This is a genomic window from Leclercia adecarboxylata (genome assembly GCF_023639785.1).
Taxonomy (GTDB): domain Bacteria; phylum Pseudomonadota; class Gammaproteobacteria; order Enterobacterales; family Enterobacteriaceae; genus Enterobacter; species Enterobacter adecarboxylatus_D.
Window position 1 is genome coordinate 743670 of sequence record NZ_CP098325.1, and the last position, 57671, is coordinate 801340.

A 57671-nucleotide genomic window follows, 5' to 3' on the forward strand; every position below is an offset into this window, starting at 1 on the left:
AGGGCGCGACCTTTGCGGCAATGGAGGTCTCCTCCCACGGGCTGGTACAGCACCGTGTTGCGGCGCTGAAATTTGCTGCCTCCGTGTTTACCAACCTGAGCCGGGATCATCTCGACTACCATGGCGACATGGAAAACTACGAAGCGGCGAAATGGCAGCTGTATGCCACGCATCACTGCGGTCAGGCGATTATCAACGCCGATGACGAAGTGGGACGCCGCTGGCTGTCTAAGCTGCCGGATGCCGTTGCGGTCTCCATGGCTGACCATATTAACCCGAACTGCCACGGCCGCTGGTTGAAAGCCACCGACGTGAGCTATCACGACAGCGGGGCGATCATCCGCTTTGCCTCCTCATGGGGCGAAGGCGAAATCGAAAGCCGCCTGATGGGGGCCTTCAACGTCAGCAACCTGCTGCTGGCGCTCGCTACCCTGCTGGCGCTCGATTATCCGCTGGCAGACCTGCTCAGCACTTCTGCGCGCCTGCAGCCGGTTTGTGGGCGTATGGAAGTGTTTACTGCTCCTGGCAAACCGACCGTGGTGGTGGATTATGCCCACACGCCGGATGCGCTGGAAAAAGCGCTGGAAGCCGCGCGCCTGCACTGTGCCGGTAAGCTGTGGTGCGTCTTTGGCTGCGGCGGCGATCGCGACAAAGGCAAACGCCCGCTGATGGGCGCCATTGCCGAGCAGTTTGCGGACATCGCGGTGGTAACCGACGATAACCCGCGTACTGAAGAGCCGCGCGCCATCATCAATGACATTCTGGCCGGTATGCTGGATGCGGGACGCGCTCGCGTGGTGGAAGGCCGCGCAGAAGCGGTGACCAACGCCATCATGCAGGCTAACGAGAACGATGTGGTCCTGCTGGCCGGTAAAGGCCACGAAGACTATCAAATTGTCGGCACCAACCGTCTGGATTACTCCGACCGTGTGACCGCGGCGCGTCTGCTGGGAGTGGTGGCATGATTAGCGTAACGCTAAACCAGCTGGCAACAATCCTGGGCGCTGAAGTCAGCGGTGACGATCTGACCATTGAGGCTGTTACCACCGACACGCGCAAAATCACCCCAGGCTGCCTGTTTGTGGCGCTTAAAGGTGAGCGTTTCGATGCCCATGATTTTGCAGAACAGGCGAAAGCCGCCGGTGCTGGCGCACTGCTGGTCAGCCGTAAACTGGATATCGACCTGCCGCAGGCAGTCGTAAAAGACACCCGCCTGGCGTTTGGGAAGCTGGGGGCATGGGTTCGCCAGCAGGTTCCGGCGCGCGTTGTGGCGCTGACCGGCTCCTCCGGTAAAACCTCCGTTAAGGAGATGACCGCCGCCATCCTCTCGCAGTGTGGCAACACGCTTTATACCGCAGGCAATTTGAACAACGACATCGGCGTGCCGATGACGCTGCTGCGCCTGACTCCCGAGCATGAATATGCGGTGATCGAACTGGGTGCTAATCACCAGGGCGAAATCGCCTGGACCGTCGATCTGACCCGTCCGGAAGCGGCGCTGGTGAACAACCTTGCTGCGGCGCACCTCGAAGGTTTCGGCTCCCTCGAAGGCGTGGCGAAAGCGAAAGGCGAGATTTACACCGGCCTGCCGGCAAACGGCATCGCCATCATGAATGCCGATAACAACGACTGGTTGAACTGGAAAAGCGTTATCGGAGATCGCAAAACCTGGCGTTTCTCGCCGAATGCCGCAAACAGTGACTTCACTGCAAACAACATTCATGTGACCTCCCACGGCACCGAATTTACGCTTCAGACCCCAACCGGCAATGTGGATGTGCTGCTGCCCCTGCCGGGTCGCCATAATATCGCCAACGCCCTGGCCGCAAGTTCGCTGGCGATGGCCGTCGGCGCGCCGCTGTCGGCCATCAAAGCCGGGCTGGCAAACCTCAAAGCCGTCCCTGGACGCCTGTTCCCCGTTCAGCTGGCAGAAAACAAACTGCTGCTGGATGACTCCTACAACGCCAACGTTGGTTCTATGACCGCCGCCGTACAGGTGCTGTCTGAGATGCCGGGCTATCGCGTGATGGTGGTCGGGGATATGGCCGAACTGGGTGATGAGAGCGAAGCCTGCCATATCCAGGTGGGTGAGGCGGCGAAAGCCTCCGGTATCGATCGCGTGTTAAGCGCCGGTCACCTCAGCCAGTTTATCAGCCAGGCCAGCGGCGTCGGCGAGCATTTTGCCGATAAAGCGGCGTTGATCGCTCGCCTCAAGGCGCTGGTTGCAGAACAACAAATAGTGACAGTTTTAGTGAAAGGTTCACGCAGTGCCGCCATGGAAGAGGTCGTGCACGCTTTACAGGAGAATGGGACATGTTAGTTTGGCTGGCCGAGCATTTGGTCAAATATTATTCCGGCTTTAACGTCTTTTCCTATCTGACGTTTCGCGCCATCGTCAGCCTGCTGACTGCGCTGTTCATCTCGCTATGGATGGGCCCGCGCATGATTGCCCGTCTGCAAAAACTCTCTTTTGGCCAGGTTGTGCGTAACGACGGCCCGGAATCACACTTCAGCAAACGCGGTACGCCGACCATGGGCGGCATTATGATCCTCACCGCAATTGTGGTGTCGGTATTGCTGTGGGCTTACCCGTCAAACCCGTACGTCTGGTGCGTACTGGTGGTGCTTATCGGGTACGGGATTATCGGTTTCGTCGATGACTATCGCAAAGTGGTGCGCAAAGACACCAAGGGCCTGATCGCCCGCTGGAAGTATTTCTGGATGTCGGTGATTGCGCTGGGCGTGGCATTTGCGCTCTATCTGGCAGGCAAAGATACGCCAGCCACCGAGCTGGTGGTGCCGTTCTTCAAGGACGTGATGCCACAGCTGGGCCTGTTCTACATCCTGCTGGCCTATTTCGTTATTGTCGGTACCGGCAATGCCGTAAACCTGACTGACGGTCTCGACGGCCTGGCGATTATGCCAACGGTCTTCGTCGCGGCGGGCTTTGCGCTGGTGGCGTGGGCGAGCGGTAACATGAACTTCGCCAGCTATCTGCACATTCCGTATCTGCGTCATGCCGGTGAACTGGTGATCGTCTGCACGGCGATCGTCGGCGCAGGATTAGGTTTCCTGTGGTTTAACACCTATCCGGCGCAGGTCTTTATGGGCGATGTGGGTTCGCTGGCACTGGGTGGTGCACTGGGCATTATCGCCGTGCTGCTGCGCCAGGAGTTCCTGCTGGTGATCATGGGCGGTGTGTTCGTGGTTGAGACCCTGTCGGTGATCCTGCAGGTTGGTTCCTTCAAGCTGCGCGGACAGCGCATCTTCCGGATGGCGCCTATCCATCACCACTATGAACTGAAAGGCTGGCCGGAACCGCGCGTCATCGTTCGTTTCTGGATTATTTCGCTGATGCTGGTGCTGATTGGCCTGGCAACGCTGAAGGTACGTTAATCATGGCAGATTACCAGGGTAAAAAAGTCGTTATCATCGGGTTAGGCTTAACCGGCCTCTCCTGCGTGGACTTTTTCCTCGCGCGTGGCGTTACGCCGCGCGTGATGGATACGCGTGTCTCTCCGCCTGGTCTGGATAAATTGCCGGAACAGGTTGAACGCCACCTTGGTGGTCTGAATGAAGCGTGGCTGAACGCCGCCGATCTGATTGTTGCAAGCCCGGGTATCGCCCTGGCGCATCCGGCCCTGAGCGCTGCCGCCGAGGCGGGCGTGGAGATCGTCGGCGATATCGAACTGTTCTGCCGTGAGGCTCAGGCGCCAATCGTTGCCATTACCGGTTCAAACGGTAAAAGCACCGTCACCACGCTGGTCGGTGAGATGGCGAAAGCGGCGGGCATCAATGTGGGCGTCGGCGGCAACATCGGTCTCCCTGCACTGATGCTGCTCGATCCCGCGCGCGAACTCTACATTCTTGAGCTCTCCAGCTTCCAGCTGGAAACTACCTCAAGCCTGCAGGCGGTCGCGGCAACTATCCTCAACGTCACCGAAGACCATATGGATCGCTATCCGTTTGGTCTGCAGCAATATCGCGCTGCCAAGCTGCGCGTCTATGAAAATGCCCGCGTGTGCGTGGTGAACGCCGATGATGCGCTGACCATGCCGGTACGCGGCGCGGATGAGCGCTGCGTGAGCTTTGGTATCAATATGGGCGACTATCACCTGAACCGTCAGCAGGGCGAAACCTGGCTACGGGCAAAGGGTGAGAAGGTGCTGAACGTTAAAGAGATGCACCTGACGGGCCAGCACAACTACACCAACGCCCTTGCCGCGCTGGCGCTGGCGGACGCGGCGGGACTACCGCGCGCTACCAGCCTGAAAGCCCTGACGACCTTTACGGGTCTGGCCCACCGCTTCCAGCTGGCGCTGGATCATAACGGCGTGCGCTGGATCAACGATTCAAAAGCCACCAACGTTGGCAGTACCGAAGCGGCGCTGAATGGCCTGCACGTCGACGGCACCCTGCACCTGCTGCTGGGGGGCGACGGTAAGTCCGCCGATTTCTCTTCGCTGAAACAGTATCTCAGCGGCGACAACGTGCGTCTCTACTGCTTTGGACGTGACGGTGCCGAACTGGCCGCGCTGCGTCCGGACATTGCTGAACAAACCGGGACCATGGAACAGGCGATGCGGCTTATCGCCCCGCGCGTGAAGCCGGGGGATATGGTGCTGCTCTCTCCGGCCTGTGCCAGTCTCGATCAGTTTAAGAATTTCGAACAGCGGGGCGATCTCTTCACCCGCCTGGCGAAGGAGTTAGGCTGATGCGTTTCTCTCTTCCTCGCCCAAAAATGCCGCGCCTGCCGGGATTTGGCATCCTGGTATGGATCTCGTCGGCGTTAAAAGGCTGGGTCATGGGCTCCCGGGATAAAGATTCCGATAGCCTGGTAATGTATGACCGCATGCTGCTCTGGCTCACGCTGGGGCTGGCAGCGATTGGTTTTATTATGGTGACCTCGGCCTCGATGCCCGTCGGGCAGCGTCTGGCGAACGATCCTTTCCTGTTTGCCAAGCGTGACGGGCTGTATATCATCCTGGCGTTCTGTCTGGCCATGGTGACGCTTCGTCTGCCGATGACGTTCTGGCAGCGCCACAGTACCGCGATGCTGATCGCCTCGATCGTCATGCTGCTGATCGTGCTGGTGGTGGGGAGCTCGGTAAACGGGGCATCACGCTGGATTGCCTTCGGTCCGCTGCGTATCCAGCCGGCGGAATTTACCAAGCTGTCGCTGTTCTGCTATCTGGCCAACTACCTGGTGCGTAAGGTTGATGAGGTCCGTAACAACCTGCGCGGCTTTTTAAAACCGATGGGCGTGATCCTGGTGCTGGCGGTTCTGCTGCTGGCCCAGCCTGATCTCGGTACCGTGGTGGTGCTGTTCGTCACCACGCTGGCAATGCTCTTCCTGGCGGGGGCGAAACTGTGGCAGTTCATCGCCATCATCGGGATGGGGATTTCGGCGGTCGTGCTGCTGATCCTCGCCGAGCCGTATCGTATTCGCCGTGTGACCTCTTTCTGGAATCCCTGGGAAGATCCCTTTGGCAGCGGCTACCAGCTGACACAGTCGCTGATGGCGTTTGGCCGCGGTGAAATGTGGGGCCAGGGGCTGGGGAATTCAGTCCAGAAACTGGAGTATTTACCCGAGGCGCATACCGACTTCATCTTCTCCATTATTGGGGAAGAACTGGGTTATATCGGTGTGGTATTGGCGCTATTAATGGTATTCTTCGTCGCTTTCCGTGCGATGTCGATTGGCCGTAAAGCGCTGGTTATCGATCACCGTTTTTCCGGGTTTTTAGCCTGTTCAATCGGGATCTGGTTTAGCTTCCAGGCGCTGGTTAACGTAGGTGCAGCAGCAGGTATGCTGCCGACCAAAGGTCTGACGTTGCCGTTAATCAGTTACGGTGGTTCGAGTCTGTTGATCATGTCGACCGCCATTATGTTCTTGTTGCGCATAGATTATGAAACGCGTCTGGAGAATGCCCAGGCGTTTACACGAGGTTCACGATGAATCAACCGAAGCGGTTAATGGTGATGGCGGGCGGTACCGGCGGACATGTTTTCCCGGGGCTCGCGGTTGCACACCATTTAATGGATCAGGGCTGGCAGGTACGCTGGCTGGGAACCGCAGACCGCATGGAAGCCGATCTGGTGCCAAAACACGGTATTGAGATTGACTTCATTCGTATTTCTGGCCTGCGCGGCAAAGGGATCAAAGCCCTGGCGCTGGCGCCGGTGCGTATTTTCAATGCCTGGCGACAGGCGCGGGCGATCATGAAGCGCTTTAAACCGGACGTAGTGCTGGGGATGGGCGGTTATGTCTCTGGTCCTGGCGGACTGGCGGCGTGGTCGCTGGGGATCCCGGTTGTGCTCCACGAGCAGAACGGTATTGCGGGCCTCACCAATAAATGGCTGGCGAAAATTGCCAGCAAAGTGATGCAGGCATTTCCGGGGGCATTCCCGAAAGCCGACGTGGTGGGTAACCCGGTGCGTGTCGACGTGCTGGCGCTGCCGTTGCCGCAGGAGCGACTCGCAGGGCGTGAAGGGCCGGTGCGGGTGCTGGTGGTAGGCGGATCCCAGGGCGCACGCGTCCTGAATCAGACCCTGCCGCTGGTGGCTGCGAAGCTTAACGGTAGCGTGACAATCTGGCACCAAAGCGGAAAAGGCGCGCAGCAAGCGGTAGAGCAGGCCTATGCCGACGCGGGCCAACCGCAGCACAAAGTGACCGAATTTATCGACGACATGGCGGCGGCATATGCCTGGGCCGATGTCGTCGTTTGCCGCTCCGGCGCCCTGACGGTGAGCGAGATCGCCGCCGCCGGTTTGCCGGCGCTGTTTGTGCCGTTCCAGCACAAAGACCGTCAGCAGTACTGGAACGCGCTGCCGCTTGAAAAAGCCGGTGCAGCCAAAATTTTTGAACAGCCGCAGTTCACCGCCGAGGCGGTCGCCACCACCCTGGCGGGCTGGGATCGGGAGACATTACTGGCGATGGCGCAGCACGCACGTGCGGCGGCGATCCCGGATGCAACGGAGCGGGTGGCGAAAGAAGTGAGCCTGGCAGCCCAGGTTTAACCCTCGCAGCGCGTGTTGCGCTGCACGATTTTTTTGAAGTAGTCGATGGCGTTTAGAGAATGAATACACAACAACTGGCGAAACTGCGTTCAATCGTGCCCGAGATGCGTCGCGTCCGGCACATTCACTTTGTTGGCATCGGCGGCGCCGGTATGGGCGGTATTGCCGAGGTGCTGGCAAATGAAGGCTACCAGATCAGCGGGTCCGATCTGGCGCCGAACCCTGTTACGCAACAGTTGGCGTCGCTGGGTGCGACCATCTATTTTAACCATCGTCCTGAAAACGTGCTTGATGCGAGCGTGGTGGTGGTCTCCAGCGCCATCTCTGCCGATAACCCGGAGATTGTTGCCGCACACGAAGCGCGTATTCCGGTGATCCGCCGCGCAGAGATGCTGGCCGAACTGATGCGTTTTCGTCACGGCATTGCTATTGCCGGCACGCACGGTAAAACCACGACTACGGCGATGGTTTCCAGCATTTATGCTGAAGCGGGCCTCGATCCGACGTTCGTTAACGGCGGCCTGGTAAAAGCCGCGGGCGTTCACGCTCGTCTGGGACACAGCCGCTATTTGATCGCCGAAGCGGATGAAAGTGATGCCTCGTTCCTGCACCTGCAGCCGATGGTTGCGATTGTGACCAACATCGAAGCTGACCACATGGATACCTACCAGGGCGATTTCGAAAATTTAAAGCAAACCTTTATAAACTTTTTGCACAACCTGCCGTTTTATGGACGTGCGGTGATGTGTGTTGACGATCCGGTGATCCGTGAGCTGCTGCCGCGCGTCGGACGTCAGATCACCACCTATGGTTTCAGCGAAGACGCCGATGTCCGTGTGGAAAGTTACAAACAGATTGGTGCGCAGGGGCATTTCACTCTGGCGCGTCAGGACAAAGAGCTGCTGCAGGTGACGCTGAACGCACCAGGACGCCACAATGCCCTGAACGCGGCCGCAGCCGTTGCTGTAGCCACAGAAGAAGGCATTGACGACGAGGCCATCCTGCGCGCGCTGGAAAGCTTCCAGGGAACCGGGCGTCGTTTTGATTTCCTCGGTGAGTTCCCGCTGGAAAACGTTAACGGGAAAAGCGGTACCGCAATGCTGGTGGACGACTACGGACATCACCCGACGGAAGTGGATGCCACGATCAAAGCGGCGCGCGCCGGCTGGCCGGACAAAAATCTGGTTATGCTGTTCCAGCCACACCGTTACACCCGTACGCGTGACTTATATGACGATTTCGCTAATGTGCTGTCTCAGGTTGATACGCTGCTGATGCTGGAAGTGTACGCGGCAGGTGAGGCGGCCATTCCGGGTGCCGACAGCCGTTCGCTGTGCCGTACCATTCGTGGTCGCGGCAAGGTCGATCCGATTCTGGTTTCCGATCATGCCCAGGCGGCGGAGATGCTTGCCCCGGTATTGACCGGCAACGATTTGATTCTGGTGCAGGGGGCAGGAAATATCGGCAAAATCGCCCGCACTCTGGCCGAAATCAAACTTAAGCCGCAAATTTCGGAGGAAGAGCGCCATGGCTGATAAGATTGCGGTCCTCTCTGGCGGCACCTCTGCCGAGCGCGAGGTTTCCCTGAATTCCGGCGCGGCCGTGCTGGCAGGGCTTCGCGAAGGTGGCGTCAATGCGCACCTGGTCGATCCGAAAGAGACCGACGTGACGCGCCTGAAAGCGCTGGGCTTTGATAAAGTTTTTATCGCGCTGCACGGGCGCGGCGGTGAAGACGGCACGCTGCAAGGCCTGCTGGATATCATCGGCCTGCCTTACACCGGCAGCGGCGTGATGGCATCCGCTATCTCCATGGATAAACTGCGCAGCAAACTGCTGTGGCAGGGTGCCGGCTTACCGGTTGCGCCGTGGGTGGCGCTGACGCGTCGTGAATTTGAACAGGGCCTGACAGCCAGCGTTACCGGGCGCATTGCCGCGCTGGGTTTACCGGTGATTGTTAAGCCGAGCCGTGAGGGCTCAAGCGTAGGAATGTCTAAAGTTGATAATTCTGACGATATATCATCAGCATTAGCGCTGGCATTTCAACATGATGAAGAAGTTCTGGTGGAAAAATGGCTCAGCGGGCCGGAATTTACCGTTGCGATGCTTGGTGAAGAAATTTTACCGTCAATTCGTATCCAACCTGCCGGAACCTTCTATGATTATGAGGCGAAGTATCTCTCTGATGAGACGCAATATTTCTGCCCAAGTGGTCTGGATGCCGGGCGTGAAGCTGAAATAAACGCGCTGGTGCTTAAAGCCTGGCATGTTCTTGGCTGCCGGGGCTGGGGAAGAATCGACGTCATGCAGGATAGCGACGGGCAGTTTTATCTGCTGGAAGCCAATACCTCGCCGGGTATGACCAGTCATAGCCTGGTGCCAATGGCGGCTCGTCAGGCGGGGATGAGCTTCTCGCAGCTGGTGGTCCGCATTCTGGATCAGGCGGGCTGATATGTCTCAGGCTGCGCTGAACACGCGAAACCGCGAGGAAGAAGAAGAGTATTCCTCTTCACGGCGGAGTAATGGAACGCGTCTTGCAGGGATTACCTTCCTGCTTGCCGTGCTGTGTACTGTGTTTGTCAGCGGCTGGATGGTGCTCGGCTGGATGGAAGATGCACAGCGTCTGCCTCTGTCGAAACTGGTAGTGACAGGTGACCGTCACTACACGCGTAATGACGATATCCGTCAGTCGATCCTGGCATTAGGGTCGCCTGGCACCTTCATGACGCAGGATGTGAACATCATCCAGAGTCAGATTGAGCGCCTGCCATGGATTAAACAGGCGAGCGTAAGAAAGCAGTGGCCTGATGAATTGAAGATTCATCTGGTTGAATATGTACCCATTGCGCGTTGGAATGATCAGCATATGGTTGACGTAGAGGGAGTTTCTTTCAGCGTCCCGGCCGATCGTGTCAGCAAGCAAAATTTACCTATGTTATATGGGCCGGAAGGCAGCGAAAACGAAGTGCTGGAAGGTTTTCGTAGCATGGGTAAAGTGCTGGCTAAGGATCGTTTTACCCTTAAACAGGCTGCAATGACGGCGCGTCGTTCCTGGCAGTTAACGCTGACAAACGATATCAAGCTGAATCTGGGGCGGGGTGACACGATGAAGCGTCTGGAACGTTTTGTAGAACTTTATCCCGTTCTGCAGCAGCAGGCGCAGGCTGAAGGCAAAAGGATTAGCTACGTTGATTTGCGCTATGACTCAGGCGCATCGGTCGGGTGGACCCCGGCCCCGGTTGAGGAACCTAATCAGCAACAGAATCAGGCTCAGGTACAGGCAGAATAACAATGATCAAGGCGACGGACAGAAAACTGGTAGTAGGACTGGAGATTGGCACTGCGAAGGTTGCCGCTTTAGTAGGGGAAGTTCTGCCCGACGGTGTGGTCAATATCATTGGTGTGGGTAGCTGCCCCTCCCGTGGTATGGATAAAGGTGGGGTAAACGACCTCGAGTCGGTGGTGAAATGCGTACAGCGCGCCATCGATCAGGCCGAACTGATGGCAGATTGCCAGATTTCCTCCGTATATCTGGCACTCTCTGGTAAGCACATCAGCTGCCAGAACGAGATCGGTATGGTGCCGATCTCAGAAGAAGAAGTCTCGCAGGAAGACGTCGAGAACGTAGTGCATACTGCGAAGTCGGTACGTGTTCGTGACGAGCATCGCGTACTGCATGTGATCCCGCAGGAATACGCGATTGACTACCAGGAAGGTATCAAGAATCCGGTAGGGCTTTCAGGCGTGCGTATGCAGGCAAAAGTGCACTTGATCACATGTCACAACGATATGGCGAAGAACATCGTCAAAGCCGTTGAACGTTGTGGCCTGAAAGTTGACCAACTTATTTTCGCCGGTCTGGCGGCAAGTTATTCGGTGCTGACGGAAGACGAACGTGAACTGGGCGTCTGTGTCGTCGATATCGGTGGTGGTACTATGGACATGGCCGTCTACACCGGTGGTGCACTGCGCCACACCAAGGTTATCCCTTACGCAGGGAATGTGGTCACCAGCGATATCGCGTACGCTTTCGGTACGCCACCGAGCGATGCCGAGGCCATTAAAGTGCGCCACGGTTGTGCACTGGGCTCTATCGTGGGTAAAGATGAGAGCGTTGAAGTGCCGAGCGTCGGTGGTCGTCCGCCGCGCAGCCTGCAGCGCCAGACCTTAGCCGAGGTGATTGAGCCGCGTTATACCGAGCTGCTTAATCTGGTGAACGAAGAGATTTTGCAATTACAGGAACAGCTTCGCCAGCAGGGTGTTAAACATCATCTTGCGGCGGGGATTGTATTAACCGGCGGCGCGGCGCAAATTGAAGGTCTTGCGGCCTGCGCTCAGCGGGTGTTTCATACGCAGGTGCGTATTGGTGCACCGCTGAACATCACCGGTCTGACGGATTATGCTCAGGAGCCGTATTACTCAACGGCAGTGGGCTTGCTTCATTACGGGAAGGAAACCCATCTCAGTGGCGAAGCAGAAGTAGAAAAACGTACGTCGGTGGGCTCGTGGTTTAAGCGAATCAACACCTGGCTGCGAAAAGAGTTTTAATTTTAGTAAGAGACCGGAGAGAATTAACGGTTTCAGGCGACAGGCACAAAACGGAGAGAAACTATGTTTGAACCTATGGAACTGACCAACGACGCGGTGATTAAAGTCATCGGCGTCGGTGGCGGCGGCGGTAATGCTGTAGAGCACATGGTGCGCGAGCGCATCGAAGGTGTTGAGTTCTTCGCGGTGAACACCGATGCGCAGGCACTGCGTAAGACGGCTGTTGGCCAGACAATCCAGATCGGTGGCGGCATCACCAAAGGGCTGGGCGCTGGGGCAAACCCGGAAGTCGGCCGTAATGCTGCAGAAGAAGACCGTGAAGCCCTGCGTGCTGCGCTGGATGGTGCAGACATGGTGTTTATCGCCGCAGGCATGGGTGGTGGTACCGGAACCGGTGCTGCGCCAGTTGTTGCAGAAGTTGCTAAAGATTTAGGTATCCTGACTGTTGCCGTCGTGACCAAGCCTTTCAACTTTGAAGGCAAGAAGCGTATGGCGTTTGCAGAGCAGGGTATCACCGAGCTGTCCAAACACGTGGACTCGCTCATTACCATTCCAAACGACAAGCTGCTGAAAGTGCTGGGCCGTGGCATCTCTCTGCTGGACGCTTTTGGCGCAGCGAACGATGTCCTCAAAGGCGCAGTCCAGGGTATCGCCGAGCTGATCACCCGTCCAGGCCTGATGAACGTCGACTTTGCTGACGTGCGCACCGTGATGTCCGAAATGGGCTACGCGATGATGGGTTCCGGCGTGGCGAAAGGTGAAGACCGTGCAGAAGAAGCCGCTGAAATGGCGATCTCTTCTCCGCTGCTGGAAGATATCGATCTTTCTGGCGCGCGCGGCGTGCTGGTCAACATCACTGCGGGCTTCGACCTGCGTCTGGATGAGTTCGAAACCGTGGGTAACACCATCCGTGCGTTCGCCTCTGACAACGCAACCGTGGTAATCGGTACTTCCCTTGATCCGGAAATGAACGATGAACTGCGCGTAACGGTTGTTGCCACCGGTATCGGCATGGACAAACGTCCTGAGATCACTCTGGTGACTAACAAAACTGCCCAGCAGCCGGTGATGGATCGTTACCAGCAGCACGGCATGGCACCGCTGACTCAGGAGCAGAAACCAGCCGCTAAAGTGGTTAATGACAATACGCCACAAACTCAGAAAGAGCCGGATTATCTGGACATTCCAGCGTTTCTGCGTAAACAAGCTGATTAAGAATTAGCTGGAATTAGGGAATTTACGCTCTTTGTGCTAAACTGGCCGCCCGATAGTGATGTACACTCTCGGTTGGATAAGTAACTTGGCGAGATTATACGATGATCAAACAAAGGACATTAAAACGTATCGTTCAGGCGACAGGTGTCGGTTTACATACCGGCAAGAAAGTCACCCTGACGTTGCGCCCTGCGCCGGCCAACACCGGGGTCATCTATCGTCGCACCGACTTGAATCCACCGGTAGATTTCCCGGCTGATGCCAAATCTGTGCGTGATACTATGCTCTGTACTTGCCTGGTGAATGAGCATGACGTGCGGATCTCTACCGTAGAGCACCTGAACGCCGCCCTGGCGGGACTGGGTATCGACAACATCGTTATTGAAGTCGATGCGCCGGAAATTCCGATTATGGATGGTAGTGCTGCACCGTTCGTCTATCTGTTGCTGGATGCCGGCATCGAAGAGCTGAACAGCGCGAAGAAATTCGTACGTATCAAAGAGACCGTTCGTGTCCAGGATGGCGACAAATGGGCTGAATTCAAGCCGTTTAATGGTTTTTCGTTGGATTTCACCATCGATTTTAACCACCCGGCGATTGATTCCAGCACCCAGCGCTATGCGATGAACTTCTCTGCTGATGCGTTTATGCGTCAGATCAGTCGAGCTCGTACGTTTGGTTTCATGCGTGATATCGAATATCTGCAGTCCCGCGGCCTGTGCCTGGGCGGCAGCTTCGATTGTGCCATCGTTGTTGACGATTATCGCGTACTGAACGAAGACGGCCTGCGTTTTGAAGATGAATTCGTTCGTCACAAAATGCTGGACGCAATCGGCGACCTGTTCATGTGTGGTCACAACATCATTGGTGCGTTTACCGCGTATAAATCCGGTCACGCGCTGAATAACAAACTGTTGCAGGCTGTTCTGGCAAAACAGGAAGCCTGGGAATATGTGACCTTCGAAGACGAAGCTGAACTGCCACTGGCATTCAAAGCACCGAGCACGGTTCTGGCGTAACGGCAACACCCGTTATGTAAATTCGACTGGTTGACCTGGCACTCTCTCCGGCCAGGAAGACCAGTCGTTTTTTGTTTTTATCCTTCGCAAATCGCTGTAGTCAATGGCGCGTTTGCTTATTTCATCACCATTTTTAACCTCCCCGGTGCCTCAATACTGCTGCTGTAACGTAGCTTTAGTGGTACTATCTTGGCGCGAAAATATAAAAATCATACGGTGAGCCTGAAAGCTTACTTACTTGTGGTGGGGCAATTGAGCGGAATTCTGACGCGCTGGCGACAATTTGGCAGACGTTACTTCTGGCCGCATCTCCTTCTGGGGATGGTCGCGGCGAGTCTTGGCCTGCCCGCGCTCAGCAGTAACGCCGAAGCCACCAGTACTGCAAAGACCAGTACCACCCGCCACGATCTGAGCACGCGGGTTAATTTCACCAATCTTGCCCTGCTGGAAGCGAACCGCCGACCGAACTTCACGGTGGATTACTGGCATCAGCATGCGATTCGTACCGTCATTCGGCATCTCTCCTTTGCCATGGCGCCGCAGGCGTTACCAGCGGTTGAAGAGTCCTTACCGGTTCAGGCGCACCATCTGGCGCTGCTGGACACGCTCAATACGCTTCTGACTCAACAGAGTAAGCCGCCGGTAATTGTCCGTCAGGTCGCGCTTGCGGCATTCGAACCACAAAATGCCTTCTCCGTGTCCGCCTGGATAAGCCAGGTGCAGGGCATCCGTGCCGGACCTCAACGCCTCAGCTAAATTAACCGTCTTTCAATACCTTAATTTAACTGCCCATCATGGGGCGTTTGAGAATTTATTATGTTAATCAAATTACTAACTAAAGTTTTCGGTAGCCGTAACGATCGTACCCTGCGCCGTATGCGCAAAGCTGTCAGCGTTATCAACGGCCTTGAGCCAGCAATGGAAAAACTCTCCGATGACGAACTGAAAGCCAAAACCGCTGAATTCCGTGCCCGCCTCGAAAAAGGTGAAACCGTTGAAAGCCTGATCCCGGAAGCGTTCGCCGTTGTGCGCGAAGCAAGTAAGCGCGTGTTCGGTATGCGTCACTTCGACGTGCAGCTGCTGGGCGGTATGGTTCTGAACGACCGCTGCATCGCCGAGATGCGTACCGGTGAAGGTAAAACCCTGACCGCGACGCTGCCAGCCTACGTTAACGCCCTGTCGGGTAAAGGCGTGCACGTCGTGACCGTCAACGACTATCTGGCGCAGCGTGACGCCGAAAACAACCGTCCTCTGTTCGAATTCCTCGGTATGAGCGTCGGGGTCAACATGTCAGGCCTGCCGGCTCCTGCGAAACGCGAAGCCTACAACGCTGACATCACCTACGGTACCAACAACGAATACGGCTTCGACTACCTGCGCGACAACATGGCCTTCAGCCCGGAAGAGCGCGTGCAGCGCAAACTGCACTATGCGCTGGTGGATGAGGTGGACTCCATTCTGATCGATGAGGCGCGTACGCCGCTGATCATCTCCGGTCCGGCTGAAGACAGCTCCGAGATGTATCGCAAAGTCGACAAAATCATTCCGCACCTGATCCGTCAGGAAAAAGAGGACTCCGACACCTTCCAGGGTGAGGGTCACTTCTCCGTTGACGAAAAAGCCCGTCAGGTGAACCTGACCGAACGGGGTCTGGTGCAGATTGAAGAGTTACTGGTTGCCCAGGGCATTATGGAAGAGGGCGAGTCGCTCTACTCTCCGGGCAACATCATGCTGATGCACCACGTGACTGCCGCCCTGCGTGCGCACGTGCTGTTTACCCGCGACGTGGACTACATCGTTAAAGACGGCGAAGTTATCATCGTCGATGAACACACCGGTCGTACCATGCAGGGTCGTCGCTGGTCCGATGGTCTGCATCAGGCGGTTGAAGCCAAAGAGAACGTCGATATCCAGAATGAGAACCAGACCCTGGCATCGATCACCTTCCAGAACTACTTCCGTCTGTACGAGAAGCTGGCGGGGATGACGGGTACAGCGGATACCGAAGCCTTCGAATTCAGCTCTATCTACAAGCTGGATACCGTGGTGGTACCAACCAACCGTCCGATGATCCGTAAAGACATGCCGGACCTGGTCTACATGACCGAAGCAGAAAAAATTCAGGCTATCATCGAAGATATCCGCGATCGTACCGCTGCGGGTCAGCCTGTGCTGGTGGGGACTATCTCCATCGAAAAATCGGAAGTGGTCTCTGAAGAGCTGACCAAAGCCGGTATTAAGCACAACGTCCTGAACGCCAAATTCCACGCCAAAGAAGCGGATATCGTTGCGCAGGCGGGTTATCCGTCAGCCGTGACCATCGCCACCAACATGGCAGGCCGTGGTACCGATATTATGCTGGGCGGTAGCTGGCAGGCAGAAGTGGCCGAGCTGGAAAACCCAACCCCGGAGCAGATCGCGCAGATTAAAGCCGACTGGCAGGTTCGTCATGATGCGGTACTGGCTGCGGGCGGTCTGCACATCATCGGTACTGAGCGCCATGAATCCCGTCGTATCGATAACCAGCTGCGCGGCCGTGCAGGTCGTCAGGGCGATGCCGGTTCTTCACGCTTCTACCTGTCGATGGAAGATGCGCTGATGCGTATTTTCGCCTCTGACCGTGTGTCGGGCATGATGCGTAAACTGGGCATGAAGCCGGGCGAAGCAATTGAACACCCGTGGGTGACCAAAGCCATTGCTAACGCTCAGCGCAAAGTGGAAAGCCGTAACTTCGATATTCGTAAGCAGCTGCTCGAATATGATGACGTGGCCAACGATCAGCGTCGCGCCATCTACACCCAGCGTAACGAGCTGTTAGACGTTTCCGACGTAAGCGAAACCATCAACAGCATCCGCGAAGACGTGTTTAAAGCCACCATTGATGGGCACATTCCTCCGCAGTCCCTGGAAGAGATGTGGGATGTCGAAGGTCTGCAGGCGCGTCTGAAAAATGACTTCGACCTGGATCTGCCGATTCAGGAGTGGCTGGATAAAGAGCCGGAGCTGCACGAAGAGACCCTGCGCGAGCGTATTTTTGCTAACGCCATTGAGGTTTATAAGCGCAAAGAAGAAGTCGTGGGTGCAGAGATGATGCGTCACTTCGAAAAAGGGGTGATGCTGCAGACTCTGGACTCCCTGTGGAAAGAGCACCTGGCGGCGATGGACTACCTGCGTCAGGGCATCCACCTGCGTGGCTATGCGCAAAAAGATCCAAAGCAGGAGTACAAGCGCGAATCCTTTGCGATGTTTGCCTCCATGCTTGAATCACTTAAATACGAAGTGATCAGCACCCTGAGCAAAGTTCAGGTGCGCATGCCGGAAGAAGTGGAAGAGATGGAGCAGCAGCGTCGCGAAGAAGCTGAGCGTCTGGCTCAGATGCAGCAGCTCAGCCATCAGGACGACGAAGAAGCCGCCGCAGCCGCGATTGCCGCGCAGTCCGGTGAGCGTAAGGTCGGTCGTAACGATCCGTGCCCATGCGGTTCCGGTAAAAAATACAAACAGTGCCATGGCCGTCTGAGCTAAGCCTGAAACACACCAGAAAGGCGCAGAGTTCTGCGCCTTTTTTATGGACGTAAGATAATGAAAATACTGCAAATCGCTGTCGGGATCATTCGCAATGCCGATAACCAGATCTTTATTACCCAGCGTGCAGCGGATGCGCACATGGCAAATAAGTGGGAGTTTCCAGGCGGCAAGATCGAATCTGGCGAGACGCCAGAACAGGCGCTAACCCGCGAGCTTCAGGAAGAGGTAGGGATCATTCCGCTCGGGGCGACGCTGTTCGACAAACTGGAATATACCTTTCCTGACCGTCACATCACGCTGTGGTTCTGGCTGGTCGAAAACTGGGAGGGGGAGCCCTGGGGCAAAGAGGGACAGCCTGGAAACTGGGTGACGCTGAACGCGCTGGATGCCGATAAATTCCCACCGGCAAATGCGCCTGTTATCGCCCGTTTAGTCGGCGTTCTGTAAGCCTGCCGGGCAAAGCGCCAGCAGGCATTAAGCGTTACTGCTGGTTTTCACTCCAGTCATCGCTGTCAGAGAGATCGCCTGCGCTTGGAATGCGTTTCTCTTCCGCGGCCCACTCACCCAGATCGATCAGCTGGCAACGCTTGCTGCAAAAAGGACGAAACGGGCTCTGCTCGCCCCAGACAACGGGCTTCCCACAGGTGGGGCAGTTTACGGTAGTTACATCAGACATCTTAACTCCTTAACAACACGCCAGTTCAAAATCGAGGCGTTCCGGCACCAGGCCATGTTCACTGTCGAGCGGCATGAAACGAATCGCAAAGCGGCTTTTATGACCTGAAATTTGCGGATAAAGCTGAGCGGCAAGAGGCAACTGCAGACGCAGCAGGTCGGCATCTTCCCCATTGTCCTGATAGAAACCGTTCAGGCTGGTTTGCTTGCGGAACGGCGCGGAATTCCGGATCAGGTCAAGGATTAACGATAACGCCTGGTTCAGTGGCTCAAGGCTTACCAGCCAGTTTTGTACCTGGATATCGCGCTGCTCCTGAGGCATATGCAGCCAGATATGCAGGGTGGGTAAATCGAAGCTGCAGCAGCCGCCGGGAATGCTCAGACGCTGACGCACCAGCGCCACCAGACGGTCTTCCCGCAGAAACTGGCCGATACGGGGAGCCGCCATTAACACTCCGCTGCTGCTTTTCAGCTGCTGGCGCAGACTGTCGATGCGGCTGTTATCCACGCCCGGGACTTCTGCCCAGGCCTGCAATTTACGCTGCTGACGCTCCAGCTCTTTGAGTAATTCGGTGCGGACTTCGCCACGCTCTAACACATCCAGCAGATCGCCCACGTTACGGAAAAAATGCAGCGCCGTGGTGTGGTCATGAACCGGAAGCAGGCTTGAAAGCTGCTGAATTAAAAACTCAATGCGCAGCCAGGTGCGCATTTTTTCATTGAGGGGATGCTCAAAAAGAACGTGGGTGTGCATTAGGCTTTTTCCTGTAAAACGGCCTGCGCCAGGTACTGCTGATGCAGGCGAGCCACATCCGATGCAATGGCATCCGGTGCGCCGTTATTATCAATAACATCATCCGCGACGGCCAGACGCGCTTCACGCGTGGCCTGCGCAGCAAGGATTTGTTCCGCATGTTCACGCCCGACGTTATCGCGGGCAATGGTGCGCTGAATTTGTGTCGCCGGAGAGACGTCAACCACCAGGATCCGATCCGCTTTGTCATGGAGATTATTTTCCACAAGAAGCGGTACAACCCAGAGTACGTAGGGCGACGTCGCTTGCGCTATCTGCTTCTGCGTCTCCTGCTGAATCAGCGGGTGAAGCAGGGCATTAAGCCAGGATTTCTCTTCAGGATGGGCGAAAATGCGGTCGCGAAGCTTCCGGCGATTAAGGGCGCCGTCAGGCTCGATCATATCGTTGCCGAAATGTTCTGCGATAGCGCGTAGTGCAGGTGTACCCGGCTCTACCACCTGGCGGGCAAGGATGTCGGCATCAATTATTGTGACGCCCAGACGAGAGAAGGCTTCTGCCACAGTGCTTTTACCACTGCCAATGCCTCCCGTTAGTGCAACGATGTACCCCATTAAACCAAATCCTGGGAAATATTCATTATTGATATCAATTGCTTAAGATTTAATCTTTTATCAGCAAAGATTAAGCTCTGCTTACGTACTTTTTACCAGGTAAATTTATAGGATTGTAGCGTAAAAAAAGTGATTTTCGCAGTCTTGCGCAACAGGTATTAGTGCGTATGATAGCGTCACTGGAGTTGTGTGTTACGTTTTTTCGACATTTACCCCAGTACCCCAGGAATCCGCAAATGCGTATCGAAGAAGATCTGAAGTTAGGTTTCAAAGACGTTCTTATCCGCCCTAAACGTTCTACTCTGAAAAGTCGCTCCGACGTTGAACTTGAACGTCAATTCACCTTTAAGCATTCCGGTCAGACCTGGTCAGGCGTACCTGTAATCGCCGCGAACATGGATACCGTCGGGACCTTTGCCATGGCAAAAGCGCTGGCTTCTTTCGACATTCTGACCGCCGTGCACAAGCACTACAGCGTTGAAGAGTGGAATACGTTTGCCGGCTCCGTATCTGAAAACGTGCTGAAGCACGTGATGGTTTCCACCGGCACCTCTGATGCCGATTTCGAAAAAACGAAACAGATCCTGATTGCTAACCCAAACCTGAACTTCATTTGTATTGATGTTGCGAATGGTTACTCCGAGCACTTCGTTCAGTTCGTCAGCAAGGCGCGTCAGGCCTGGCCGACCAAAACCATTATTGCGGGTAACGTGGTTACCGGTGAAATGTGTGAAGAGCTGATTCTGTCCGGCGCAGATATCGTGAAAGTGGGCATTGGCCCGGGTTCCGTTTGTACTACGCGCGTTAAAACCGGCGTTGGCTATCCGCAGCTGTCAGCCGTGATCGAGTGTGCCGATGCTGCCCACGGTCTTGGTGGCCAGATCATCAGCGACGGCGGATGCACCATGCCGGGCGACGTGGCGAAAGCCTTCGGCGGCGGCGCAGACTTCGTGATGCTGGGTGGTATGCTGGCGGGTCATGAAGAGAGCGGCGGTACCGTGGTTGACGAAAATGGTGAAAAATTCATGCTGTTCTACGGCATGAGCTCTGAATCTGCGATGAACCGCCACGTGGGTGGGGTTGCGCAGTATCGTGCCGCTGAAGGTAAAACCGTTAAGCTGCCTCTGCGCGGCCCGGTGGAGAATACCGCGCGTGACATCCTGGGGGGCCTGCGTTCCGCATGTACTTATGTGGGGGCATCCCGCCTGAAAGAGCTGACCAAGCGCACGACCTTTATTCGCGTTCAGGAACAAGAGAACCGCGTTTTCAACAGCCTGTAATGCCTCTCGCTGGCGCGTCTTCGCGCCAGCGTTATCCCGCACTCATCGCATCCCCCAGATGGAAAATCGGCAGATACATCGCCACCACCAGCGTGCCGATAATCAGTCCTGTCACAATCAACAGTAATGGCTCCAGCAGCGAAGCAAGATTGTCGGCCTGCTGAAAAGTTTGCTCATTATGATGCCGCGCCAGATTGCTCAGCATGATGTCCAGCGCACCCGATGCTTCGCCTGTGCGTACCAGTTGAATGCAGAGTGGCGTAAAAATGGCGGCGTCGTTCAGGGCTGACCAGATGGGCATACCCTGCATGATGTGATGCCGGATCGTCTGTAATTTCTCCCGCCAGAAAGGACACTCCAGCGTCTCCTCCGTACTTTCCAGCCCCTGTATAAAGGCGATGCCCGACTGTTGCGTGAGCGACAGAACGGTAAAGATCTGGCTGAGCTTTTGCCCCCGCACCAGCGGGCCAGTCACCGGGCTGGTCAGCAGCAGACGCTGGGTAGCGTACTGCCATCGTCGTTTACGCCGAAGCAGCAGCAGGCCCGATATTATGGCCAGCAGGCTTAACAGCAGTACCGCGCCCTGTTCCTGGAGCGCATCTGCCAGCCCCATAACTGCCCGGGTCAGGGCAGGCAGTGGGGTGTTAAAGGTTTTGTAGATCGCAGCAAACTCTGGCAACACCAGCGTCACCATCGCCAGCACCACGGCGACAGCCAGACCGAGAATAATCACCGGATAACGCAGCGCTTTTCTTACCTTTGCGCTGAGCTGCTGCTGCGTTTTTTGCTGATGTGCCAGCTGACGACAGCATTCGTCCAGTTTGCCGGTTAGCTCCCCGGTTTTAATCATCGATACATAAAGCGGCGGGAAGATGTGCGGCCACTTTTTCAGGGCGTCAGAGAAGGCGCAACCCGCGCTCAGGTCATCGGCGATGCTTTGCAACAACGCCTGCCATTGCCGGACCGGATGCTGCTGTGCCAGAAGCGCCAGCCCAGCTGACAGCGTTAAGCCCGCCTGCAGCAGCGTCGCCAGTTGGTGGATAACCTCGTAGCGATGCTGCGCCTGCCAGCGACGCTGCTGCGCGCATCGTCTGAGCTCAAGGGGAACAAGCTCTTTGCTTTGCAGGAGAGTCCATGCCGTGTGTTTGTCGGGAGCCCAAAGCGCGCCCGCCTGGCGCTCCCCTTGTGGGCCGAGAGCCCGCCAGCGCCAGAGCTGATTATCTGCCATCCGGGGCACCCAGCATCTGCACCACCTCTTCGAGAGTGGTGTGGCCCTGTTCTACCGCCATGCAGCCATGTTCGAAAAGCGTCACCATGCCCGTCTGTCGGGCCAGTTTTTCGATCTCCTCCACCTGTGCTCCGCCGGCGATGGCCGAGCGGAGTTCGCGGGTAATCATCATCACTTCAAAGATTGCCACCCGGCCATAAAAACCGTGATAGCAGCGGTCGCAACCCACCGGCTGCCAGTGCGGCAGGGGGCGAGGCCACAGCGCCTGGGGGAGCGGCTTATCCCGGCGTACCTCCTGGCGGCAGTGCGGGCACAGCCGACGCACCAGCCGCTGGGCAATCACCAGAGACAACGCCGAGGAGATCATCCAGCGCGCCACACCCATCTGCTGCAGGCGCACCAGCGTTTCGGCAGTGGAGTTGGTATGCAGGGTCGACAGCACCAGATGACCGGTCTGCGCGGCGTTGATGGCGATCTCCGCCGTTTCGCCATCGCGTATTTCGCCCACCATGATGATGTCGGGATCCTGACGCAATAGCGCGCGCAGCACGCTCTGGAACGTTAACCCCGCCCGGGGATTGATGGGGGTCTGGTTTAACCCATCAAGCGGGATTTCGACAGGATCTTCTACGCTGCAGATATTCACTGCGGGTGTGTTGCGGGCCTGCAACGCGCTGTACAGGGTGACGGTTTTGCCGCTGCCGGTGGGCCCGGTCACCAGAATCAGCCCCTGAGATTTATGCAGCGCCCCGGCAAATAAACGCTGCTGGACTGTGCTCATGCCCAGCTGATCGAGCAGGAGCGCCTGTTGCTCCTGCTGCAGAAGGCGCAGGACAATTTTTTCTCCGCTGCGACAGGGTAGCGTGGCAATACGAAACGAGACGGGAGCCCCTGAAATTTCAACCGTAAACTGCCCATCCTGGGGTAAGCGCCGCTCGGCGATATCCAGGTTGCCCAGCACCTTCAGCCGGGCGATAAGCGTTGTGCCCAGCTCGGATGAAAGGGGCTGTTGCGGATAGAGCACGCCGTCGATGCGTAACCGTATCTGCCAGTTCTCGTCGGCGGGCTCGATGTGGATATCAGAGGCCCGCTGGCTCATCGCCTGCATCAGGGTACGGTTAAGGATCTCAATGGCGGAGCTCGTTGTGCTGGCGACTGCGGGCAGATGCGATTCCGACGCAGTTTGCCGGTGCTTTTCCATTCTCTCGCTGGTCCAGCATTCGATATCAATCCTTTTCTGCGTGGCGAAACGTAACGCCTCCAGCAGCTCAGACGGCGGATCGCCGACAACCGCGATGGTGATCCTGTCCGGATCGTGGTTCAGCAATTGGGCGTTATGACGCTGACACAGCGCCATTAACCGATCGGGATTCATTGCTCGCTCTCCTCACCGGCTGTAAAGCGGAACACCTCTTCACAGGCCTGCTTCAGGGCGCTGTCTGCGGCAATGGTACAGACGCGTTTCCAGCCGGTGATGCCGTTGCCGTTATCCCACTGCGGCGTCATGACCACCTCCAGGCCGTTCAGGCTCTCCTGGCCTGTCAGGGTGACAGCGCCTTTGGCGATGCTCATGCCTGAGACATAGCGGGATGTCGCGGGGGAGGGGACGCCGTTCACGCCTGCGTCGCAGCTATCTGTCCCGCCATGATCCAGGGCGCAGAGTTCCACGGCGGTACGGTAGGGGAGGAAGGTTTGCAGCATATCGGTGAGGGCGGCTTTTCGCAGGTAGTTCTGATAGGCCGGAATGCCGATGGCACTCAGAATAGCAACGATGCCAATGACAACCATTAATTCGATGAGGGTAAAACCTTTTTGTCTTTCCATGATTCGCTCCTTGTTTGAACTGGCGCTACTGTGACAGCCAGGCCAATCAGGGGCGAGCGGCAAAAAACGTTTCGTGAAGCGGGATTCAGCGAGTTGTGCTGGCGTTTCAGCGAGGTGCAGTGGGCCTGCGAGAGTGGTCGTAAATCTGGCAAGCCCGGCCGGTGCTGACCGGGCTTGATGTCACTTAGCGAAAGCGCATCGACAGGTCGAGGGCGCGAATGTGTTTGGTCAGCGCGCCAACGGAGATGAAATCGACGCCGGTTTCGGCGAACTCGCGTAAGGTTTCACGCGTCACGTTGCCTGACACCTCCAGGCGGGCCTGGCCGTTGGTGCGTTTCACGGCTTCACGCATCTGCTCAGTTTCGAAGTTATCCAGCATGATGATGTCGGCACCGGCTTTCAGCGCGTCCTCCAGCTCCTGCAGGCTCTCCACTTCCACTTCGACGGGCACATCCGGATGCAGCCAGAAGGCTTTTTCCACCGCCTGGCGAACGGAGCCGGAGGCAATAATGTGGTTCTCTTTGATCAGGAATGCATCGGACAGCCCCAGACGGTGGTTGGCACCCCCGCCGCACAGCACGGCATATTTCAGCGCGGTGCGCAGGCCCGGCAAGGTTTTACGCGTATCCAGCAGCTGGGTGTGAGTGCCTTCAAGCAGATCGACATAGCTGCGCACTTCGCTTGCCACTCCGGAGAGCGTCTGGACAAAATTCAGCGCGGTGCGTTCACCGGTGAGCAGGACGCGTGAAGGCCCCTCCAGTTCAAACAGCGGCTGGTTAGCGCTGATGCTGTCGCCGTCTTCAACATGCCACGTCACCTGAACCCGGTCCCCGGCCAGTTGCGTGAAGACCTCTTCCACCCAACGTTTACCACAGAAAACACCGTCCTCACGGGTGATGACGACGGCATGCGAACGGGCATCTTCCGCCAGCAACTGGGCCGTAATATCGTTGTCAGCGTTGACGTCTCCACCCAGATCTTCGCGCAGCGCGTTGGCGACGCTTGCCGGAATATCCATATTTATACGTTCCAGCAGTACGTTACGTCTGTGGTCGGGGTTGTAGCGGCGAGGCGGCATGTTAAAACTCCAAATTGGTAACGAATCATCAGATTGAAACATGCTACTCTGAACCGGGAATCAGCACCATATATAAGGAGATCCTGCATGCACTCAGAACATGGCTGGCTGGCAGATGTGCGGCGCGTTCCTTCGCCACACCACGATTGCCGCCCGGAAGATGAAATTCCGTCGCTGCTGGTTGTGCATAACATCAGCCTGCCGCCCGGCGAGTTTGGCGGCCCGTGGATTGACGCATTATTTACCGGGACAATTGATCCTGATGCTCACCCCTTCTTCGCAGAAATCGCTCACCTGCGCGTTTCTGCCCACTGTCTGATTCGTCGTGACGGCGAGATCGTCCAGTATGTTCCTTTCGATAAACGTGCCTGGCATGCGGGTGTGTCTCAGTATCAGGGGCGTGAGCGCTGCAATGATTTTTCAATCGGCATTGAGCTGGAAGGAACAGACACGCTGCCCTACACAGACGCGCAGTACGAGCAGCTGGCCGCGGTGACGCACACGCTGATCTCGCGCTATCCGGCTATCGCCCGCAACATGACCGGGCACAGCGATATTGCGCCGCAGCGCAAGACCGATCCCGGCCCGGCGTTTGACTGGGAACGATTTAAAACTTTGCTTACCGCCCTGTCAGAAAAGGAGATGACATGACGTTATTTACCATGCTGCTGGTGATGATTGCTGAGCGTTTGTTTAAGCTGGGCGAACACTGGTATCTGGACCACCGGATGGAAGTGCTGTTTCGTCGCATCCGCCACTTCTCCATGATCCGCACGCTGCTGATGACGGCGGGGGTGATGGTCGTTGTATTCCTGCTGCTGCGCTCGCTGTATGGCCTGTTCTTCAACGTGCCGCTGCTGGTGGTGTGGATCCTCCTCGGCGTGCTCTGCATTGGCGCCGGTAAGGTCCGTCTGCATTACCATGCATATCTGAAAGCTGCCACGAATAACGATGCGCATGCCCGTAGGGCGATGGCCAGCGAGCTGACGCTGATCCACGGCATTCCGCCGGAGTGCGATGAACGCGAGTTTTTACGTGAACTGCAAAATGCGCTGTTGTGGATTAACTTCCGCTTTTATCTGGCACCGCTGTTCTGGTTTGTGGTGGGGGGCGCCTGGGGCCCGGTTCTGCTGATGGGTTATGCATTTTTACGCGCCTGGCAGAGCTGGCTGGCACGTTATCTGACCCCGCATGAGCGTTTGCAGTCCGGCATCGACGCCATTCTGCACGTGGTGGACTGGCTGCCGGTGCGGCTGTTCGGCGTGGTATATGCCCTGATCGGCCACGGCGAGAAAGCGCTGCCGGCGTGGTTCGCTTCGCTGGGGGATCGCCATACCTCGCAATACCTGGTATTAACGCGTCTGGCGCAGTTCTCCCTGGCGCGTGAGCCGCATACGGATAAAGTTGAAACGCCTAAAGCGGCCGTTTCGATGGCCAAGAAAACCTCTTTTGTGGTGGTAGTGATTGTGGCGCTGCTGACCATTTACGGCACGCTGATCTAAACCAGCGTGCCGCAGGCCTCAGACCGTATCTGCTGACGGGATGCCGAAATCGGGCATCCCGTTTTCTTTCCAGACAACGGTTTTCAGGCGGGTGTGGCGGTTCGGATCGTACAGCGGATTGCCTTCGATCTCGGTATAGTTGCGGGCGTGGTAAACCAGCACGTCTTCACCGTCCGCCGTTTGGGTAAAGCTGTTGTGCCCTGGCCCGTACTGGCGGTTCTCGTAGCTGGTGGTGAACACCGGCTGCGGAGATTTATGCCAGTTCGCCGGGTTGCGTGGGTCGGCATTGAGGTCGATCCACAGCAGCCCCATGCAGTAGTTTTCATCGGTGGCGCTGGCTGAATAGCTGATAAACAGTCGGTCATCGTGGAACAGAACCGCCGGGCCTTCATTGACCCAGAACCCGCGGCACTCCCAGTCATATTCCGGTTTGCTGAGCATCACCGGTTCGCCTTTGAGCGTCCACGGGTTTTCCATTTCGCACAGATAAAGGTTCGAGTTACCGGCAATATCCGGGGCTTTTTGCGCCCAGAGATACCAGCGTTTACCCTGATGCACAAAGGTGGTGGCATCCAGCGCAAAGGTGTCGAACGGGGTCGTGATTTGCCCTTTCTCTACCCATGTACCGGTGAGCGGATCGCTGTCGCTACACTCCAGGGCAAACATCCGGTGCTGGAACATACCGAGCTTGTCCAGCGCCTGGGTATGGGTAGCGGCAAAGTAGATGTACCATTTGCCGTCAATGTGGTGCAGTTCCGGCGCCCAGATCAACTGGCTCATCGGGCCCGTTTCGGGCTTGCGCCACACCACCACCTCTTCAGCGCTGCGCAGTCCTTCCAGCGAGTCGGCGCGGCGAATCTCCAGCCGGTCATACTCCGGCACCGAGGCAATAAAGTAGTACTCTCCTTCATGGCGAAGAATGTACGGGTCGGCACGTTGTTCAATAAACGGGTTTGGCCAGGTTTGCATTCGGCTCTCCTTATTCAGCGGCTTTAAGTTCCTGATAGTCTTTCAGCTCGCGATAGTTGTTCCGGCGCTTCTCCAGGTCCGACTGGATCTGCTTCATGGTTTCGCGGTCCACTTTCAGCAGACGTACCACCCCTGCGGTGATGAGGTATCCGACGCCTGGGATCACGGTAAAGAGCAGGACGATGCCGTTGATGGCGTCCGCGCTTTGCGCTTTTGCGCCCGCATCGTAACCGTACCAGGAGAGCAGGAAGCCCACCATTGCCCCGGCAATCGCCAGACCCAGTTTCAGGAAGAAGATATTGCCGGAGAAGCTGATCCCGGTGATGCGTTTGCCTGTTTTCCATTCGCCGTAGTCATCCACGTCGGCCATCAGGGACCAGTGCAGCGGAGACGGGATCTGGTGCAGGATGTTCAGCAGGAAGTAGAGCACCACAATGGTCACGGTGGCTTTTGGATCGAAGAAATAGAAGGCGCAGGAGAAGATCGCCAGCACGATGTTGGTCCAGAAGAAGACCTTAAGCTTACACCAGCGGTCGGTCAGCACTTTTGCCAGCACGCTGCCCAGCATCATGCCTACTACGCCCAGGCTGATAAACAGGGTGGCGAAGTGGGTGCTCTGGCCCATTACCCAGGTGACGTAGTACATGGTGGCCGCCATGCGGATAAAGCCCGGGCAGACGTTGCACAGGGTGAGCAGCAGAATGCGCACCCACTGGTCGTTCTTCCAGACGTCTTTGAGATCGTTTTTCAGTTCGTCATTGGTGTGCACCGCCGGTTGCACACGCTCGCGCACCGTAGAGAAGCTGAACAGGAACATGCAGGTGCCAATCAGCGCCAGCACGGTCATGGCCATCTGATAGCCTTTGGCTTTATCCTCACCACCGAACCAGTCGGCCATCGGCAGCAGGGTCAGCGACAGCAGCAGGGTGGCAATACCCACCAGCACAAAGCGATAGGACTGGCAGGCAACGCGCTCTTTCGGATCGTTGGTAATAACCCCGCCCAGCGAGCAGTAGGGAATGTTAATGGCCGTATAGGTCAGAGAAAGCAGGAAGTAGGTAACAAAGGCATAGATAACTTTGCTGTTGTAGGTCCAGTCCGGGGTGGTAAACATCAGGATACTGAACAGCGCATAAGGGAAAGCGATCCACAGCAGCCATGGACGAAATCGCCCATACTTACTGCGGGTACGGTCGGCAATGGCACCCATAATGGGGTCGGTAACGGCATCGATGACGCGTACCGAGAGCAGCAGCACGCCCACCAGGGCCGGTGCCAGGCCGAAAATATCCGTATAAAAATAGTTCACAAACAACATGATGGCGCCAAAGATGATGTTGCACCCGGCATCACCCATCCCATAGCCGATCTTTTCTTTTACTGACAGTTTATTGTTATCCATCGACGTTTCTCCGAGTAACGGTATGGAGAGAATTATTCGCTGGCAAAGCAAAATATGCGTTGCAGTATAACGTCGGTGATATGGATAAAATTGCTGTAGGGAGGAAAGTGTGAGGAAGGTAACAGCCCTCTGCACCCGGTAAAGGTGCAGAGGGGAGGAGATTAGTGCGCTTTTACCGTTTTGGCATTTTTCTGTTTACACATGTAGCCCACCCCGAGGATCACAATCCAGACCGGGATCAGGTAGACCGAAATGGCCATGCCAGGGGTCATCAGCATGATAATCAGGACGGCCGCCATGAACAGCAGGCAAACCCAGTTACCCAGCGGGTAGAGCAGGGCAGGGAAGCGGGTTTTCACGCCCTGCTGCTGTTTAGCACGACGGAATTTCATGTGCGCCAGGCTAATCATCGCCCAGTTGATGACCAGGGCAGAGACCACCAGCGCCATCAGCAGGCCGAAGGCGGATTCCGGTGCCAGGTAGTTGATCAGCACGCACAGCGCGGTGACCACAGCCGAAACGATAATGGTGTTCACCGGCACGCCGCGCTTATCGACGTTGAGCAGCGCTTTCGGGGCGTTACCCTGCTGGGCCAGGCCGAAGAGCATACGGCTGTTACAGTAAACGCAGCTGTTATAGACCGACAGGGCCGCGGTCAGAACCACCACGTTCAGCGCGTTCGCCACGAAGGTGTCGCCCAGCTCGTGGAAGATCAGGACAAACGGGCTGGTATCAGCGGTAACGCGGGTCCACGGCAGCAGGGAGAGCAGCACCGCCAGCGAGCCCACATAGAAGATCAGAATACGGTAGATAACCTGGTTAGTGGCTTTCGGGATGCTCTGCTCCGGATTGTCAGCTTCCGCAGCGGTGATACCCACCAGCTCCAGACCGCCGAAGGAGAACATGATGATCGCCATCATCATCACCAGCCCGGTCATGCCATGAGGCAGGAAGCCGCCCTGATCCCAGAGGTTGCTGACGCTTGCCTGCGGCCCGCCGTTGCCGCTGAACAGCAGCCAGCCGCCGAACAGGATCATCGCCACAACCGCGATAACTTTAATAATGGCGAACCAGAACTCCATCTCCCCGAACACTTTCACGTTGGTCAGGTTAATGGCGTTGATCACCACAAAGAAGACCGCCGCTGAGGCCCAGGTAGGGATTTCAGGCCACCAGAACTGGATGTATTTACCGACTGCGGTCAGCTCCGCCATCGCGACGAGGACATACAGCACCCAGTAGTTCCAGCCGGACGCGAAACCGGCAAAGCTGCCCCAGTATTTGTAAGCAAAATGACTGAAGGAACCGGCTACCGGCTCTTCGACCACCATTTCACCCAACTGACGCATAATAAGGAATGCAATAAAACCGGCAATGGCGTAGCCCAGAATAATACCCGGGCCGGCGGATTGAATTACCGATGCGCTACCCAGGAACAGGCCCGTACCAATAGCGCCACCAAGAGCAATAAGCTGTATATGGCGGTTTTTGAGGCCGCGCTTTAGCTGATCGCTGTGCTGTTGACCTTCCATTATAAAACCTCGTGTGTGGTTGTTATGTTCACGCTCGGGCGTGTGTAATTATGAAATTCCATTTCATGTATTTATAAGTTTACGGTTCAATTGACTGAAATAAACGGATGTGTCTTCCGTAATCGGAAGAATAGTGGTAAGCGACAGCGAATGCACCTGCTTTATGCGAGGAGAAAGCGAGTTCGAATAAAAAGAAAGCATTTGTAAATCGTCCCGTTTAAGTCCCTTTATCAACCTATAGAATAAAAATGCGCCATAAGTGGGCAGATTTTCATTTTTTACTCCGCTAAATCGGTTCAGATCGCACTTTCCACCGTTTCATTAAAGTTAAAACTGCCTCTTTCGGGGTAATGAATTCATTTGTGCAGAGTTACATTTTTGAAACGTTATTTCTGTAAGGTTGTTAAAATAAGCGGGGTTTAATGATTTCAATCAAAACCAATATGGACACAAGGTGAATACTTTGTTACTTTAGCGATACGAACATGAAATTGGTAAGACCAATTGACTCCGGGCAAAAAGGCGCAAGACAGGGAATATGGCCTACAGCAAAATTCGCCAACCAAAATTATCCGATGTGATTGAGCAGCAGCTGGAGTTTTTGATCCTTGAGGGGACCCTGCGCCCCGGTGAAAAACTGCCACCTGAACGCGAACTGGCTAAACAGTTCGACGTTTCCCGTCCCTCGCTGCGTGAGGCGATCCAACGCCTCGAAGCCAAGGGCCTGCTGCTTCGTCGCCAGGGGGGCGGAACCTTTGTGCAAAACAGCCTGTGGCAGAGTTTCAGCGACCCGTTAGTGGAGCTGCTCTCCGACCACCCAGAATCCCAGTTTGATCTGCTTGAGACCCGTCACGCGCTTGAAGGCATCGCGGCTTACTACGCGGCGCTGCGCAGCAATGATGCCGATCGCGAGCGTATCCGCGAGCTGCATCAGGCCATCGAACGGGCCCAGGAATCCGGCGATTTAGATGCCGAATCCGACGCCGTTGTCCAGTATCAAATTGCCGTCACCGAAGCTGCCCACAACGTGGTGCTACTCCATCTGCTACGCTGCATGGAGCCAATGCTCGCCCAAAACGTTCGTCAGAATTTTGAATTGTTGTATGCCCGCCGGGAGATGCTTCCGCTGGTCAGCAACCATCGCACCCGAATCTTCGAGGCGATAATGGCCGGGGAGCCGGAGCAGGCGCGTGAAGCGTCGCACCGTCACCTGGCTTTCATTGAGGAAATCTTGCTGGACCGCAGCCGTGAACAGTCGCGACGCGAACGTTCATTACGCCGCATACAGCAACGAAAGGATTAAGCGCCAGTTTTTTAGAGCGCGGCAACTAAACGCAGAACCTGTCTTATTGCGCTTTTAGTTTTCGAAAGTGCAATGGGACAGGTTCCAGACAAATCAACGTATTAGATAGATAAGGAATACCCCCATGTCAGAACGTCTCCAAAATGACGTGGATCCGATCGAAACTCGCGACTGGCAACAGGCGATCGAATCGGTCATCCGTGAAGAAGGTGTTGAGCGTGCTCAGTATCTGATTGAACAGATGCTTTCTGAAGCCCGCAAAGGCGGCGTGAAAGTAGCTGCAGGTGCAGGGGCTAACAACTACGTAAACACGATTGCCGTCGAAGACGAACCGGAATACCCGGGCAATCTGGATCTGGAACGCCGCATCCGTTCTGCAATTCGCTGGAACGCCATCATGACCGTTCTGCGTGCGTCCAAGAAAGATCTGGAGCTGGGCGGCCACATGGCTTCCTTCCAGTCTTCTGCAACCGTTTATGAAGTGTGCTTTAACCACTTCTTCCGCGCGCGCACCGAGAAAGACGGCGGCGACCTGGTGTACTTCCAGGGCCACATCTCTCCGGGCGTCTACGCACGTGCGTTCCTGGAAGGTCGTCTGACTGAAGAGCAGATGAACAACTTCCGTCAGGAAGTTCACGGTAAAGGTCTGTCTTCTTATCCGCACCCGAAACTGATGCCAGAATTCTGGCAGTTCCCGACCGTTTCTATGGGTCTTGGTCCAATCGGTGCTATCTACCAGGCTAAATTCCTGAAATATCTGGAACACCGTGGCCTGAAAGACACCTCCCAGCAGACCGTTTACGCCTTCCTGGGCGACGGCGAGATGGATGAACCAGAATCTAAAGGCGCGATCACCATCGCAACCCGTGAGAAGCTGGACAACCTGTGCTTCATCATCAACTGTAACCTGCAGCGTCTGGATGGTCCGGTAACCGGTAACGGTAAGATCATCAACGAACTGGAAGGCATCTTCGCAGGTGCTGGCTGGAACGTGATCAAAGTGATGTGGGGCGGTCGTTGGGATGAGCTGCTGCGTAAAGATACCAGCGGTAAACTGATCCAGCTGATGAACGAAACCGTTGACGGCGACTACCAGACCTTCAAATCCAAAAACGGTGCCTACGTTCGTGAGCACTTCTTCGGTAAATATCCTGAAACCGCAGCCCTGGTTGCAGACTGGACAGACGATCAGATCTGGGCCCTGAACCGTGGTGGTCACGATCCGAAGAAAGTCTACGCTGCACTGAAAAAAGCGCAGGAAACCAAAGGCAAAGCAACTGTAATCCTGGCTCATACCGTTAAAGGTTATGGCATGGGTGACACCGCCGAAGGTAAAAATATCGCGCACCAGGTTAAGAAAATGAACATGGACGGCGTGCGTTATATCCGCGACCGTTTCAATGTGCCAGTGACCGATGAGCAGGTAGAAAACCTGTCTTACATCACCTTCCCGGAAGGTTCTGAAGAGCACACCTATCTGCACGCCCAGCGTCAGAAGCTGAATGGCTACCTGCCGTCTCGCCAGGTGAACTTCACTGAGAAACTGGAACTGCCAGCGCTGGAAGACTTCTCTCAGCTGCTGGAAGAGCAGAACAAAGAGATCTCCACCACTATCGCCTTCGTGCGTGCCCTGAACGTGATGCTGAAGAACAAGTCGATCAAAGATCGTCTGGTGCCAATCATCGCTGACGAAGCGCGTACCTTCGGTATGGAAGGTCTGTTCCGTCAGATCGGTATCTACAGCCCGAACGGTCAGCAGTACACTCCGCAGGACCGCGAGCAGGTTGCCTACTACAAAGAAGACGAGAAAGGCCAGATCCTGCAGGAAGGTATCAACGAGCTGGGCGCAGGCGCATCCTGGCTGGCTGCTGCGACCTCTTACAGCACCAACAACCTGCCGATGATCCCGTTCTACATCTACTACTCCATGTTCGGTTTCCAGCGTATCGGTGACCTGTGCTGGCAGGCTGGCGACCAACAGGCTCGCGGCTTCCTGGTAGGGGGTACTTCTGGTCGTACGACGCTGAACGGCGAAGGTCTGCAGCACGAAGATGGTCACAGCCACATTCAGTCTCTGACTATCCCTAACTGTATCTCTTACGACCCGGCTTACGCGTACGAAGTGGCAGTCATCATGCATGACGGTCTGGTTCGTATGTACGGTGAAGCGCAAGAGAACATTTACTACTACATCACCACCCTGAACGAAAACTACCACATGCCGGCTATGCCAGCAGGTGCCGAGGAAGGTATCCGTAAAGGTATCTACAAACTCGAAACCGTTGAAGGTAGCAAAGGTAAAGTTCAGCTGCTGGGCTCCGGCTCTATCCTGCGTCACGTCCGTGAAGCAGCACAGATCCTGGCGAAAGACTACGGCGTAGGTTCTGACGTGTACTCTGTGACCTCCTTCACCGAACTGGCGCGTGATGGCCAGGATTGTGAGCGCTGGAACATGCTGCACCCACTGGAAACTCCACGCGTTCCATACATTGCTCAGGTGATGAACGACGCGCCAGCGGTGGCTTCTACTGACTATATGAAACTGTTCGCTGAGCAGGTTCGTACTTACGTTCCAGCTGATGATTATCGCGTACTGGGTACTGACGGCTTCGGTCGTTCTGACAGCCGCGAAAACCTGCGTCACCACTTCGAAGTTGATGCTTCTTACGTGGTTGTAGCAGCACTGGGCGAACTGGCTAAACGTGGCGAAATCGATAAGAAAGTGGTTGCGGACGCAATTACCAAATTCAACATCGATGCAGAAAAAGTTAACCCGCGTCTGGCGTAAGAGGTAAAAGAATAATGGCTATCGAAATCAATGTACCGGACATCGGGGCTGATGAAGTTGAGATCACCGAGATCCTGGTCAAAGTAGGCGACAAAGTTGAAGCTGAACAGTCGCTGATCACCGTAGAAGGCGACAAAGCCTCTATGGAAGTCCCGTCTCCTCAGGCTGGCGTCGTTAAAGAGATCAAGGTCTCTGTGGGCGATAAAACCGAGACTGGCAAACTGATCATGATTTTCGATTCCGCCGACGGTGCAGCAGCTGCTGCACCTGCGCAGGAAGAGAAGAAAGAAGCTGCTCCTGCCGCCGCTGCTCCAGCAGCTGCCGCGGCAGCGAAAGAAGTGAACGTGCCTGACATCGGCGGTGACGAAGTTGAAGTCACTGAAATCCTGGTAAAAGTGGGCGACACCGTTGCGGCTGAGCAGTCACTGATCACCGTAGAAGGCGACAAAGCCTCTATGGAAGTGCCTGCGCCGTTCGCGGGTACCGTTAAAGAGATCAAGATCAACACCGGCGACAAAGTCTCTACCGGCTCTCTGATCATGGTCTTCGAAGTGGCTGGCGCTGCGCCTGCTGCTGCCCCTGCACAGGCTGCCGCTCCGGCACCTGCTGCTGCTCCAGCTGCGGCTGGCGGCGCGAAAGACGTTAACGTACCAGACATCGGCGGTGACGAAGTTGAAGTGACCGAAGTGATGGTGAAAGTGGGCGACAAAGTTGCCGCTGAGCAGTCACTGATCACCGTTGAAGGCGACAAGGCTTCTATGGAAGTGCCTGCGCCGTTCGCCGGTACCGTTAAAGAGATCAAAATCAGCACCGGCGACAAAGTCTCTACCGGCTCTCTGATCATGGTCTTCGAAGTGGAAGGCGCTGCGCCTGCAGCCGCTCCGGCTGCCGCTGCTGCTCCAGCTCCTGCTGCTGCACCGGCTCAGTCTGCTAAACCTGCTGCGGCTCCGGCTGCTAAAGCGGAAGGCAAATCTGAGTTCGCTGAAAACGACGCTTACGTCCACGCGACTCCGCTGATTCGTCGCCTGGCGCGCGAATTCGGTGTAAACCTGGCGAAAGTGAAAGGGACTGGCCGTAAAGGTCGTATCCTGCGCGAAGACGTCCAGGCTTACGTGAAAGACGCGGTGAAACGCGCTGAAGCGGCACCTGCTGCTGCCACCGGCGGCGGTATCCCGGGTATGCTGCCATGGCCGAAAGTGGACTTCAGCAAGTTCGGCGAAATTGAAGAAGTGGAACTGGGCCGTATCCAGAAAATCTCTGGTGCGAACCTGAGCCGTAACTGGGTGATGATCCCGCACGTTACGCACTTCGACAAAACCGATATCACCGATCTGGAAGCGTTCCGTAAACAGCAGAACGCCGAAGCTGAGAAGCGTAAACTGGACGTGAAATTCACCCCAGTGGTCTTCATCATGAAAGCCGTTGCTGCGGCCCTTGAGCAGATGCCACGCTTCAACAGCTCCCTGTCCGAAGATGGCCAGAAGCTGACGCTGAAGAAATACATCAACATCGGTGTTGCGGTTGATACGCCAAATGGTCTGGTTGTTCCGGTCTTCAAAGACGTGAACAAGAAGAGCATCACTGAGCTGTCCCGTGAACTGACCACCATCTCCAAAAAAGCGCGTGATGGTAAGCTGACTGCCGGCGAAATGCAGGGCGGCTGCTTCACCATCTCCAGCATCGGCGGCCTGGGTACTACCCACTTCGCGCCGATTGTTAACGCGCCGGAAGTGGCGATCCTTGGTGTGTCCAAGTCCGCGATGGAGCCAGTATGGAATGGCAAAGAGTTCGTGCCGCGTCTGATGATGCCAATCTCTCTGTCCTTCGACCACCGCGTGATCGACGGTGCTGATGGTGCTCGCTTCATTACCATCATCAACAACACCCTGAGCGACATTCGCCGCCTGGTGATGTAATCGAAGAGCCGGCCTGACGGCCGGCTTTTTTCTGGTAATCTCATGAGGTTTGTGAGGTTATTAGCGAAAGCGATAATTCGTGAGCCGTTTGTTGTTTCAAAATTGTTAACAATTTTGTAAACTGCGGGCGGATTGAACGACCCGGTGGACGACGGGTATAAATTAAGAGGTCATGATGAGCACAGAAATCAAAACTCAGGTCGTAGTACTTGGGGCAGGCCCGGCAGGTTATTCCGCAGCATTCCGTGCCGCGGATTTAGGTCTGGAAACCGTCATCGTAGAACGTTACAACACCCTCGGTGGTGTTTGTCTGAACGTCGGCTGTATCCCTTCTAAAGCGCTGCTGCACGTTGCTAAAGTTATCGAAGAAGCCAAAGCGCTGGCTGAGCACGGTATCGTCTTCGGCGAGCCGAAAACCGATATCGACAAAATTCGTACCTGGAAAGAGAAAGTTATCACTCAACTGACCGGCGGTCTGGCTGGCATGGCTAAAGGCCGTAAAGTGAAAGTGGTAAACGGTCTGGGTAAATTCACCGGGGCAAACACCCTGGAAGTGGAAGGCGAGAACGGCAAAACCGTCATCAACTTCGACAACGCGATCATCGCGGCGGGCTCTCGTCCGATCGAACTGCCATTCATTCCACATGAAGATCCACGCGTGTGGGACTCCACCGATGCGCTGGAACTGAAAACCGTACCAAAACGCCTGCTGGTTATGGGTGGCGGTATCATCGGTCTGGAAATGGGTACCGTGTACCATGCGCTGGGTTCAGACATTGACGTGGTTGAAATGTTCGACCAGGTTATCCCGGCTGCAGACAAAGACATCGTTAAAGTCTTCACCAAACGCATCAGCAAGAAATTCAACCTGATGCTGGAAACCAAAGTGACTGCCGTTGAAGCGAAAGAAGACGGTATTTACGTTTCCATGGAAGGCAAAAAAGCCCCTGCAGAAGCGCAGCGTTATGACGCGGTGCTGGTGGCTATCGGTCGTGTACCGAACGGTAAAAACCTCAATGCAGGTGCAGCGGGCGTGGAAGTTGACGACCGTGGCTTTATCCGCGTTGATAAACAGCTGCGCACTAACGTGCCGCACATCTTTGCTATCGGCGATATCGTCGGTCAGCCAATGCTGGCACACAAAGGTGTTCACGAAGGTCACGTTGCCGCAGAAGTTATCGCCGGCATGAAGCACTACTTCGACCCGAAAGTGATCCCATCTATCGCGTATACCGAGCCAGAAGTTGCATGGGTTGGTCTGACCGAGAAAGAAGCCAAAGAGAAAGGCATCAGCTACGAAACCGCCACCTTCCCGTGGGCTGCTTCTGGCCGTGCTATCGCTTCCGACTGCGCAGACGGTATGACCAAACTGATCTTCGACAAAGAGACTCACCGTGTGATCGGTGGTGCGATTGTCGGCACCAACGGCGGCGAGCTGCTGGGTGAGATCGGTCTGGCGATCGAAATGGGTTGTGACGCTGAAGACATCGCGCTGACCATCCACGCTCACCCGACTCTGCACGAGTCTGTTGGCCTGGCGGCAGAAGTGTTTGAAGGCAGCATCACCGACCTGCCAAACGCGAAAGCGAAGAAGAAGTAAGTTTCTTCCGGCATGAAAAAGCGGCTCCTGAGCCGCTTTTTTTTTATGCCTGTAACCTTACTGAGCGACCAGCTGCCAGCGGTCGTCCGGGTTAAATGCTGGCATCGCCTGGGCTTCTTCTGCCGACTTTTCTCCCAGATTACTCTGCCACACCCGATCGTCGCCGTTGATCATAAAGCTCATCACCCCGGTTTCGCCGTAGCTTACCGGCCAGGCGATCATCGCGAAGCCTGATTTGCTGTCCGGCAGGATGCGGAAGTGATAGCCGTGGTAACCCTGACCGGGCTCTTTCGGGCTGAAGGCCGGGCCGAGCGGGCTGGGCGCTTCGCCAGGCTTAACGGGCCAGTACAGGCCATCTTTTTTGCCCTCGCTGCTGACAATCTTCCGGGCGTAGTGCGTGTTAAGGGCGTAGTAGCTATCCTGGGCATCCACATAGGCGTGCAGCGCTTCGATGGCGGCAAGCTCGTTGCGGCCCACTTCGCGGTTCAGGATCTCCTCTTTGGCTTCCTGCATGTCGAACTGCCAGCCTTTGTCGGTTTTTACCGCCGGGATCGGCAGCTGCCAGTGGTATTCCCCGACGGTCAGCCAGGCCGTGTTGCCGTCTGTCACTGTCTGGTGGTTTACCTGCCAGTCGCGCTTAAAGCGATCCACGGCCTCCGGGTCGACGCCATCCGCCGGTAAGAAGCTTCGCCAGTCGTCACCGAGAAGATCCCCCAGCGCCGTTTCGTTCTGCTCGTTGATGGCTTTTGCCAGCGCATCGGTCGCCTGTTCGGGCGTGCTGAAATATTGTTGGGCAAAGACGCCGGTCGATACCATGAACAACACTATTCCGCTGAAGAGTTTACTTTTCATTGTCGTCTCCCTTAACGATGACGGAATTCACGGTGTTCGCCACCGCTGTGGCGCTCAGACATCTGGGCCCGACCGCCGCTGCGTTCGACATTGCGGGCCGACAGCTGACGGCTCTGCATGCCGCGCTGCTGCTGCGCCTGCCAGTTGGCCGAGCGGCTGTCGTTGCCGCTGAGCGCATTGGCCCGCTGATGCAGCTGCGTTGCGCGCTGCGGATTCTGTGCGGTGCGGTGCTGAGTTTGCCTCTGGCGGGCAGCGTCCTGGCGTGCCGCCGTACGCTGCGTATCGTGCTGGGTGTGGGTAGCCCGTTTCGCCGTTTGCGGCCGCGCGTTGTCGTATCCCCGGTAGTTATTGCGCTGGGAAATTTGATTTAACTGTTTGTTCGCCGCCTGGCGCTGTCCGTCGCGGGTGGCAGGACGCGCCGTTTGCGACAGGTTTTTACCCGTTGAACGTTCCATCTGCGTCATTGCCGCCTGGCGCTGGGCGTCACGGTTGACGCTGCCCGGCGGCGTAGCTGCGCTGAGGTTAGCGGTATTGCGGCGCACCGCGGGCGCGTTCTGCGCGTAGCGGTTATTCAGCTGGCTGGAGGCATAAGGCACGCCGCCGCGATAGGCCGGGTTATGCTGCCAGCCGCGGTTGGCATCAAGACGCTCTCCGCTGATTTTATTGAAGTTATCCACGTTGATATTGATGTTGTTGTCCCCGTTACGGGAATAGCCGCCGTGATGATCCCAGTCGTCATCGTGATGATGGTGATCCCAGTCGTCATCGTCATCCCAGTCGATGTTGCTGAAGATGGCGTAGGTGGTCGCCACGCCAAGGCTAAAGCCAAGCCCTTTGACCAGGCTGTCGGTGAACTGCTCCCCGGGAGGCGGCGGCAGATAGACCGGCGGATAGCTGGCGTTAGGCCATGTTCCGTAAACCGTGCTGGGGTTGTAGGTTGGGACGTAAACCACCTGCGGATCGGTGGATTCAATCTTGATCACCGTTGGGGCAGGGGCTGGGGTTGATGTGGAGGTGGAGGTGGTGGACGAAGCGCTCGCTTTGGCGGGCTCGGTTTTCGTCACGGTTGTTACCTTCTGCTGCGGCGTGGATTGCAGCGCGCCGGTCTGCTGCGCCAGCAGGCGTAAGCGCTGGACGGAGTCCATAACATCCTTCGGCTGGGCCAGAAACGCATCGCCGAGACTCTGTACCCAGGGTGGGTTTTCCCCCATCAGCGACATCAGCTGCGGGAAGGCGACCAGCGATTTCACGCTGGGATCCCAGGGCTGCCCGGCGACGGCCTGAATCGCCGCGTCCCCCTGCATGCGCGGGTTGTCACGTGACCACTGCGCCGCCTGTATCACGTTCGTCGGATAGGTCGCGGCCATTAAGATCTGCGACAGCAGGGCATCCGGATAGAGCGCGACAGGCGCTACCCACTGGTCGATCTGCGCGGCGGTATAGACCACCGGAGCGGGTTGCGTCTGGGCCGGTGCCGGGACTGGCGCGGTTTGGGCTGTTGGCTGTACCGACGAGGGGGGTTGAGAGACGGTCTCAGGCGCGCGGCTATTGACGTAGACAACGCCAGAAGCGGCTAACAGCCCGGCGCTACACAAAAGAACAAGCAGATGTGGCTTAAAGGGCAACTTCATAGTAAGACTCCGACGAAAGCGAGGCCGTGAGGCGTTTACGTTGCCGCGAGTATATGCACCCGGGTATTACTTTTTTGACTTAAACTGGGAACCGTTCTGAATGGCCTGATAAAGAGTGTGAGCAATTATTACACAGATTATATTCGATGGCGAAAAACGCGTTGGGGTATTCAAATGGCCGCGCTTGCGAGCGGCCAATAACCGCTGAAGACGGTTATTTTGCGCCTGAGATCCTTCCCGCTTCGCCGCTACACCATGCTTAACGATTCAGCAAACTATTTAATGTTGCTTTTTTGTAAACAGATTAACACTGTCTGAAAATCCTGCTATGCTGCCCGACGCGGTATCGGGCATATACCCTACAAACTGCTGTCTCACAGGAGCGTGAAGAGAACGCCCGCCGCATATGACAATGAGAGCGAGGAGAACCGTCGTGCTAGAAGAATACCGTAAGCACGTAGCAGAACGTGCCGCCGAGGGGATTGTACCCAAACCTTTAGATGCAACCCAAATGGCCGCGCTCGTCGAGCTGCTGAAGAATCCGCCAAAAGGCGAAGAAGAATTCCTGTTAGATCTGTTGATCAACCGCGTACCGCCAGGCGTAGATGAAGCTGCCTACGTAAAAGCCGGTTTCCTTGCTGCGATTGCCAAAGGCGAAGCAACCTCCCCACTGGTTACCCCTGAAAAAGCGATTGAACTGCTCGGCACTATGCAGGGTGGTTATAACATTCATCCGCTGATCGATGCGCTGGATAGCGATACGCTGGCTCCGATTGCCGCCAAAGCCCTGTCCCACACGCTGCTGATGTTCGATAACTTCTACGACGTAGAAGAGAAAGCCAAAGCGGGCAACAGCTACGCGAAGCAGGTGATGCAGTCCTGGGCTGATGCCGAATGGTTCCTGAGCCGCCCACAGCTTGCAGAAAAAATGACCGTCACCGTGTTCAAAGTGACCGGCGAAACCAACACCGATGACCTGTCTCCGGCTCCGGATGCCTGGTCACGTCCGGATATCCCACTGCACGCCCTGGCGATGCTGAAAAACGCCCGTGAAGGCATTGAGCCGGATCAGCCGGGTGTAGTCGGCCCGATCAAACAGATCGAAGCGCTGGCACAAAAAGGTTTCCCGCTGGCATACGTCGGTGACGTGGTCGGTACTGGCTCTTCCCGTAAATCTGCCACCAACTCCGTGCTGTGGTTCATGGGGGATGATATTCCTCATGTGCCGAACAAGCGCGGCGGCGGCCTGTGCCTCGGCGGTAAAATCGCACCTATCTTCTTCAACACCATGGAAGATGCCGGCGCACTGCCAATCGAAGTGGATGTGTCAAACCTGAACATGGGCGACGTGATTGACGTGTACCCGTTCAAAGGTGAAGTACGCAACCATGAAACCAATGAGCTGCTGGCGAGCTTTGCACTGAAAACCGACGTGCTGGTCGACGAAGTGCGTGCCGGTGGCCGTATCCCACTGATCATCGGTCGTGGCCTGACCACCAAGGCGCGTGAAGCGCTGGGCCTGCCGCACTCAGACGTTTTCCGTCAGGCGAAAGACGTGGCGGAAAGCAACCGCGGCTTCTCGCTGGCACAGAAAATGGTGGGCCGCGCCTGCGGCGTAGCCGGTATCCGTCCGGGTGCCTACTGCGAGCCGAAGATGACCTCCGTGGGCTCTCAGGACACCACCGGTCCAATGACCCGTGACGAACTGAAAGATCTGGCCTGCCTGGGCTTCTCGTCTGACCTGGTGATGCAGTCCTTCTGCCACACTGCGGCCTATCCGAAGCCGGTTGACGTGACCACGCACCACACCCTGCCAGACTTCATCATGAACCGCGGCGGTGTTTCCCTGCGTCCGGGCGATGGCGTTATCCACTCCTGGCTGAACCGTATGCTGCTCCCAGATACCGTCGGTACCGGTGGTGACTCCCACACCCGTTTCCCGATCGGGATCTCTTTCCCTGCGGGCTCCGGCCTGGTGGCGTTTGCTGCCGCGACCGGCGTAATGCCGCTGGACATGCCGGAATCCGTTCTGGTGCGTTTCAAAGGTAAAATGCAGCCGGGCATCACCCTGCGCGACCTGGTGCACGCGATCCCGCTGTACGCCATCAAACAGGGCCTGCTGACCGTTGAGAAGAAAGGCAAGAAGAACATCTTCTCTGGCCGTATCCTCGAGATCGAAGGTCTGCCGGATCTGAAAGTGGAGCAGGCGTTTGAACTGACCGATGCTTCCGCTGAGCGTTCTGCTGCCGGCTGTACCATCAAGCTGAACCAGGCGCCAATCGAAGAGTACCTGACCTCCAACATCGTGCTGCTGAAGTGGATGATTGCAGAAGGCTACGGCGACCGCCGTACGCTGGAGCGTCGTATTCAGGGCATGGAGAAATGGCTGGCGGATCCACAGCTGCTGGAAGCCGACGCCGATGCAGAATATGCAGCGGTGATCGACATCGATCTGGCCGACATCAAAGAGCCAATCCTGTGTGCGCCGAACGATCCGGACGACGCGCGTCTGCTCTCTGACGTTCAGGGCGACAAGATCGACGAAGTGTTCATCGGTTCCTGCATGACCAACATCGGTCACTTCCGTGCGGCCGGTAAACTGCTGGATACCCATAAAGGCCAGCTGCCAACCCGTCTGTGGGTGGCTCCGCCAACCCGTATGGATGCGGCGCAGCTGACCGAAGAGGGTTACTACAGCGTGTTCGGCAAGAGCGGTGCGCGTATCGAAATCCCTGGCTGTTCCCTGTGTATGGGTAACCAGGCCCGCGTGGCGGACGGTGCGACGGTGGTTTCCACCTCTACCCGTAACTTCCCGAACCGTTTAGGTACCGGTGCAAACGTCTACCTGGCCTCTGCGGAGCTGGCGGCGGTTGCGGCCCTGATTGGCAAACTGCCAACGCCGGAAGAGTACCAGACCTTTGTGGCTCAGGTTGATAAGACGGCGGTGGATACCTATCGCTATCTGAACTTCGACCAGCTCTCTCAGTACACCGAGAAAGCGGACGGGGTGATCTTCCAGACGGCAGTATAAAACCCAACCCCTCACCCTTACCTCTCCCCATAGGGGAGAGGGAACTGCTCCGTGCGGTTTTTACCCTCTCCCCTATGGGGAGAGGGCAGGGTGAGGGGTATTTTTTATTTTCATTCCTTCCACCCGTTCCGCTTTTTTTCTTCCTCTGGGCTGCGATAATTACTGCAAGAGCTTTGCAGAGGAAAATACTATGGATTACGAATTTCTGCGTGATATCACCGGCGTGGTGAAGGTGCGTATGTCGATGGGCCACGAGGTGGTCGGTCACTGGTTCAATGAGGAAGTGAAAGAGAACCTGAGCCTGCTCGATGAAGTGGAACAGGCTGCACGCGCGGTAAAAGGCAGTGAACGATCCTGGCAACGTGTCGGCCATGAATACACGCTATGGATGGACGGCGAAGAGGTCATGGTCCGCGCCAATCAGCTGGAGTTTTCCGGCGACGAGATGGAAGAGGGGATGAGCTACTACGATGAAGAGAGTCTGTCTCTGTGCGGCGTAGAGGATTTTCTGCAGGTGGTCGCGGCCTACCGCGAGTTTGTGAAACAGAAATAATATCAGGAGCGTCCCTGCTCCAGACGGGTTTTATACGGTCGCGATATTGCGGCCGTAATAAATTTCGCGCATCTCTTTCCACAGCAGGTCGGTGATGACCTTGCGCTCATCTTCGCTTAAATCTTCCGGCCGGGTATGGAACATGTAGTGCTTAAGATCGAACTCCTTAAGCAGCATCTTGGTATGGAAGATGTTTTCCTGATAGACGTTCACATCCATCATGTCATACAGCGCTTTCATATCCTCGGACATGAAGTTCTGAATCGAGTTTATTTCATGATCGATAAAGTGCTTCATGCCGTTGATATCACGGGTGAAGCCGCGCACGCGATAGTCGATGGTCACGATGTCGGACTCAAGCTGATGAATTAAGTAATTCAGGGCATTGAGAGGAGAGATCACGCCGCAGGTCGACACTTCAATATCGGCGCGGAAGGTACATAACCCGGCTTCAGGATGGCTCTCGGGGTAGGTATGCACGCAGATATGGCTTTTATCCAGATGGGCCACGACCGCCTCCGGCAGCGGACCGGGGTGCTCTGTATGGTCGATAAGCGTAGGGTCAACGGGCTCTTCGCTGACCAGAATGGTGACGCTGGCGCCCTGAGGTTCATAATCCTGACGGGCGATATTCAGGATATTGGCGCCGATAATAGAGCAGGTTTCTGACAGGATCTCGGTCAGTCGGTTGGCGTTATAGAGTTCATCGATATAGGCGATATAACCATCGCGCTCTTCCGCCGTTTTTACATAGCAGATATCGTAAATACAAAAACTCAGGCTTTTGGTCAGGTTGTTAAAGCCATGCAGTTTCAGCTTTTTCAATTCATTCACCCCCTCAGAGCATCGTGCAAATATTGCGGTAAGGCAAAGGCTGCGGTATGTACGGCCGGATTGTAATAGCGGCAGGTCAGATTCGCCTGCTGGAAGCGCGCCTGAATAATGCCGGTAGAGAGATGGCGCAGGGCTTCATTGTCCGTCGCCCAGGCAAAGGTCATCACGCCGCCGTAGTAGGTCGGGATCGCCGCCTGATAGAAGCTGACGTCAGAAAAATAGTGGCTCAGCTTACGGTGGCTGTCGATGGCTTCGTCCTGCTGCAGGAAGCAGACGCCGTTCTGGGCCACAAAAATCCCACCGGGATTCAGGCAACGTTTGCAGCCTTCGTAGAATGCCGAGGTGAACAGGCTCTCCCCTGGCCCAATCGGGTCGGTGCAGTCGGAGATGATCACATCGAAGGTGCGCGCCGTCTGGTTAACAAAATTGACGCCGTCGTCAATCACCAGTGTGAAGCGCGGATCGTCGTAGCTACCGGCATTGTGGTTCGGCAGATACTGGCGACAGAAAGAGACAACGCCTGCGTCGATCTCGACCATGGTGATGCTTTCAATGGATTTATGGCGGGAAACTTCGCGCAGCATAGCGCCGTCGCCGCCGCCAATGATCAGCACATGTTTCGCGTTGCCGTGTGCCAGCAGCGGGACGTGAGTCATCATTTCATGATAGATGAATTCATCACGTTCGGTGGTTTGCACCACGCCATCCAGCGCCATCACCCGGCCAAAGGCCGCGTTTTCGAAAATGATCAGATCCTGATGATCGGTTTTCTCATGATAGAGCACGTTATCAATGGCAAAGTACTGTCCAAAATGGTCATGCAGCGTTTCATGCCACATATTTTTTTCGGCCATGGGATGATACCTCCTTTGTTAACACCCGCTTAAAACGGGGGCAACATCATAGCTAACAATGACCGTGGTTGCACGGTCATAAATTCAGCAAAGGGGCATCGGGAGAGAGGATTACTTAACGTAGGCGAGGAGGCTCAGTGAGTCGCGAGCCAGGGCTTTACATTTTTTTGCCGTAGGGATGCCGATGCCGCTGAGATCGCGGTAGCTGTCTTCACCGAGGGTTTTCATATCGAAACTGTCGTAGTTGCTCAGATCCCACTGGTTCTGCTGAGCAAAAAAGACCAGCGCGCGACGAATCTGGCCGTTAGGTAAATTCTGGTAGCCGCAGTCGTTTTTCAGAAACACAAACACCGCCGTTAAATCCGCCATATCTTCAGCTTCATTTTCACTCAGCGCATAGCTGTTTGCGCAACCCATCATTAAAGTGGTGAACAGGATTGTTCGGAAAAACGTCTTCATTGCTTCTACCAATACGTCACGGAAATTCAACGTTAGCACACTTCCCGCCGGTGCGACGATCTTTATTATTGAGGCTTCTCTTGACCTTCCGGCAAGGGGAGGGTTTATGCTCAGGACATCGACTGCTGCGAATAAGGAGATGAACATGCAACGCCGTGATTTTTTAAAATATTCTGCCGCCCTGGGTGTCGCCAGTGCGCTTCCGCTCTGGAGCCGCGCGGCTTTTGCCGCCGAGCGGCCCGTTTTGCCGATCCCGAATTTGCTCACCCCGGATGCGCGTAATCAGGTGAAGCTGGTGGTGCAGGCGGGTAAAACCACCTTTGGGCCACATAACGCCACCACCTGGGGCTACAACGGCAACCTGCTGGGCCCGGCCATTCAGCTACGCCAGGGAAAAGCGCTGACCGTTAACATCCACAACACCCTGAATGAAGAGACCACCGTCCACTGGCACGGTCTGGAAGTACCGGGAGAGGTAGACGGCGGCCCGCACGGCATCATTAAGCCAGGCGGCCAGCGGACGGTGACCTTTACGCCAGATCAGCGGGCGGCAACCTGCTGGTTCCACCCCCATCAGCACGGCAAGACCGGCCATCAGGTGGCGATGGGATTAGCCGGGCTGGTACTGATTGAGGATGACGAAAGCCGCCTGCTGCGCCTGCCGAAGCAGTGGGGCATCGATGATGTGCCGGTGATCGTGCAGGACAAGAAATTTACCGCCGACGGGCAAATTGACTATCAGCTGGATGTGATGAGCGCCGCGGTGGGCTGGTTTGGCGACACGCTGCTGACCAACGGGGCGGTCTACCCCCAGCACAATGCGCCGAAAGGCTGGCTGCGCCTGCGCCTGCTTAACGGCTGTAATGCCCGTTCGCTCAACTTCGCCGCCAGCGATAAGCGTCCGCTTTATGTTGTCGCCAGCGACGGCGGGCTACTGGCAGAGCCGGTTAAAGTGAGCGAACTGCCAGTGCTGATGGGCGAGCGTTTTGAGGTGCTGGTGGACATCAGCGACGGCAAGCCCTTTGATCTGCTCACCCTGCCGGTGAGCCAGATGGGGATGGCGGTGGCGCCCTTCGATAAACCGCAGCCGGTGCTGCGCATTCAGCCGCTGCTGGTGACCGCCTCGGGCGTTCTGCCGGATACGCTGACCAAAATGCCCGCTCTGCCGTCGCTGGAGGGACTGACCCAGCGGAAGCTCCAGCTGTCGATGGATCCGATGCTCGACATGATGGGCATGCAGGCATTGATGAAGAAGTATGGCGATCAGGCAATGGCGGGGATGCATCACGGTCAGATGGGCCATATGAATCACGGCCAGATGGATCACAGCATGCACGGGTTTGACTTCCGTAACGGCAACCGCATCAACGGCAAAGCCTTCGATATGCACACCCCGCAGTTTGCGGCGACCAAAGGCCAGTACGAGCGCTGGGTGATTTCAGGGGAGGGGGACATGATGCTGCATCCGTTCCATATTCACGGTACCCAGTTCCGCATCCTGACGGAAAACGGCAAGCCGCCAGCGGTGCACCGCGCGGGCTGGAAAGATACGGTACGCGTGGAGGGCGGGGTGAGCGAGGTGTTAGTGAAGTTCGATCATGATGCGCCGAAAGAGTTTGCCTATATGGCGCACTGCCATCTGCTGGAGCATGAAGATACCGGCATGATGCTGGGGTTCACGGTGTAAAAAAGCCGGGTGGCGGCTACGCCTTACCCGGCCGTAAAGGTGCGGCCTGATGCCCTCACCCTGACCCTCTCCCACGGGGAGAGGGTACAAACACTAAAAACGGCAACTTTCGTTGCCGTTTTGCTTTTATTTCTCGTCAGGCAGGGCATAGGCAACAATGTAGTCGCCCATCTTCGTACCAAACGAACCGTGACCACCCGCAGAGATGACAACGAACTGCTTGCCATTCACTTCATAGGTCATCGGCGTGGCCTGTCCACCGGCTGGCAGACGACCCTGCCACAGTTTTTCACCGTTGCTCATGTTGTATGCGCGCAGGTAGTTATCAGCGGTCGCACCAATGAACAGCACGTTACCGGCGGTGGAGATTGGGCCACCCAGCATCGGCATACCCATATTGAACGGCACCGGGATCGGCATCGGGAACGGCATGCTGTCCTGTGGCGTACCAATACGTTTTTTCCACACGACCTGATTGGTTTTCAGATCCAGCGCGGAAATATAACCCCATGCCGGCTGTTTACATGGCAGGCCAAACGGAGACAGGAACGGGTTCAGCGTTACGCCGTATGGCACGCCGTACTGCGGCTGAATACCCGATTCGGTACCGGTACCCTGCGCGTCTTTCGGCTGTTCCATCGGATTGCCCGGGCCGCGTGGGATCAGTTTAGAAACAAACGGCAGCGCCATCGGGTTGGCAATCGCCACCTGACGGTTCGGGTCAACGGAGATACCGCCCCATTCGAACATCCCCAGGTTACCCGGGAACACCAGCGTGCCCTGTTCGGACGGCGGGGTGAAGATGCCTTCATAGCGCAGCTGATGGAACATCACGCGGCACACCAGCTGGTCGAACATCGTGGCGCCCCACATGTCCGCCCCGCTGAGATCTCTCTTCGGACGGAAGCTCAGATCGGAGAACGGCTGGGTTTTTGTAACGTAGTCGCCTTTCGCCGCACCCTGCGGAACCGGTTTTTCCGGTGCCGGTACGACCAGCTCGCCGTTACGACGGTCCAGCACGAAGATGTTGCCGGTTTTCGCCGGGGCATAGATCACCGGTACGGTTTTACCGTTAACGGTAATGTCCGCCAGCGTCGGCTGGGACGGCATGTCCATATCCCACAGATCGTGGTGAACGGTCTGGTAGCTCCACGCCAGTTTCCCGGTCGTCGCATTCAGGGCCACGACAGAGCTGGCATAACGCTCCTGCTCCGGCGTACGGTTGCCGCCCCAGATATCCGGCGTGGTCACGCCCATCGGTAGATAGACCAGGTCCAGCTTCGCGTCATAGGCCGCGGGAGCCCAGGAGTTTGGCGAGTTGAAGGTAAAGGTGTGTTCGTCCGACGGAATCGCGTTGGGATCTTTCGCACCCGGGTCGAAGGCCCACAGCAGTTTACCGGTATTAACGTCAAAGCCACGGATCACGCCAGAGGTTTCGCGAACGGAGAAGTTATCCGTTACCGAACCGGCAATCACGATAGTTTTATCGGTGATGATCGGCGGAGAAGTCGGCTCATACAGACCCGGGGTCTGATCCGGCATATTGGTCTGCAGATTCAGCACGCCTTTGTTGGCAAAGGTTTCGCACAGCTTGCCGGTTTCGGCGTTAATAGCAAACAGACGACCGTCGTTCACCGGCAGCATGATGCGGCGCGGGCAGTCGGCAATCACTTCCGGGCTGGCGTTGTCTGCGCGCGCTTCGTGATAAGAGACGCCACGGCAGGTCACGTGCTGGAACTGGTTATTGGTCTTCAGCTGCGGATCGAAGTGCCATTTCTCTTTCCCGGTGGCCGCATCAAGCGCGAACAGACGCTGGTGAGCGGTACACAGGTAGAGCATGTTGCCCACTTTAATCGGAGTCACTTCGTTGGTCAGCTCGCCCGGATCGTTCGGCATCTTGAGATCGCCGGTACGGAACACCCAGGCCTCTTTCAGGTTTTTCACGTTATCCGCGTTGATCTGCTTCAGCGGGGAGTAACGTTGACCTTCCTGATTACGGCCGTAGGCAGGCCAGTCGGCATCGGCCACCTCAGAGATCGCCGCCGCTGGCGTAGATTCTGTATTCAGGGTGCCTTTCACCTCCTGGGGATCGTTAAAGCCAGCCCAGGTCAGGATGCCGCCGCTGATCAGCAGGGCCACCACCAGTGCGGCAACCGCACCGCTGGAACGCACCAGCAGGCGACGCCAGACGAATGGCAGGATCAGCCAGATACCGAAGAAGACGAGAATATCGCTACGTGGCGTCAGAGCCCAGAAGTCGAAGCCGACCTCCCAGACGCCCCAAATCATCGTCGCCAGCAGCAGGGCGGCATAAAGCCACAGTGCTGATTGTTTACTGCGCCATAAAAGGAAAGTCACGGCAAGCATGATGATGCCTGCCACCGGGTAGTACCAGGAGCCACCAATGGCCACCAGCCACACCCCACCGATTAACAGATACAGTCCGCAGAACGCAGCGAACAGCGCTGTTAGCCTCACGAGTAAACGTGAATGTTGGATTTTTGTTTCCGCCATAAAAGACACTCTATAAGTTTGTTAATTATTTAGTAGCAATTAATTATAGGCTTTAACAAGTGTGATCGGAATCACAAATATGGCTTTTGTGAACTCATGCGCCAGGCGGATCCATTTGCTGGTATACTTCAGGGCTTATGAAGCGATGCCGGGCCTGAATCCCTCGGTATTGGGAAATTCGTTATAAAATCATACGGTTAGTAAAATGAAACATACTGTTGAAGTGATGATCCCCGAAGCGGAGATCAAAGCGCGTATCGCCGAACTCGGTCGTCAGATCACCGAACACTATAAAGACAGCGGCAGCGAGATGGTGCTGGTGGGTCTGTTACGCGGTTCCTTCATGTTTATGGCCGATCTCTGCCGCGAAGTGCAGGTGTCCCATGAAGTCGATTTTATGACCGCCTCCAGCTATGGCAGCGGCATGTCGACCACCCGCGATGTGAAAATCCTCAAAGACCTGGATGAAGACATTCGCGGCAAAGACGTCCTGATTGTCGAAGACATCATCGATTCCGGTAACACCCTGTCAAAAGTGCGCGAAATTCTCAGCCTGCGTGGCCCGAAATCGCTGGCAATTTGCACCCTGCTGGACAAACCGACCCGCCGTGAAGTGGACGTTCCTGTGGAATTTGTGGGTTTCTCGATCCCGGATGAATTCGTGGTGGGCTACGGCATTGACTACGCCCAGCGCTATCGCCATCTGCCGTATGTCGGCAAAGTGGTGCTGCTGGACGAGTAAGGTCGTATTGCTCTCCCACGGGGAGAGGGAGAAAACCAAAGGTCGGGTAAGGCGAAGCCGCCACCCGGCTTTTTTATTTGTGGTTATCGTGCTTCAGGGTGAGGTTAGACAGACCCTGACGGTAACGCTGCTCCAGGGTTTCACGGTTGGTGGCGGTCACGTCCAGATCGCGCAGCAGGCCATCATGAATACCGTAGGCCCAGCCGTGGATCGTCACTTTTTGCCCGCGTTTCCAGGCAGACCGCATAATGGTGGAGTGGCCCAGGTTGTATACCTGCTCCATCACGTTAAGTTCGCACAGGGTATCCAGGCGACGCTCCTGCGGCATTTGCCCCAGCAGTGAGCTATGTTTGAACCAGATATCACGAATGTGTAGCAGCCAGTTGTCGATGAGGCCCAGCTCGGTGTTTTCAACCGCCGCCTGGACGCCGCCGCAGCCGTAGTGACCGCAAATAATGATGTGTTCCACTTCGAGAACATCAACGGCATACTGCACCACCGACAGGCAGTTCAGATCGGTGTGGATCACCAGATTCGCAACGTTACGGTGAACGAACAGTTCGCCAGGTTCGAGGCCGGTCAGACGTTCAGCGGGAACGCGGCTGTCAGAACATCCAATCCATAAAAAACGTGGTTTTTGCGCCTGAGATAATTTCTCAAAAAATCCGGAATCTTCTTCCAGCAGCATCTTTGACCATAGTGCGTTATTGCTGATGAGTGTATCTATGTCATTCATGGAGGTTAACGGCCTGTAACCGAGTGATTGCGTTGCGCTACTATAGGGTAACCCGACTTTTAATGAAACCACACAACGTGTGTCAGAACTATAGGTAAGTTTAATTCATGGCGATTGCACTTGAGCTTGAGCAACTTAAAAAAACCTATCCGGGTGGCGTCCAGGCGCTGCGTGGCATAGATCTCAAAGTAGAAGCCGGTGATTTTTATGCGCTTCTGGGGCCTAACGGGGCAGGTAAATCCACCACCATCGGCATTATCAGTTCGCTGGTGAACAAAACCTCCGGCCGGGTAAGCGTGTTTGGCTACGATCTGGAGAAAGACGTCGTCAACGCCAAACGCCAGCTGGGGCTGGTGCCGCAGGAGTTCAACTTCAATCCGTTTGAGACCGTTCAGCAGATTGTGGTGAACCAGGCAGGCTACTACGGCGTGGAGCGCAAAGACGCGGTCGAGCGCAGCGAAAAATACCTTAAGCAGCTCGATCTGTGGGAGAAGCGTAACGAACGCGCGCGGATGTTATCCGGCGGCATGAAGCGTCGTCTGATGATTGCCCGCGCTCTGATGCACGAACCCAAACTGCTGATCCTGGATGAGCCAACCGCCGGGGTGGACATCGAACTTCGCCGCTCAATGTGGGGCTTTTTGAAGGATCTCAACGATAAAGGCACCACGATTATCCTCACCACCCACTATCTGGAAGAGGCTGAGATGCTCTGCCGTAATATCGGCATCATTCAGCACGGCGAGCTGGTGGAAAACACCTCGATGAAAGCGCTGCTCTCCAAGCTGAAATCAGAAACCTTCATTCTGGATCTGGCGGCGAAAAGCGCGCTTCCGAAGCTGGAAGGCTATCAGTATCGCCTGGTGGATACCTCAACGCTGGAGGTTGAAGTCCTGCGCGAGCAGGGGATCAACAGCGTCTTCAGCCAGCTGAGCCAGCAGGGGATTCAGGTATTAAGTATGCGTAACAAAGCAAACCGACTGGAAGAGCTGTTCGTCTCGCTGGTCCATGAGAAACAAGGAGATCGCGCATGATGCAGCTTTACTGGGTGGCGCTGAAAAGTATCTGGGCCAAGGAGATCAACCGCTTTATGCGCATCTGGATCCAGACCCTGGTGCCGCCGGTGATCACCATGACCCTCTACTTTATTATCTTCGGCAACCTGATTGGCTCGCGGATCGGCGAGATGCACGGCTTCACCTACATGCAGTTTATCGTGCCGGGCCTGATCATGATGGCGGTGATCACCAACGCCTACGCCAACGTGGCCTCGTCGTTCTTCAGCGCCAAGTTCCAGCGCAACATTGAGGAGCTGCTGGTGGCGCCGGTGCCTACGCACGTGATCATCGCCGGTTACGTCGGCGGCGGGGTGGCGCGCGGGCTGTGCGTCGGCATTCTGGTCACGGCCATTTCGCTGTTTTTTGTGCCGTTCCAGGTGCACTCCTGGCTGTTTGTCGGCCTGACGCTGCTGCTGACGGCGGTCCTGTTCTCGCTGGCAGGCCTGCTGAACGCAGTGTTCGCTAAAACCTTTGACGACATCAGCCTGATCCCGACCTTCGTTCTGACGCCGCTGACCTACCTCGGCGGGGTGTTCTACTCCCTGACGCTGCTGCCGCCGTTCTGGCAGGGGCTGTCACACCTGAACCCGATCGTCTATATGATCAGCGGCTTCCGCTTTGGCTTCCTCGGGATTTCCGACGTGCCGCTGGCGACCACCGTCGGCGTGCTGGTGATCTTTATCGTCGCCTTCTATCTGCTGTGCTGGAACCTGATCCAGCGCGGACGCGGACTGCGTAGCTAATCCTCAGGCCCGGCGGCGTTCTGCCGCCGGGCTGCTTTATTGACCACCGTCACCCCCGAATCGTCTTCCTCCCGCTACACTACCCCTTTCTGATGAGAGGTGACGATGCTGGGTTGGGTAATAACGTGTCATGATGAATATGCGCAGCAGATGGCGGATCGGCTCGCCGTCCGCTTTGGGCCGCTGGAGCAGTGCCAGGTGGTGAATTTCTGGCGTGGCCTCAGCTGCAATATGCTCAGCCGCATGTTGTGCGATGCCCAGCATCAGGTCGACAGCGGTGACGGGGTGATCTTTCTGACCGACATCTCCGGCGCAGCGCCGTACCGCGCGGCAGCATTACTTAGCCACAAGCATGAAAATTGCGAAGTGATCTCCGGCATAAGCTTACCGCTGCTGGAGATGATGTATCCTTTGCGCGAAGTGACCGACAGCAGCGGCTTTCGCGACACCATCGTGGCCCGCGGCGCGCCGGACGTCAGTAGCCTGTGGCATCAGCAGCAGAAAAACCCGCCCTTTGTCCTGCTTCCGGGTCTGGAGAAATATTAAGCATTGGTATTGCTGGCGCTTTTGTTACAATGGCGTCCGATTTTCGGCCTGAATAACCTTCGACTATGTCCGCGCGCATTCTTTTCCTGCTTCTGCTGCTGATCTCCGGCGGCGCATCTGCCAGTCTGTTAAGCCAGCAAGGGGCTCCGGCCCGCTATATGCAAACCACCGAAGATGCGGCCATCTGGGCGCAGGTGGGCAATAACGTCGTTACGGTAGGCAACGTGCGTGCCGGGCAGATCCTGGCGGTGGTCCCGACGGCTGCGGATTACTATGAGTTCCGCTTTGGCTTTGGTACCGGCTTTATCGACAAAGGGCATCTCGGCGAGGTACAGGGAAAACAGCGGGTCGAGGATAGCCTTGGCGATCTGAACAAGCCGCTCAGCAACCAGAATCTGATTACCTGGAAAGATACCCCGGTCTACAACGCACCCAATGCGGGCAGCGCCCCGTTTGGCACCCTGGCGGATAATCTGCGTTATCCAATCCTCAACAAGCTCAAGGATCGCCTGAATCAGACCTGGTATCAGATCCGCATCGCCAACCGCCTGGCCTGGGTCAGCAGTCTGGATGCCCAGGAGGATAACGGCCTGCCGGTGCTGACCTATCACCATATTCTGCGTGACGAAGAGAACACCCGTTTCCGCCATACCTCAACCACTACCAGCGTGCGTGCCTTCAACAACCAGATGGCCTGGCTGCGCGACCAGGGTTACGCCACGCTGACCCTGTATCAGCTCGAAGGCTATGTGCGCAATAAAATGAACCTGCCGGCCCGGGCGGTGGTGATCACCTTTGACGACGGCCTGAAGTCGGTCAGCCGTTACGCCTGGCCGATCCTCAGGCAGTACGGCTTTCACGCCACGGCGTTTATTATCTCCTCCAGGATCAAAGCCCATCCTCTGAAATGGGATCCGAAGTCGCTGCAGTTTATGAGCATTTCCGAGCTGCGGGAGATCCAGGATGTCTTTGACGTGCAGTCCCACACTCACTTCCTGCACCGTGTGGATGCGAATCGCCATCCAATCCTGCTGAGCCGCAGCTATCACAATATCCTGATGGATTTTAAACATTCCCGTCGCGCGCTGGCGCAGTTTAACCCGCATGTGCTCTACCTCTCATACCCGTTTGGCGGCTACAACGATATCGCGGTGAAAGCGGCGAATGACGCCGGTTTCCATCTGGCGGTGACGACGGTAAAAGGCAAGGTGAAACCGGGAGATAATCCGTTCTTACTGAAGCGTTTATACGTTCTCAGAACGGATTCTTTAGAGACCATGTCGCGGCTGATCAGCAATCAGCCGCAGGGGTAGGATCAGGCGACCTGGACAGGGATCGCTTTCGCGGTGCGTTTCATCTCATTGTCGCCTTCAAAGTAGGCGACTTTCGGCTGCCAGCGGCGGGCTTCTTCGTCGGACATCATGACAAAGCTGGCAATGATGACGATGTCACCCACGTTGGCGCAGTGCGCTGCCGCACCGTTCACGGAGATGATTTTAGACCCCCGTTCTGCCGCGATAGCATAGGTTGAGAAACGATTGCCGTTGCTCACATTCCAGATATCAATGGCTTCGTTTTCAAGAATACCCGCCGCGTCGAGAAAATCCTGATCGATCGCGCAGGAGCCTTCATAGTGCAGATCGGCCTGAGTGACCTTCACACGGTGAAGCTTACCTTGCAACATTTTGCGAATCATGATGTTACCTTTACTCTTCTTCGTAACCCACTTGCCCGCAAGTGGGGAGGGAAACTAGTCCATTAGCTATCTATCAGCTCAATAATTACTGAGCCAGTTCAACGACAGTATTGTCGATCAGGCGCGCCTGACCGAGCCACGCAGCAACCAGGATCACCGCGCGTTTGCTGCTGGCAGAGAGTTCCAGCAGCGTATCGGCATCGCGGATCTGAATATCATCAGCCCGGAAACCTTGTTCATTCAGCTCTTGTTCGGCGATGGCGATAATCTCTTCGCTGCTGAGCGCTTTCTGCTGCAGCTTTTCGACCATGGCACTCATCACTTTGTACAGGCCCGGCGCGATTTTACGCTGGTCCGGCGTCAGATAGCCGTTGCGGGAGCTCAGCGCCAGCCCATCTTTGGCACGCACGATGGGCACGCCAACAATGTCGATGTCGTAGCCCATGTCGGCCACCATCTTGCGGATCAGCGCCAGCTGCTGGAAATCTTTCTCGCCGAAGCAGGCAATATCCGGCTGCACCAGGTTAAACAGCTTGCTGACGATGGTCGAGACGCCGCGGAAATGACCCGGACGGCTGGCCCCTTCGAGCATGGTGGAGATGCCCGGCACGTCCACAAAGGTGGTCTCTTCGGTGCCCTTCGGGTAGACATCATTCGGTGCCGGGGAGAAGACGAAATCAACCTGATGCTTTTTCAGCTTCTCGCAATCTTCCTGCAGCGTGCGCGGGTAGCGCGCCAGATCGTCGGCACGGTCAAACTGCATCGGGTTGACGAAAATACTCACCACCACCACATCGGCGCGGGCTTTGGCTTCGTCCACCAGCTTCATATGGCCGTCATGCAGGTTGCCCATGGTAGGCACCAGCGCGATACGTTTACCTTCCTGGCGCAGGCGGCGAATGTGCTGGCGCAGCAGCGGCAGGGTTTCAATGATTAGCACAACAAGACTCCTTACTGGAAACTGTGTTCTTCACCCGGGTAAACACCCGATTCAACGTCGGCAATATACTGCCTGACTGCGCCGCGCATGTCGCCTGCGTCGATCAGGAAATTCTTCGCAAATTTCGGGATATGCCCGCCGGTAATGCCGAACGCATCGTGCATCACCAGAATCTGGCCATCGGTGACGTTACCGGCACCAATGCCGATCACCGGAATAGAGAGCGCTTCGGTGATGCGTTTCGCCAGCGCCACCGGCACGCACTCCAGCACCAGCAGCTGTGCGCCTGCGGCTTCTAAAGCCTGCGCATCATCAAACAAGGTCTGAGCGGCGTCACCGCGCCCCTGCACCTTATAGCCGCCAAAGATATTGACCGACTGCGGGGTTAATCCCAGATGGCCGCAGACCGGCACCGCGCGCTCGGTCAGCATGCGGACGGTGTCAGCCAGCCAGGCGCCGCCTTCCACTTTGACCATGTTGGCCCCGGCGCGCATCACGGTGGCGGCACTCTCAAACGCCTGTTCCGGCGTGGCGTAGGCCATAAACGGCAGATCGGCGAGCAGCAGGCAGGCCGGTGCCCCGCGGCGCACCGCCCGGGTGTGATAAGCAATATCCTCTACCGTCACTGGCAGGGTGGAGTCATGTCCCTGGACCGTCATCCCTAACGAGTCGCCGACCAGCATGACGTTAATACCCTCTTCGGCAAAGAGTTTAGCGAAGCTGTAGTCATAGGCCGTAATGGTGGCGAAGCGCTGTTTGTCCTGCTTGCATTTCTGCAAGGTGGCGATGGTGGTTGGTTTCATACTGTTTCCTGATAGCCCAAAGCGAATCTTTGCGCATTCTAACAGTAACATTCGAGGGAACAATGATTTTAGGCAACCGATTAACCACAAATATTTCGTGGTTAATCAACAGGAATTTTCGGTTACCAGCGGGCAGGTTTTTCGGCGTTCAGCTGCGCCAGCAGGGCGCTGAGGCTTTGACCGTCAGGGAAGGTCAGATCGGGAGC

Annotated in this window: 51 protein-coding genes (2 of these 51 cut by a window edge); 30 read left to right on the forward strand and 21 right to left on the reverse strand. The window is 56.2% G+C overall.

Annotated elements, in window-relative coordinates; all coding sequences use genetic code 11:
• The 15 genes from murE to mutT all read left to right on the forward strand — a co-directional run.
• On the forward strand, window positions 1–965 hold the 3' portion of the coding sequence (gene murE / locus NB069_RS03500) for a UDP-N-acetylmuramoyl-L-alanyl-D-glutamate--2,6-diaminopimelate ligase (RefSeq protein ID WP_250587804.1). Its footprint begins 523 nt before the window's first position; only the last 965 of its 1488 coding nucleotides appear in the window; the start codon falls outside the window, past its left edge; its stop codon occupies window positions 963–965.
• Entirely contained in the window at window positions 962–2320 is a 1359-nt protein-coding gene (murF, locus tag NB069_RS03505) for a UDP-N-acetylmuramoyl-tripeptide--D-alanyl-D-alanine ligase (protein ID WP_250587805.1), read from the forward strand. Before murE ends, murF begins: the two co-directional genes overlap by 4 nt.
• Entirely contained in the window at window positions 2314–3396 is a 1083-nt protein-coding gene (gene mraY, locus NB069_RS03510; protein WP_103823246.1) for a phospho-N-acetylmuramoyl-pentapeptide-transferase, read from the forward strand. Before murF ends, mraY begins: the two co-directional genes overlap by 7 nt.
• A gap of 2 nt (window positions 3397–3398) precedes the next feature.
• Window positions 3399–4715, forward strand: coding sequence for a UDP-N-acetylmuramoyl-L-alanine--D-glutamate ligase (murD, locus tag NB069_RS03515; protein ID WP_250587806.1), 1317 nt, complete (start codon window positions 3399–3401; stop codon window positions 4713–4715).
• Window positions 4715–5959 (forward strand): cell division protein FtsW, encoded by a 1245-nt coding sequence (gene ftsW, locus NB069_RS03520; RefSeq protein WP_250587807.1) that lies wholly within the window; start codon window positions 4715–4717, stop codon window positions 5957–5959. The genes murD and ftsW overlap by 1 nt, the downstream gene beginning before the upstream one ends.
• Entirely contained in the window at window positions 5956–7020 is a 1065-nt protein-coding gene (gene murG, locus NB069_RS03525; RefSeq protein ID WP_250587808.1) for an undecaprenyldiphospho-muramoylpentapeptide beta-N-acetylglucosaminyltransferase, read from the forward strand. The genes ftsW and murG overlap by 4 nt, the downstream gene beginning before the upstream one ends.
• 59 nt (window positions 7021–7079) lie before the next feature.
• Window positions 7080–8555, forward strand: a complete 1476-nt coding sequence (gene murC / locus NB069_RS03530) for a UDP-N-acetylmuramate--L-alanine ligase (protein WP_250587809.1) — start codon at window positions 7080–7082, stop codon at window positions 8553–8555.
• On the forward strand, window positions 8548–9468 hold the full coding sequence (locus NB069_RS03535) for a D-alanine--D-alanine ligase (RefSeq protein WP_250587810.1): 921 nt from the start codon (window positions 8548–8550) through the stop codon (window positions 9466–9468). The genes murC and NB069_RS03535 overlap by 8 nt, the downstream gene beginning before the upstream one ends.
• Before the next feature lies 1 nt (window position 9469).
• Window positions 9470–10306: a cell division protein FtsQ gene (gene ftsQ / locus NB069_RS03540; protein WP_250587811.1), complete on the forward strand. Its 837-nt coding sequence runs from the start codon at window positions 9470–9472 to the stop codon at window positions 10304–10306.
• Between the two features lie 2 nt (window positions 10307–10308).
• A complete protein-coding gene (ftsA, locus tag NB069_RS03545) occupies window positions 10309–11565 on the forward strand; it encodes a cell division protein FtsA (RefSeq protein ID WP_039030370.1) in 1257 nt (418 codons plus the stop codon).
• Between the two features lie 63 nt (window positions 11566–11628).
• The gene (gene ftsZ / locus NB069_RS03550; protein ID WP_250587812.1) at window positions 11629–12780 is read left to right on the forward strand and encodes a cell division protein FtsZ; all 1152 of its coding nucleotides are present in this window, start codon (window positions 11629–11631) and stop codon (window positions 12778–12780) included.
• A gap of 101 nt (window positions 12781–12881) precedes the next feature.
• On the forward strand, window positions 12882–13799 hold the full coding sequence (gene lpxC, locus NB069_RS03555) for a UDP-3-O-acyl-N-acetylglucosamine deacetylase (protein ID WP_039030368.1): 918 nt from the start codon (window positions 12882–12884) through the stop codon (window positions 13797–13799).
• 252 nt (window positions 13800–14051) lie between these two features.
• On the forward strand, window positions 14052–14555 hold the full coding sequence (gene secM / locus NB069_RS03560; protein WP_250587813.1) for a secA translation cis-regulator SecM: 504 nt from the start codon (window positions 14052–14054) through the stop codon (window positions 14553–14555).
• A gap of 60 nt (window positions 14556–14615) precedes the next feature.
• Window positions 14616–17321 carry a preprotein translocase subunit SecA gene (gene secA / locus NB069_RS03565; RefSeq protein ID WP_250587814.1) on the forward strand — a complete coding sequence of 902 codons (2706 nt, stop codon included), beginning with the start codon at window positions 14616–14618 and terminating at the stop codon, window positions 17319–17321.
• A 57-nt stretch (window positions 17322–17378) separates the two neighbouring features.
• On the forward strand, window positions 17379–17771 hold the full coding sequence (mutT, locus tag NB069_RS03570; RefSeq protein WP_250587815.1) for an 8-oxo-dGTP diphosphatase MutT: 393 nt from the start codon (window positions 17379–17381) through the stop codon (window positions 17769–17771).
• Window positions 17772–17805: 34 nt separating this feature from the next.
• Here the strand turns inward: mutT and yacG are convergent, their stop codons facing one another.
• From yacG to coaE, 3 genes are read right to left on the reverse strand one after another with little or no spacing between them, the layout of a single operon-like run.
• Window positions 17806–18000: a DNA gyrase inhibitor YacG gene (yacG, locus tag NB069_RS03575; protein ID WP_250587816.1), complete on the reverse strand. Its 195-nt coding sequence runs from the start codon at window positions 17998–18000 to the stop codon at window positions 17806–17808.
• A gap of 9 nt (window positions 18001–18009) precedes the next feature.
• Entirely contained in the window at window positions 18010–18753 is a 744-nt protein-coding gene (gene zapD, locus NB069_RS03580) for a cell division protein ZapD (RefSeq protein ID WP_250587817.1), read from the reverse strand.
• Complete coding sequence (gene coaE / locus NB069_RS03585; protein WP_250587818.1) at window positions 18753–19364, reverse strand: dephospho-CoA kinase; 612 nt, start codon at window positions 19362–19364, stop codon at window positions 18753–18755. The genes zapD and coaE overlap by 1 nt, the downstream gene beginning before the upstream one ends.
• Window positions 19365–19600: 236 nt before the next feature.
• Here coaE and NB069_RS03590 point away from each other — a divergent pair, with 236 nt between their 5' ends.
• Window positions 19601–20644: a GMP reductase gene (locus tag NB069_RS03590; protein ID WP_250587819.1), complete on the forward strand. Its 1044-nt coding sequence runs from the start codon at window positions 19601–19603 to the stop codon at window positions 20642–20644.
• Between the two features lie 31 nt (window positions 20645–20675).
• Here NB069_RS03590 and hofC read toward each other — a convergent pair whose 3' ends face one another.
• The 4 genes from hofC to nadC all read right to left on the reverse strand — a co-directional run bounded on the left by hofC (window position 20676) and on the right by nadC (window position 24774).
• Complete coding sequence (hofC, locus tag NB069_RS03595; protein ID WP_250587820.1) at window positions 20676–21872, reverse strand: protein transport protein HofC; 1197 nt, start codon at window positions 21870–21872, stop codon at window positions 20676–20678.
• Window positions 21862–23247, reverse strand: coding sequence for a type II secretion system protein GspE (gene gspE, locus NB069_RS03600; RefSeq protein WP_250587821.1), 1386 nt, complete (start codon window positions 23245–23247; stop codon window positions 21862–21864). The genes hofC and gspE overlap by 11 nt, the downstream gene beginning before the upstream one ends.
• A complete protein-coding gene (gene ppdD, locus NB069_RS03605; RefSeq protein ID WP_250587822.1) occupies window positions 23244–23696 on the reverse strand; it encodes a prepilin peptidase-dependent pilin in 453 nt (150 codons plus the stop codon). The genes gspE and ppdD overlap by 4 nt, the downstream gene beginning before the upstream one ends.
• A 184-nt stretch (window positions 23697–23880) precedes the next feature.
• Window positions 23881–24774, reverse strand: a complete 894-nt coding sequence (nadC, locus tag NB069_RS03610; protein ID WP_250587823.1) for a carboxylating nicotinate-nucleotide diphosphorylase — start codon at window positions 24772–24774, stop codon at window positions 23881–23883.
• Window positions 24775–24861: 87 nt separating this feature from the next.
• Between nadC and ampD the strand changes: the two genes are divergently transcribed.
• A complete protein-coding gene (ampD, locus tag NB069_RS03615; RefSeq protein ID WP_250587824.1) occupies window positions 24862–25425 on the forward strand; it encodes a 1,6-anhydro-N-acetylmuramyl-L-alanine amidase AmpD in 564 nt (187 codons plus the stop codon).
• Entirely contained in the window at window positions 25422–26276 is an 855-nt protein-coding gene (ampE, locus tag NB069_RS03620; protein WP_250587825.1) for a beta-lactamase regulator AmpE, read from the forward strand. Before ampD ends, ampE begins: the two co-directional genes overlap by 4 nt.
• An 18-nt stretch (window positions 26277–26294) precedes the next feature.
• Here the strand turns inward: ampE and NB069_RS03625 are convergent, their stop codons facing one another.
• From NB069_RS03625 to aroP, 3 genes are all read right to left on the reverse strand, one after another.
• On the reverse strand, window positions 26295–27245 hold the full coding sequence (locus tag NB069_RS03625; RefSeq protein WP_250587826.1) for a glycoside hydrolase family 43 protein: 951 nt from the start codon (window positions 27243–27245) through the stop codon (window positions 26295–26297).
• A 10-nt stretch (window positions 27246–27255) separates the two neighbouring features.
• A complete protein-coding gene (locus NB069_RS03630) occupies window positions 27256–28647 on the reverse strand; it encodes a glycoside-pentoside-hexuronide (GPH):cation symporter (protein WP_250587827.1) in 1392 nt (463 codons plus the stop codon).
• Between the two features lie 161 nt (window positions 28648–28808).
• Window positions 28809–30179: an aromatic amino acid transporter AroP gene (aroP, locus tag NB069_RS03635; protein ID WP_250587828.1), complete on the reverse strand. Its 1371-nt coding sequence runs from the start codon at window positions 30177–30179 to the stop codon at window positions 28809–28811.
• 538 nt (window positions 30180–30717) lie between these two features.
• On the opposite strand from aroP, the gene pdhR reads away from it, so the two are divergent.
• The 4 genes from pdhR (at window position 30718) to lpdA (ending at window position 37786) form a co-directional block, all read left to right on the forward strand.
• Window positions 30718–31482 (forward strand): pyruvate dehydrogenase complex transcriptional repressor PdhR, encoded by a 765-nt coding sequence (gene pdhR / locus NB069_RS03640; protein ID WP_039030352.1) that lies wholly within the window; start codon window positions 30718–30720, stop codon window positions 31480–31482.
• Window positions 31483–31606: 124 nt separating this feature from the next.
• The gene (aceE, locus tag NB069_RS03645; protein WP_250587829.1) at window positions 31607–34270 is read left to right on the forward strand and encodes a pyruvate dehydrogenase (acetyl-transferring), homodimeric type; all 2664 of its coding nucleotides are present in this window, start codon (window positions 31607–31609) and stop codon (window positions 34268–34270) included.
• A 14-nt stretch (window positions 34271–34284) separates the two neighbouring features.
• Complete coding sequence (aceF, locus tag NB069_RS03650) at window positions 34285–36186, forward strand: pyruvate dehydrogenase complex dihydrolipoyllysine-residue acetyltransferase (RefSeq protein ID WP_250587830.1); 1902 nt, start codon at window positions 34285–34287, stop codon at window positions 36184–36186.
• Window positions 36187–36361: 175 nt separating this feature from the next.
• Window positions 36362–37786, forward strand: coding sequence for a dihydrolipoyl dehydrogenase (lpdA, locus tag NB069_RS03655; RefSeq protein WP_250587831.1), 1425 nt, complete (start codon window positions 36362–36364; stop codon window positions 37784–37786).
• Window positions 37787–37843: 57 nt separating this feature from the next.
• On the opposite strand, the gene NB069_RS03660 is transcribed toward lpdA, so the two are convergent.
• Window positions 37844–38638 (reverse strand): DUF2950 family protein, encoded by a 795-nt coding sequence (locus NB069_RS03660; RefSeq protein ID WP_250587832.1) that lies wholly within the window; start codon window positions 38636–38638, stop codon window positions 37844–37846.
• An 11-nt stretch (window positions 38639–38649) separates the two neighbouring features.
• Window positions 38650–40269 (reverse strand): DUF3300 domain-containing protein, encoded by a 1620-nt coding sequence (locus tag NB069_RS03665; RefSeq protein WP_250587833.1) that lies wholly within the window; start codon window positions 40267–40269, stop codon window positions 38650–38652.
• Between the two features lie 433 nt (window positions 40270–40702).
• On the opposite strand from NB069_RS03665, the gene acnB reads away from it, so the two are divergent.
• Together acnB and yacL are read left to right on the forward strand one after the other, a co-directional pair.
• On the forward strand, window positions 40703–43300 hold the full coding sequence (gene acnB, locus NB069_RS03670) for a bifunctional aconitate hydratase 2/2-methylisocitrate dehydratase (RefSeq protein WP_250587834.1): 2598 nt from the start codon (window positions 40703–40705) through the stop codon (window positions 43298–43300).
• 190 nt (window positions 43301–43490) lie between these two features.
• Entirely contained in the window at window positions 43491–43853 is a 363-nt protein-coding gene (gene yacL / locus NB069_RS03675; RefSeq protein WP_250587835.1) for a protein YacL, read from the forward strand.
• Between the two features lie 30 nt (window positions 43854–43883).
• Here the strand turns inward: yacL and speD are convergent, their stop codons facing one another.
• The 3 genes from speD to NB069_RS03690 form a co-directional block, all read right to left on the reverse strand.
• Window positions 43884–44678 carry an adenosylmethionine decarboxylase gene (gene speD / locus NB069_RS03680; protein ID WP_250587836.1) on the reverse strand — a complete coding sequence of 265 codons (795 nt, stop codon included), beginning with the start codon at window positions 44676–44678 and terminating at the stop codon, window positions 43884–43886.
• A gap of 5 nt (window positions 44679–44683) precedes the next feature.
• Window positions 44684–45541: a polyamine aminopropyltransferase gene (gene speE / locus NB069_RS03685; protein WP_250587837.1), complete on the reverse strand. Its 858-nt coding sequence runs from the start codon at window positions 45539–45541 to the stop codon at window positions 44684–44686.
• Window positions 45542–45652: 111 nt separating this feature from the next.
• A complete protein-coding gene (locus tag NB069_RS03690) occupies window positions 45653–46000 on the reverse strand; it encodes a YacC family pilotin-like protein (RefSeq protein ID WP_039030342.1) in 348 nt (115 codons plus the stop codon).
• Window positions 46001–46145: 145 nt separating this feature from the next.
• Between NB069_RS03690 and cueO the strand changes: the two genes are divergently transcribed.
• Window positions 46146–47687 (forward strand): multicopper oxidase CueO, encoded by a 1542-nt coding sequence (cueO, locus tag NB069_RS03695; protein WP_250587838.1) that lies wholly within the window; start codon window positions 46146–46148, stop codon window positions 47685–47687.
• 126 nt (window positions 47688–47813) lie between these two features.
• Here the strand turns inward: cueO and NB069_RS03700 are convergent, their stop codons facing one another.
• Window positions 47814–50201, reverse strand: coding sequence for a glucose/quinate/shikimate family membrane-bound PQQ-dependent dehydrogenase (locus NB069_RS03700; protein WP_250587839.1), 2388 nt, complete (start codon window positions 50199–50201; stop codon window positions 47814–47816).
• 205 nt (window positions 50202–50406) lie between these two features.
• Between NB069_RS03700 and hpt the strand changes: the two genes are divergently transcribed.
• Window positions 50407–50943, forward strand: coding sequence for a hypoxanthine phosphoribosyltransferase (hpt, locus tag NB069_RS03705; protein ID WP_250587840.1), 537 nt, complete (start codon window positions 50407–50409; stop codon window positions 50941–50943).
• Between the two features lie 73 nt (window positions 50944–51016).
• Here hpt and can read toward each other — a convergent pair whose 3' ends face one another.
• Window positions 51017–51679 carry a carbonate dehydratase gene (gene can / locus NB069_RS03710; protein ID WP_250587841.1) on the reverse strand — a complete coding sequence of 221 codons (663 nt, stop codon included), beginning with the start codon at window positions 51677–51679 and terminating at the stop codon, window positions 51017–51019.
• A gap of 107 nt (window positions 51680–51786) precedes the next feature.
• Between can and NB069_RS03715 the strand changes: the two genes are divergently transcribed.
• The 4 genes from NB069_RS03715 (at window position 51787) to NB069_RS03730 (ending at window position 55339) form a co-directional block, all read left to right on the forward strand.
• Window positions 51787–52713, forward strand: a complete 927-nt coding sequence (locus NB069_RS03715; RefSeq protein ID WP_250587842.1) for an ABC transporter ATP-binding protein — start codon at window positions 51787–51789, stop codon at window positions 52711–52713.
• Window positions 52710–53480 carry an ABC transporter permease gene (locus NB069_RS03720; RefSeq protein ID WP_250587843.1) on the forward strand — a complete coding sequence of 257 codons (771 nt, stop codon included), beginning with the start codon at window positions 52710–52712 and terminating at the stop codon, window positions 53478–53480. The genes NB069_RS03715 and NB069_RS03720 overlap by 4 nt, the downstream gene beginning before the upstream one ends.
• A 105-nt stretch (window positions 53481–53585) precedes the next feature.
• The gene (locus NB069_RS03725; protein WP_250587844.1) at window positions 53586–54026 is read left to right on the forward strand and encodes a PTS sugar transporter subunit IIA; all 441 of its coding nucleotides are present in this window, start codon (window positions 53586–53588) and stop codon (window positions 54024–54026) included.
• Between the two features lie 65 nt (window positions 54027–54091).
• Complete coding sequence (locus NB069_RS03730; RefSeq protein ID WP_250587845.1) at window positions 54092–55339, forward strand: polysaccharide deacetylase family protein; 1248 nt, start codon at window positions 54092–54094, stop codon at window positions 55337–55339.
• Window positions 55340–55341: 2 nt separating this feature from the next.
• Here NB069_RS03730 and panD read toward each other — a convergent pair whose 3' ends face one another.
• From panD to folK, 4 genes are all read right to left on the reverse strand, one after another.
• A complete protein-coding gene (gene panD, locus NB069_RS03735; RefSeq protein ID WP_039030334.1) occupies window positions 55342–55722 on the reverse strand; it encodes an aspartate 1-decarboxylase in 381 nt (126 codons plus the stop codon).
• Window positions 55723–55807: 85 nt separating this feature from the next.
• Window positions 55808–56662, reverse strand: coding sequence for a pantoate--beta-alanine ligase (gene panC, locus NB069_RS03740; RefSeq protein ID WP_250587846.1), 855 nt, complete (start codon window positions 56660–56662; stop codon window positions 55808–55810).
• Window positions 56663–56673: 11 nt separating this feature from the next.
• Window positions 56674–57465, reverse strand: coding sequence for a 3-methyl-2-oxobutanoate hydroxymethyltransferase (gene panB / locus NB069_RS03745; RefSeq protein WP_250587847.1), 792 nt, complete (start codon window positions 57463–57465; stop codon window positions 56674–56676).
• Between the two features lie 122 nt (window positions 57466–57587).
• A protein-coding gene (gene folK, locus NB069_RS03750; RefSeq protein WP_250587848.1) for a 2-amino-4-hydroxy-6-hydroxymethyldihydropteridine diphosphokinase crosses the window boundary here: on the reverse strand, window positions 57588–57671 show its end. It continues 396 nt past the right edge of the window; 84 of the gene's 480 nt are visible here — the last part of the coding sequence; its start codon lies beyond the right edge, outside the window; its stop codon occupies window positions 57588–57590.

What these genes read in the sequence shown, in the direction of transcription:
- murF (WP_250587805.1), top strand. Translation starts at nt 962, where the DNA reads ATGATTAGCGTAACGCTAAACCAGCTGGCAACAATCCTGGGCGCTGAA.
- mraY (WP_103823246.1), top strand. Translation starts at nt 2,314, where the DNA reads ATGTTAGTTTGGCTGGCCGAGCATTTGGTCAAATATTATTCCGGCTTT.
- murD (WP_250587806.1), top strand. Translation starts at nt 3,399, where the DNA reads ATGGCAGATTACCAGGGTAAAAAAGTCGTTATCATCGGGTTAGGCTTA.
- ftsW (WP_250587807.1), top strand. Translation starts at nt 4,715, where the DNA reads ATGCGTTTCTCTCTTCCTCGCCCAAAAATGCCGCGCCTGCCGGGATTT.
- murG (WP_250587808.1), top strand. Translation starts at nt 5,956, where the DNA reads ATGAATCAACCGAAGCGGTTAATGGTGATGGCGGGCGGTACCGGCGGA.
- murC (WP_250587809.1), top strand. Translation starts at nt 7,080, where the DNA reads ATGAATACACAACAACTGGCGAAACTGCGTTCAATCGTGCCCGAGATG.
- NB069_RS03535 (WP_250587810.1), top strand. Translation starts at nt 8,548, where the DNA reads ATGGCTGATAAGATTGCGGTCCTCTCTGGCGGCACCTCTGCCGAGCGC.
- ftsQ (WP_250587811.1), top strand. Translation starts at nt 9,470, where the DNA reads ATGTCTCAGGCTGCGCTGAACACGCGAAACCGCGAGGAAGAAGAAGAG.
- ftsA (WP_039030370.1), top strand. Translation starts at nt 10,309, where the DNA reads ATGATCAAGGCGACGGACAGAAAACTGGTAGTAGGACTGGAGATTGGC.
- ftsZ (WP_250587812.1), top strand. Translation starts at nt 11,629, where the DNA reads ATGTTTGAACCTATGGAACTGACCAACGACGCGGTGATTAAAGTCATC.
- lpxC (WP_039030368.1), top strand. Translation starts at nt 12,882, where the DNA reads ATGATCAAACAAAGGACATTAAAACGTATCGTTCAGGCGACAGGTGTC.
- secA (WP_250587814.1), top strand. Translation starts at nt 14,616, where the DNA reads ATGTTAATCAAATTACTAACTAAAGTTTTCGGTAGCCGTAACGATCGT.
- mutT (WP_250587815.1), top strand. Translation starts at nt 17,379, where the DNA reads ATGAAAATACTGCAAATCGCTGTCGGGATCATTCGCAATGCCGATAAC.
- yacG (WP_250587816.1), bottom strand. Translation starts at nt 18,000, where the DNA reads ATGTCTGATGTAACTACCGTAAACTGCCCCACCTGTGGGAAGCCCGTT.
- zapD (WP_250587817.1), bottom strand. Translation starts at nt 18,753, where the DNA reads ATGCACACCCACGTTCTTTTTGAGCATCCCCTCAATGAAAAAATGCGC.
- coaE (WP_250587818.1), bottom strand. Translation starts at nt 19,364, where the DNA reads ATGGGGTACATCGTTGCACTAACGGGAGGCATTGGCAGTGGTAAAAGC.
- NB069_RS03590 (WP_250587819.1), top strand. Translation starts at nt 19,601, where the DNA reads ATGCGTATCGAAGAAGATCTGAAGTTAGGTTTCAAAGACGTTCTTATC.
- hofC (WP_250587820.1), bottom strand. Translation starts at nt 21,872, where the DNA reads ATGGCAGATAATCAGCTCTGGCGCTGGCGGGCTCTCGGCCCACAAGGG.
- gspE (WP_250587821.1), bottom strand. Translation starts at nt 23,247, where the DNA reads ATGAATCCCGATCGGTTAATGGCGCTGTGTCAGCGTCATAACGCCCAA.
- ppdD (WP_250587822.1), bottom strand. Translation starts at nt 23,696, where the DNA reads ATGGAAAGACAAAAAGGTTTTACCCTCATCGAATTAATGGTTGTCATT.
- nadC (WP_250587823.1), bottom strand. Translation starts at nt 24,774, where the DNA reads ATGCCGCCTCGCCGCTACAACCCCGACCACAGACGTAACGTACTGCTG.
- ampD (WP_250587824.1), top strand. Translation starts at nt 24,862, where the DNA reads ATGCACTCAGAACATGGCTGGCTGGCAGATGTGCGGCGCGTTCCTTCG.
- ampE (WP_250587825.1), top strand. Translation starts at nt 25,422, where the DNA reads ATGACGTTATTTACCATGCTGCTGGTGATGATTGCTGAGCGTTTGTTT.
- NB069_RS03625 (WP_250587826.1), bottom strand. Translation starts at nt 27,245, where the DNA reads ATGCAAACCTGGCCAAACCCGTTTATTGAACAACGTGCCGACCCGTAC.
- NB069_RS03630 (WP_250587827.1), bottom strand. Translation starts at nt 28,647, where the DNA reads ATGGATAACAATAAACTGTCAGTAAAAGAAAAGATCGGCTATGGGATG.
- aroP (WP_250587828.1), bottom strand. Translation starts at nt 30,179, where the DNA reads ATGGAAGGTCAACAGCACAGCGATCAGCTAAAGCGCGGCCTCAAAAAC.
- pdhR (WP_039030352.1), top strand. Translation starts at nt 30,718, where the DNA reads ATGGCCTACAGCAAAATTCGCCAACCAAAATTATCCGATGTGATTGAG.
- aceE (WP_250587829.1), top strand. Translation starts at nt 31,607, where the DNA reads ATGTCAGAACGTCTCCAAAATGACGTGGATCCGATCGAAACTCGCGAC.
- aceF (WP_250587830.1), top strand. Translation starts at nt 34,285, where the DNA reads ATGGCTATCGAAATCAATGTACCGGACATCGGGGCTGATGAAGTTGAG.
- lpdA (WP_250587831.1), top strand. Translation starts at nt 36,362, where the DNA reads ATGAGCACAGAAATCAAAACTCAGGTCGTAGTACTTGGGGCAGGCCCG.
- NB069_RS03660 (WP_250587832.1), bottom strand. Translation starts at nt 38,638, where the DNA reads ATGAAAAGTAAACTCTTCAGCGGAATAGTGTTGTTCATGGTATCGACC.
- NB069_RS03665 (WP_250587833.1), bottom strand. Translation starts at nt 40,269, where the DNA reads ATGAAGTTGCCCTTTAAGCCACATCTGCTTGTTCTTTTGTGTAGCGCC.
- yacL (WP_250587835.1), top strand. Translation starts at nt 43,491, where the DNA reads ATGGATTACGAATTTCTGCGTGATATCACCGGCGTGGTGAAGGTGCGT.
- speE (WP_250587837.1), bottom strand. Translation starts at nt 45,541, where the DNA reads ATGGCCGAAAAAAATATGTGGCATGAAACGCTGCATGACCATTTTGGA.
- NB069_RS03690 (WP_039030342.1), bottom strand. Translation starts at nt 46,000, where the DNA reads ATGAAGACGTTTTTCCGAACAATCCTGTTCACCACTTTAATGATGGGT.
- cueO (WP_250587838.1), top strand. Translation starts at nt 46,146, where the DNA reads ATGCAACGCCGTGATTTTTTAAAATATTCTGCCGCCCTGGGTGTCGCC.
- NB069_RS03700 (WP_250587839.1), bottom strand. Translation starts at nt 50,201, where the DNA reads ATGGCGGAAACAAAAATCCAACATTCACGTTTACTCGTGAGGCTAACA.
- hpt (WP_250587840.1), top strand. Translation starts at nt 50,407, where the DNA reads ATGAAACATACTGTTGAAGTGATGATCCCCGAAGCGGAGATCAAAGCG.
- can (WP_250587841.1), bottom strand. Translation starts at nt 51,679, where the DNA reads ATGAATGACATAGATACACTCATCAGCAATAACGCACTATGGTCAAAG.
- NB069_RS03715 (WP_250587842.1), top strand. Translation starts at nt 51,787, where the DNA reads ATGGCGATTGCACTTGAGCTTGAGCAACTTAAAAAAACCTATCCGGGT.
- NB069_RS03720 (WP_250587843.1), top strand. Translation starts at nt 52,710, where the DNA reads ATGATGCAGCTTTACTGGGTGGCGCTGAAAAGTATCTGGGCCAAGGAG.
- NB069_RS03725 (WP_250587844.1), top strand. Translation starts at nt 53,586, where the DNA reads ATGCTGGGTTGGGTAATAACGTGTCATGATGAATATGCGCAGCAGATG.
- NB069_RS03730 (WP_250587845.1), top strand. Translation starts at nt 54,092, where the DNA reads ATGTCCGCGCGCATTCTTTTCCTGCTTCTGCTGCTGATCTCCGGCGGC.
- panD (WP_039030334.1), bottom strand. Translation starts at nt 55,722, where the DNA reads ATGATTCGCAAAATGTTGCAAGGTAAGCTTCACCGTGTGAAGGTCACT.
- panB (WP_250587847.1), bottom strand. Translation starts at nt 57,465, where the DNA reads ATGAAACCAACCACCATCGCCACCTTGCAGAAATGCAAGCAGGACAAA.